The organism is Megasphaera sp. UPII 135-E (genome assembly GCF_000221545.1).
GTDB lineage: Bacteria > Bacillota > Negativicutes > Veillonellales > Megasphaeraceae > Megasphaera > Megasphaera hutchinsoni.
The window spans coordinates 1-57671 of the sequence record NZ_AFUG01000004.1; the positions used below are offsets into that span (position 1 = coordinate 1).

The 57671-nt window shown below is 37.7% G+C and carries 62 protein-coding genes and 1 tRNA gene (1 of these 63 running past the window's edge); 5 read left to right on the forward strand and 58 right to left on the reverse strand.

The features are described 5' to 3' along the window. Positions 1 to 53 precede the first annotated feature (53 nt). The 15 genes from HMPREF1040_RS00165 to HMPREF1040_RS00235 form a co-directional block, all read right to left on the reverse strand. Positions 54 to 503 (reverse strand): Rrf2 family transcriptional regulator, encoded by a 450-nt coding sequence (locus HMPREF1040_RS00165; RefSeq protein ID WP_007391960.1) that lies wholly within the window; start codon positions 501 to 503, stop codon positions 54 to 56. A gap of 206 nt (positions 504 to 709) precedes the next feature. Then, positions 710 to 1699, reverse strand: a complete 990-nt coding sequence (locus HMPREF1040_RS00170; RefSeq protein WP_007391895.1) for an inorganic phosphate transporter — start codon at positions 1697 to 1699, stop codon at positions 710 to 712. Beyond that, entirely contained in the window at positions 1692 to 2321 is a 630-nt protein-coding gene (locus HMPREF1040_RS00175) for a DUF47 domain-containing protein (protein WP_007391931.1), read from the reverse strand. Before HMPREF1040_RS00175 ends, HMPREF1040_RS00170 begins: the two co-directional genes overlap by 8 nt. Before the next feature lie 150 nt (positions 2322 to 2471). Next, positions 2472 to 3224, reverse strand: coding sequence for a triose-phosphate isomerase (tpiA, locus tag HMPREF1040_RS00180; RefSeq protein WP_007391947.1), 753 nt, complete (start codon positions 3222 to 3224; stop codon positions 2472 to 2474). 20 nt (positions 3225 to 3244) lie between these two features. Then, the gene (gene pgk / locus HMPREF1040_RS00185) at positions 3245 to 4423 is read right to left on the reverse strand and encodes a phosphoglycerate kinase (protein WP_007391955.1); all 1179 of its coding nucleotides are present in this window, start codon (positions 4421 to 4423) and stop codon (positions 3245 to 3247) included. Positions 4424 to 4456: 33 nt separating this feature from the next. After that, complete coding sequence (locus HMPREF1040_RS00190; RefSeq protein WP_007391893.1) at positions 4457 to 5479, reverse strand: type I glyceraldehyde-3-phosphate dehydrogenase; 1023 nt, start codon at positions 5477 to 5479, stop codon at positions 4457 to 4459. 50 nt (positions 5480 to 5529) lie between these two features. Continuing rightward, positions 5530 to 6513 carry a sugar-binding transcriptional regulator gene (locus HMPREF1040_RS00195; protein ID WP_007391918.1) on the reverse strand — a complete coding sequence of 328 codons (984 nt, stop codon included), beginning with the start codon at positions 6511 to 6513 and terminating at the stop codon, positions 5530 to 5532. A 23-nt stretch (positions 6514 to 6536) separates the two neighbouring features. After that, the gene (gene gap / locus HMPREF1040_RS00200) at positions 6537 to 7553 is read right to left on the reverse strand and encodes a type I glyceraldehyde-3-phosphate dehydrogenase (protein ID WP_007391902.1); all 1017 of its coding nucleotides are present in this window, start codon (positions 7551 to 7553) and stop codon (positions 6537 to 6539) included. Between the two features lie 312 nt (positions 7554 to 7865). Continuing rightward, complete coding sequence (locus HMPREF1040_RS00205; RefSeq protein WP_007391938.1) at positions 7866 to 8405, reverse strand: biotin transporter BioY; 540 nt, start codon at positions 8403 to 8405, stop codon at positions 7866 to 7868. Between the two features lie 190 nt (positions 8406 to 8595). Beyond that, complete coding sequence (locus HMPREF1040_RS00210) at positions 8596 to 9612, reverse strand: electron transfer flavoprotein subunit alpha/FixB family protein (RefSeq protein ID WP_007391940.1); 1017 nt, start codon at positions 9610 to 9612, stop codon at positions 8596 to 8598. A 19-nt stretch (positions 9613 to 9631) separates the two neighbouring features. Then, positions 9632 to 10441, reverse strand: coding sequence for an electron transfer flavoprotein subunit beta/FixA family protein (locus HMPREF1040_RS00215; protein WP_007391945.1), 810 nt, complete (start codon positions 10439 to 10441; stop codon positions 9632 to 9634). 76 nt (positions 10442 to 10517) lie between these two features. After that, complete coding sequence (locus tag HMPREF1040_RS00220; protein WP_007391949.1) at positions 10518 to 11657, reverse strand: acyl-CoA dehydrogenase; 1140 nt, start codon at positions 11655 to 11657, stop codon at positions 10518 to 10520. A 434-nt stretch (positions 11658 to 12091) separates the two neighbouring features. Next, positions 12092 to 12697, reverse strand: coding sequence for a CoA pyrophosphatase (locus HMPREF1040_RS00225; protein WP_007391952.1), 606 nt, complete (start codon positions 12695 to 12697; stop codon positions 12092 to 12094). A 43-nt stretch (positions 12698 to 12740) separates the two neighbouring features. Continuing rightward, positions 12741 to 15236 (reverse strand): leucine--tRNA ligase, encoded by a 2496-nt coding sequence (leuS, locus tag HMPREF1040_RS00230; RefSeq protein WP_176604696.1) that lies wholly within the window; start codon positions 15234 to 15236, stop codon positions 12741 to 12743. 70 nt (positions 15237 to 15306) lie between these two features. After that, complete coding sequence (locus HMPREF1040_RS00235) at positions 15307 to 16875, reverse strand: glycosyl hydrolase family 18 protein (protein ID WP_007391924.1); 1569 nt, start codon at positions 16873 to 16875, stop codon at positions 15307 to 15309. Between the two features lie 100 nt (positions 16876 to 16975). On the opposite strand from HMPREF1040_RS00235, the gene lgt reads away from it, so the two are divergent. Next, positions 16976 to 17761, forward strand: coding sequence for a prolipoprotein diacylglyceryl transferase (gene lgt / locus HMPREF1040_RS00240; protein ID WP_007391905.1), 786 nt, complete (start codon positions 16976 to 16978; stop codon positions 17759 to 17761). A 242-nt stretch (positions 17762 to 18003) separates the two neighbouring features. Next, positions 18004 to 18393, forward strand: coding sequence for a pyridoxamine 5'-phosphate oxidase family protein (locus HMPREF1040_RS00245; protein ID WP_007391948.1), 390 nt, complete (start codon positions 18004 to 18006; stop codon positions 18391 to 18393). Positions 18394 to 18649: 256 nt separating this feature from the next. Here the strand turns inward: HMPREF1040_RS00245 and HMPREF1040_RS00250 are convergent, their stop codons facing one another. The 26 genes from HMPREF1040_RS00250 to nth all read right to left on the reverse strand — a co-directional run bounded on the left by HMPREF1040_RS00250 (position 18650) and on the right by nth (position 40713). Further along, on the reverse strand, positions 18650 to 19585 hold the full coding sequence (locus HMPREF1040_RS00250) for a bifunctional riboflavin kinase/FAD synthetase (RefSeq protein WP_007391910.1): 936 nt from the start codon (positions 19583 to 19585) through the stop codon (positions 18650 to 18652). A gap of 13 nt (positions 19586 to 19598) precedes the next feature. Beyond that, the gene (gene truB, locus HMPREF1040_RS00255; protein WP_007391901.1) at positions 19599 to 20477 is read right to left on the reverse strand and encodes a tRNA pseudouridine(55) synthase TruB; all 879 of its coding nucleotides are present in this window, start codon (positions 20475 to 20477) and stop codon (positions 19599 to 19601) included. Continuing rightward, positions 20474 to 21418, reverse strand: coding sequence for a bifunctional oligoribonuclease/PAP phosphatase NrnA (locus HMPREF1040_RS00260; RefSeq protein ID WP_007391935.1), 945 nt, complete (start codon positions 21416 to 21418; stop codon positions 20474 to 20476). The genes truB and HMPREF1040_RS00260 overlap by 4 nt, the downstream gene beginning before the upstream one ends. 4 nt (positions 21419 to 21422) lie before the next feature. After that, entirely contained in the window at positions 21423 to 21770 is a 348-nt protein-coding gene (rbfA, locus tag HMPREF1040_RS00265; protein ID WP_007391941.1) for a 30S ribosome-binding factor RbfA, read from the reverse strand. A gap of 14 nt (positions 21771 to 21784) precedes the next feature. Next, positions 21785 to 24220, reverse strand: coding sequence for a translation initiation factor IF-2 (gene infB, locus HMPREF1040_RS00270; protein ID WP_007391908.1), 2436 nt, complete (start codon positions 24218 to 24220; stop codon positions 21785 to 21787). Between the two features lie 13 nt (positions 24221 to 24233). Then, a complete protein-coding gene (locus HMPREF1040_RS00275) occupies positions 24234 to 24545 on the reverse strand; it encodes a ribosomal L7Ae/L30e/S12e/Gadd45 family protein (RefSeq protein WP_007391950.1) in 312 nt (103 codons plus the stop codon). Next, positions 24545 to 24790 carry an RNase P modulator RnpM gene (gene rnpM / locus HMPREF1040_RS00280; RefSeq protein WP_007391927.1) on the reverse strand — a complete coding sequence of 82 codons (246 nt, stop codon included), beginning with the start codon at positions 24788 to 24790 and terminating at the stop codon, positions 24545 to 24547. The genes HMPREF1040_RS00275 and rnpM overlap by 1 nt, the downstream gene beginning before the upstream one ends. A gap of 23 nt (positions 24791 to 24813) precedes the next feature. Continuing rightward, positions 24814 to 25941, reverse strand: coding sequence for a transcription termination factor NusA (gene nusA / locus HMPREF1040_RS00285; protein ID WP_007391932.1), 1128 nt, complete (start codon positions 25939 to 25941; stop codon positions 24814 to 24816). Between the two features lie 14 nt (positions 25942 to 25955). Next, positions 25956 to 26414 carry a ribosome maturation factor RimP gene (rimP, locus tag HMPREF1040_RS00290; protein WP_007391906.1) on the reverse strand — a complete coding sequence of 153 codons (459 nt, stop codon included), beginning with the start codon at positions 26412 to 26414 and terminating at the stop codon, positions 25956 to 25958. 83 nt (positions 26415 to 26497) lie between these two features. Continuing rightward, positions 26498 to 27211, reverse strand: a complete 714-nt coding sequence (locus HMPREF1040_RS00295; RefSeq protein WP_007391957.1) for a hypothetical protein — start codon at positions 27209 to 27211, stop codon at positions 26498 to 26500. A gap of 9 nt (positions 27212 to 27220) precedes the next feature. After that, positions 27221 to 27305: transfer RNA gene (locus HMPREF1040_RS00300), tRNA-Leu, on the reverse strand. Between the two features lie 9 nt (positions 27306 to 27314). Next, positions 27315 to 27896 (reverse strand): lytic transglycosylase domain-containing protein, encoded by a 582-nt coding sequence (locus tag HMPREF1040_RS00305; protein WP_007391915.1) that lies wholly within the window; start codon positions 27894 to 27896, stop codon positions 27315 to 27317. 27 nt (positions 27897 to 27923) lie between these two features. Further along, positions 27924 to 28526 carry a dephospho-CoA kinase gene (gene coaE / locus HMPREF1040_RS00310; RefSeq protein ID WP_007391921.1) on the reverse strand — a complete coding sequence of 201 codons (603 nt, stop codon included), beginning with the start codon at positions 28524 to 28526 and terminating at the stop codon, positions 27924 to 27926. Between the two features lie 4 nt (positions 28527 to 28530). Beyond that, on the reverse strand, positions 28531 to 29364 hold the full coding sequence (mutM, locus tag HMPREF1040_RS00315; RefSeq protein WP_007391900.1) for a DNA-formamidopyrimidine glycosylase: 834 nt from the start codon (positions 29362 to 29364) through the stop codon (positions 28531 to 28533). Between the two features lie 10 nt (positions 29365 to 29374). Continuing rightward, positions 29375 to 31945 carry a DNA polymerase I gene (gene polA / locus HMPREF1040_RS00320; protein ID WP_007391937.1) on the reverse strand — a complete coding sequence of 857 codons (2571 nt, stop codon included), beginning with the start codon at positions 31943 to 31945 and terminating at the stop codon, positions 29375 to 29377. A gap of 20 nt (positions 31946 to 31965) precedes the next feature. Beyond that, on the reverse strand, positions 31966 to 32349 hold the full coding sequence (locus HMPREF1040_RS00325) for a hypothetical protein (RefSeq protein ID WP_007391922.1): 384 nt from the start codon (positions 32347 to 32349) through the stop codon (positions 31966 to 31968). 166 nt (positions 32350 to 32515) lie between these two features. After that, positions 32516 to 32947: a Fe-S cluster assembly sulfur transfer protein SufU gene (sufU, locus tag HMPREF1040_RS00330; RefSeq protein WP_007391917.1), complete on the reverse strand. Its 432-nt coding sequence runs from the start codon at positions 32945 to 32947 to the stop codon at positions 32516 to 32518. A gap of 14 nt (positions 32948 to 32961) precedes the next feature. Then, positions 32962 to 34182: an aminotransferase class V-fold PLP-dependent enzyme gene (locus HMPREF1040_RS00335; RefSeq protein ID WP_036257165.1), complete on the reverse strand. Its 1221-nt coding sequence runs from the start codon at positions 34180 to 34182 to the stop codon at positions 32962 to 32964. 1 nt (position 34183) lies between these two features. Beyond that, positions 34184 to 35272: a SufD family Fe-S cluster assembly protein gene (locus HMPREF1040_RS00340; protein ID WP_007391956.1), complete on the reverse strand. Its 1089-nt coding sequence runs from the start codon at positions 35270 to 35272 to the stop codon at positions 34184 to 34186. A gap of 15 nt (positions 35273 to 35287) precedes the next feature. Then, positions 35288 to 36721 (reverse strand): Fe-S cluster assembly protein SufB, encoded by a 1434-nt coding sequence (gene sufB / locus HMPREF1040_RS00345; protein ID WP_007391916.1) that lies wholly within the window; start codon positions 36719 to 36721, stop codon positions 35288 to 35290. A 13-nt stretch (positions 36722 to 36734) separates the two neighbouring features. Continuing rightward, the gene (gene sufC, locus HMPREF1040_RS00350; RefSeq protein WP_007391923.1) at positions 36735 to 37481 is read right to left on the reverse strand and encodes a Fe-S cluster assembly ATPase SufC; all 747 of its coding nucleotides are present in this window, start codon (positions 37479 to 37481) and stop codon (positions 36735 to 36737) included. A gap of 218 nt (positions 37482 to 37699) precedes the next feature. Next, positions 37700 to 37906, reverse strand: coding sequence for a hypothetical protein (locus HMPREF1040_RS00355; RefSeq protein WP_007391894.1), 207 nt, complete (start codon positions 37904 to 37906; stop codon positions 37700 to 37702). Further along, a complete protein-coding gene (gene scfB / locus HMPREF1040_RS00360) occupies positions 37903 to 39303 on the reverse strand; it encodes a thioether cross-link-forming SCIFF peptide maturase (protein WP_007391892.1) in 1401 nt (466 codons plus the stop codon). Before scfB ends, HMPREF1040_RS00355 begins: the two co-directional genes overlap by 4 nt. 61 nt (positions 39304 to 39364) lie before the next feature. After that, positions 39365 to 39505, reverse strand: coding sequence for a six-cysteine ranthipeptide SCIFF (scfA, locus tag HMPREF1040_RS07745; protein ID WP_007391939.1), 141 nt, complete (start codon positions 39503 to 39505; stop codon positions 39365 to 39367). Between the two features lie 61 nt (positions 39506 to 39566). After that, a complete protein-coding gene (locus tag HMPREF1040_RS00365; protein WP_007391889.1) occupies positions 39567 to 39962 on the reverse strand; it encodes a hypothetical protein in 396 nt (131 codons plus the stop codon). Between the two features lie 121 nt (positions 39963 to 40083). After that, complete coding sequence (gene nth, locus HMPREF1040_RS00370; protein ID WP_007391963.1) at positions 40084 to 40713, reverse strand: endonuclease III; 630 nt, start codon at positions 40711 to 40713, stop codon at positions 40084 to 40086. Positions 40714 to 40935: 222 nt separating this feature from the next. Between nth and clpB the strand changes: the two genes are divergently transcribed. The 3 genes from clpB to HMPREF1040_RS00385 all read left to right on the forward strand — a co-directional run bounded on the left by clpB (position 40936) and on the right by HMPREF1040_RS00385 (position 44978). Next, the gene (clpB, locus tag HMPREF1040_RS00375) at positions 40936 to 43530 is read left to right on the forward strand and encodes an ATP-dependent chaperone ClpB (RefSeq protein ID WP_007391920.1); all 2595 of its coding nucleotides are present in this window, start codon (positions 40936 to 40938) and stop codon (positions 43528 to 43530) included. Between the two features lie 314 nt (positions 43531 to 43844). After that, positions 43845 to 44339, forward strand: a complete 495-nt coding sequence (locus tag HMPREF1040_RS00380) for an S-adenosylmethionine decarboxylase family protein (protein ID WP_007391897.1) — start codon at positions 43845 to 43847, stop codon at positions 44337 to 44339. A 33-nt stretch (positions 44340 to 44372) separates the two neighbouring features. Next, positions 44373 to 44978 (forward strand): HD-GYP domain-containing protein, encoded by a 606-nt coding sequence (locus HMPREF1040_RS00385; protein ID WP_007391914.1) that lies wholly within the window; start codon positions 44373 to 44375, stop codon positions 44976 to 44978. An 85-nt stretch (positions 44979 to 45063) separates the two neighbouring features. Here the strand turns inward: HMPREF1040_RS00385 and HMPREF1040_RS00390 are convergent, their stop codons facing one another. The 17 genes from HMPREF1040_RS00390 to cobJ form a co-directional block, all read right to left on the reverse strand. After that, complete coding sequence (locus HMPREF1040_RS00390; protein WP_141557772.1) at positions 45064 to 45723, reverse strand: ComF family protein; 660 nt, start codon at positions 45721 to 45723, stop codon at positions 45064 to 45066. Further along, a complete protein-coding gene (locus tag HMPREF1040_RS00395) occupies positions 45717 to 47861 on the reverse strand; it encodes an ATP-dependent RecD-like DNA helicase (RefSeq protein WP_007391959.1) in 2145 nt (714 codons plus the stop codon). Before HMPREF1040_RS00395 ends, HMPREF1040_RS00390 begins: the two co-directional genes overlap by 7 nt. A 14-nt stretch (positions 47862 to 47875) precedes the next feature. Continuing rightward, on the reverse strand, positions 47876 to 48130 hold the full coding sequence (locus HMPREF1040_RS00400; protein ID WP_007391896.1) for a chorismate mutase: 255 nt from the start codon (positions 48128 to 48130) through the stop codon (positions 47876 to 47878). Between the two features lie 111 nt (positions 48131 to 48241). After that, the gene (locus HMPREF1040_RS00405; protein ID WP_007391904.1) at positions 48242 to 48970 is read right to left on the reverse strand and encodes a YebC/PmpR family DNA-binding transcriptional regulator; all 729 of its coding nucleotides are present in this window, start codon (positions 48968 to 48970) and stop codon (positions 48242 to 48244) included. Positions 48971 to 48985: 15 nt separating this feature from the next. Beyond that, positions 48986 to 49558, reverse strand: coding sequence for an RNA methyltransferase (locus HMPREF1040_RS00410; protein ID WP_007391961.1), 573 nt, complete (start codon positions 49556 to 49558; stop codon positions 48986 to 48988). Continuing rightward, positions 49558 to 50292: a tRNA (guanosine(37)-N1)-methyltransferase TrmD gene (gene trmD / locus HMPREF1040_RS00415; RefSeq protein WP_007391942.1), complete on the reverse strand. Its 735-nt coding sequence runs from the start codon at positions 50290 to 50292 to the stop codon at positions 49558 to 49560. The genes HMPREF1040_RS00410 and trmD overlap by 1 nt, the downstream gene beginning before the upstream one ends. Further along, positions 50289 to 50792: a ribosome maturation factor RimM gene (gene rimM, locus HMPREF1040_RS00420; protein WP_007391925.1), complete on the reverse strand. Its 504-nt coding sequence runs from the start codon at positions 50790 to 50792 to the stop codon at positions 50289 to 50291. The genes trmD and rimM overlap by 4 nt, the downstream gene beginning before the upstream one ends. Before the next feature lie 6 nt (positions 50793 to 50798). Further along, positions 50799 to 51206 carry a YlqD family protein gene (locus HMPREF1040_RS00425; RefSeq protein ID WP_007391934.1) on the reverse strand — a complete coding sequence of 136 codons (408 nt, stop codon included), beginning with the start codon at positions 51204 to 51206 and terminating at the stop codon, positions 50799 to 50801. Positions 51207 to 51214: 8 nt separating this feature from the next. Next, complete coding sequence (locus HMPREF1040_RS00430) at positions 51215 to 51442, reverse strand: KH domain-containing protein (RefSeq protein WP_007391943.1); 228 nt, start codon at positions 51440 to 51442, stop codon at positions 51215 to 51217. Between the two features lie 13 nt (positions 51443 to 51455). Beyond that, complete coding sequence (gene rpsP, locus HMPREF1040_RS00435) at positions 51456 to 51725, reverse strand: 30S ribosomal protein S16 (RefSeq protein WP_007391911.1); 270 nt, start codon at positions 51723 to 51725, stop codon at positions 51456 to 51458. Positions 51726 to 51758: 33 nt separating this feature from the next. Then, entirely contained in the window at positions 51759 to 53114 is a 1356-nt protein-coding gene (gene ffh, locus HMPREF1040_RS00440; RefSeq protein WP_007391928.1) for a signal recognition particle protein, read from the reverse strand. Positions 53115 to 53124: 10 nt separating this feature from the next. After that, on the reverse strand, positions 53125 to 53451 hold the full coding sequence (gene ylxM / locus HMPREF1040_RS00445; protein WP_007391903.1) for a YlxM family DNA-binding protein: 327 nt from the start codon (positions 53449 to 53451) through the stop codon (positions 53125 to 53127). A gap of 74 nt (positions 53452 to 53525) precedes the next feature. After that, entirely contained in the window at positions 53526 to 54161 is a 636-nt protein-coding gene (locus HMPREF1040_RS00450) for a precorrin-8X methylmutase (RefSeq protein ID WP_007391891.1), read from the reverse strand. 3 nt (positions 54162 to 54164) lie between these two features. Beyond that, positions 54165 to 55544: a cobyrinate a,c-diamide synthase gene (locus HMPREF1040_RS00455; RefSeq protein ID WP_007391919.1), complete on the reverse strand. Its 1380-nt coding sequence runs from the start codon at positions 55542 to 55544 to the stop codon at positions 54165 to 54167. Next, positions 55531 to 56751 carry a bifunctional cobalt-precorrin-7 (C(5))-methyltransferase/cobalt-precorrin-6B (C(15))-methyltransferase gene (locus tag HMPREF1040_RS00460; RefSeq protein WP_007391933.1) on the reverse strand — a complete coding sequence of 407 codons (1221 nt, stop codon included), beginning with the start codon at positions 56749 to 56751 and terminating at the stop codon, positions 55531 to 55533. Before HMPREF1040_RS00460 ends, HMPREF1040_RS00455 begins: the two co-directional genes overlap by 14 nt. Continuing rightward, positions 56748 to 57512 (reverse strand): precorrin-6A reductase, encoded by a 765-nt coding sequence (cobK, locus tag HMPREF1040_RS00465; RefSeq protein WP_007391944.1) that lies wholly within the window; start codon positions 57510 to 57512, stop codon positions 56748 to 56750. The genes HMPREF1040_RS00460 and cobK overlap by 4 nt, the downstream gene beginning before the upstream one ends. 10 nt (positions 57513 to 57522) lie before the next feature. Continuing rightward, positions 57523 to 57671, reverse strand: the 3' portion of a protein-coding gene (gene cobJ, locus HMPREF1040_RS00470; protein ID WP_007391929.1) for a precorrin-3B C(17)-methyltransferase. 583 nt of this gene lie beyond the right edge of the window; the window shows 149 of its 732 coding nt (coding positions 584-732); its start codon lies beyond the right edge, outside the window; its stop codon occupies positions 57523 to 57525.

Consider the following 57671-nt stretch of genomic DNA (forward strand, 5'->3'; position numbering starts at 1 on the left):
TAGTTTTTTTCTACTGTCCTTTCTTTTTTATTGCTACATATAGATCGTATTAATTATTCTATGTTCTGAGGAAATTCAATTCCCATCGCATCTGCTTCTTGTGCTGCTAAATCATAAAAATTAATAGATTTCAGTTTCATTGCTAAATCACGTTGAATATCTGCAAATGCAGTATAAATAGAACACATGCCACTACATGCACGCGTACAGGATCCAAGATCTTGTAGACATCGTTGTAATTCCGTTTGTCCTTCTACCGCTTCAATTACATCAAACAACGTAATCTCTTTTGCACTTCTGTTTAATGCAAAGCCACCCTCTACTCCTCGATATGATTTCATAATCCCTGCCGCAGTTAAACTACGCATTATTTTTAATAAAAAGCGTTCTGGAATATTTTGCTTTTCTGCTAACGATGCACCGGTTATTTTAGCACCTTCTGGAAGTGATGCTAAATATAGAACCATTCGAAAAGCATAATCCGTTGCCTGATTTAATTTCATGCAGTTTCAGCTCCTCTCTATATAATAAATTATACAATAAGATACAATAAAAGTATAGTTTTCATGATTTTTCTTTTTGTTATTTTTAATTTATTATTTTTTATTTTTATAACATTCACTGAATTACTACCTTCTTTATCTGTACCTCCTGATACACTGCAATAGCTAAAATAGGCAGCAATCATTTTAATTGCTGCCTATTTATATCAAATAAGTGAAAGAAGCCAATAAATACCTGCCGATATAGCTGCACTAATAGGAATAGTTACAACCCATGCAATTAACATACTACGAGCAACACCCCAATGCACAGCACGTACTCGTTTAGCTGATCCTACACCCATAATAGACCCTGACACAACATGAGTCGTACTAACGGGCAAATGCAAAAAAGTAGCACCAAAAATAACTAATGCTGAATTAAGGTCTGCTGCGAAGCCATTAATCGATTCCATTTTAAAAATTTTGGTTCCCATCGTAGAAATAATCCGCCAACCACCAACGGAAGTTCCTAATGCCATTGATGTAGCACAAGCCAGTTTTACCCAAATAGGAATTTCCATAGCCTCTAAATAACCACCCGTAACTAAAGCTAAAGCAATGATTCCCATAGCTTTTTGTGCATCGTTGGCACCATGTGAAAACGCCATTAAGCTGGCTGATAATAACTGCATTTTACGAAATTGCCGATTCAACAGTAATGGTGAACGATTGCGAACAATCCACAAAATAGCAATCATTACTAAGTAACCAATTGCCAATGCTATCACTGGTGATAACACTAACGATAAAATAATTTTACCAATACCATCACTATCAAGTGCCGCTGGTCCTACGCTAATGCATACAGCACCAATTACACCGCCGATAAGAGAATGGGAAGAACTACTAGGAATGCAAAAATACCATGTCGCAATATTCCAAATGATCGCTCCGATTAACGCCGCTACAATAACTTCTAAGCTGATTTCAGATGGTTGTGATACTAAATCCCCACCAATGGTTTTAGCTACACCCGTACTAACCATTGCTCCCGTAAAATTCAATATCGCCGCCATAAAAATAGCATTTCTAGGGGATATAGCTCGTGTCGATACACTCGTTGCAATCGCATTGGCCGTATCATGAAATCCATTAATATAATCAAACAATATTGCTAATAATACGATTAACCAAATCAACCAATGTTCAGGCATATTTTAAAACAACCTTTCTAAATGTAATAACTAAATCTTCACAATCATCGGTAACATCTTCAATCGACTGCAATATTTCTTTCCATTTAATGATTTCAATAGGATCCTTGCATTCTGTAAATAGATATGCCATTTCTTGATGATATAAATCATCACATTGTTGTTCTAATTTTAATACTTTTTTACTTCTCGCTTCTACTTTTAAATAGTTTTTTTTCAAATCTTTCATATATCCCATGGACTTTCTGATTTCTTTCATTGCTTTCGAAGTGATAAGTGTCATTCGTTTAGCGCCTTCCGTAGCCGTCCCTACATTATAAATACACATTTTATCCATGATATCGCTAATACTATCAATGGCCATATCCAATTGATCGATCAACTGTTGAATATCTTCACGATCCATAGGCGTGATAAATGTTTTTTGTAACCGCTTCATCGTTTCCATAACTAAAATATCTGCTTCTTTTTCTAATGCTTCAATTTTCTTTAGTGCTACATCTTTCGCGATCTCTTCATGCATGGCTTGACACAATAAATTTGCAGCCTCATAACCTAATGTTGCATGCTGATCTAATAAGGAAAAAAACTTTTCTTCTTTCGGCTTTAAATGAAATGCCATCGTATTCGCGTCTCCTCACAAAAATATAATCACAATATTAATCATTAAGATTATATCATACACCACTTTATTATTCTATATTACCGCCGAATAAAACACAAAAACTAAACTACGAAAAATAAATTACCTTACGCAAACATTTTCAATAACTTATGGTACTTGTTTAATAATAGCTAAAAAATCTTCAGCACGTAAACTTGCCCCCCCAATCAATCCCCCATCAATGTCAGGTTGCTTGAGAAGTTGTGAAACATTAGTAGCATTCATACTACCTCCATATAAAATAGAAACTTCTTCAGACTGTTCCTTTGTATACATTGCTACGATTAATGAGCGAATAAATGCACACACTTCCTGTGCTTGTTCAGGTGTAGCTGTTTTTCCCGTACCAATTGCCCAAACTGGTTCATACGCAATAACACATTGTTTTAGTTCGTTTTCCCTAACACCCGACAAAGCACACCGTATTTGTGTCGATATTACAGACTCCATCTGTCCCTTTTCTCGCTCTTCTAGCGTTTCACCACAACAAATAATAGGTATCAATTGATGTGCAAGTGCAGCTTGTACTTTTTTATGTACCGTTTCATTCGTTTCATTACTATACATACGCCGTTCTGAATGCCCTAAAATAACATGAGTAACATTCACATCAGCTAGCATCATCGGCGACACTTCACCTGTAAAAGCACCTTTTTCTTCCCAATGCATCGTTTGTGCCGCAATATGAATCGGCGATTCTTTAGTAAGCTGAATTGCCTGTGTAATATATAAAAATGAAGGAGCAACAATAATCTCTGCCTGTACCGCTGGCAACTGTTGTAGTAACGATTGTAATTCCGCATGTACCATAGAACTGGTTTGATTCATTTTCCAATTGCCAGCTAATATTGTTTTTCTCATATCCTCGTTCCTTTCTTTACTCAGTCTTGCAAAGCGATAATCCCGGGCAAAGCTTTTCCTTCTAAATATTCCAATGAAGCCCCACCACCTGTTGAAATATGAGTAATCGCATCAGCTAGTCCCATTTGATTAATAGCAGCCAAAGAATCGCCGCCGCCGACAATAGAAACCGCAGATGCATCTGCTACTGCCTTAGCTACCGCTTGTGTTCCTAAAGCAAAATGAGGCATTTCAAAAACACCCATAGGACCATTCCAAATAATAGTCTTCATATCTTTCAAAGCTTCTGCAAAAATAGCCTGCGAACGTGTCCCAATATCTAAAATCATACCCGTTTGAGGAATATCGTTAAGATTTGTCACCACATACTCACTGTCATTAGCAAAATTAAACGCAACGGTCACATCTACAGGGAGTAAAAAATGAACATTCTTTTGTTTGGCTTTTTGTAAAAGTTTTTTTGCCAATTCAATCTTATCCATTTCAACCAATGATTTTCCCACAGCATAGCCTTGTGCAAGTAAAAATGTATTTGCCATGCCACCACCAATAATCATGACATCTACTTTATCTAATAAATGATCGATAACATTTATTTTATCTGAAATTTTTGCACCACCAATAATTGCTGCAAAGGGATGTTCTGGATTAGTTACGGTTTCTCCCAAAAATTGAATTTCCTTTGCTAATAACAGCCCCGCTACCATCGGTAAAAAAGCCGCTATACCCGAAACCGATGCATGTGCCCGATGACAACAGCCAAACGCATCATTTACTCCTATATCTCCTAGTGCCGCTAATTGTTTTGCAAAATCCGGATCATTTTTCTCTTCTTCCGCATGAAAACGCAAATTTTCTAACAAAACAATGTCGCCTGGTTTCATTTTACTAACCAGTTCCTTTGTCGCCTCACCAATACAATCAGGTGCCATGGTAACAGACTGTTGTAATAATTCAGATAACCGTTCTGCAACAGGTTGTAAAGAAAATTCTTTCAGCCGTTTTCCTTTGGGACGTCCTAAATGACTAGCTAAAATAACAGCCCCCCCTTGTTCTAATACATATCGAATCGTAGGTAATGTTTTTTGTATTCTCGTATCATCGATAATATGCCTTTGTTCATCCAAAGGTACATTAAAATCGACCCGCATAAACACTTTTTTATTAGCAACAGATAGTTGCCGAATTGTTTTTTTCATACCATTCTCCTTTGTATCGAGATTACGTAAAACTCATAATCCCTTTTTGACGATAAACTCAATCAAATCAATTACACGGCGAGCATAACCCCATTCATTATCATACCATGCAATAATCTTTACCAATCCCGAATCCATGACCATATTCAACGGTAAATCAATCGTAGTTGTATTTTCATTTCCGCGATAGTCAACAGAAACCAATTCATCTTGATTTGTCCCAATAATTCCCTTATATTTTCCTTGCGATGCTTGTACGAAAGTTTCATTTAATTCATCAAGAGTAATATTGTTTTTCTGCAATTCAAGAACAATATCAATTATCGAAACATCAGGTGTTGGTACGCGTACGGCATGACAAGTTAGCTTGCCTTGAAAACGAGGCAAAACTTTCGTAATAGCTTCAGCTGCACCAGTAGTAGTAGGAATAATCGACATACCTGCAGCACGTGCACGACGTAAATCTCGATGGGAAACATCTAAAATTTTTTGATCCGTTGTATACGAATGAACAGACGTAGTCATACCCCGTTTTACACCAAATGTTTCATCCATTAAATGTAAAATTGCCGCTAACCCGCATGTAGTACACGAAGCACCGGAAATAATATGATGTCGCTGTGGCTGATATGCTTCTTCATTTGCACCTAACACAATAGTTATATCATCAATTGTCGAAGGAGATGTAATGATAACTTTTTTTACCGTTCCGCCTAAAGGTAACCGTTCTTGCGAAGATGGCTGAACTCGGCCTGAATATTGCCCTGAAGATTCAATAAGTATATCTACTCCTAGGGCTTGCCAATCCACGTTCTTACAATCCTTTTCTTGAAATAAAGGATAAGCTTCATCATCTACTATAATATGCCGATCATCATAGGTTACGTTATGTGGAAAAACCCCATAAATGCTATCATATTTTAATAAATGTGCCATTTGTTTCGCTGTACCTATATCATTAATTGCCACAATCGTAATCGTATCTCTGTATCGTTGTGCCAATTTAAACACACTTCGTCCAATACGCCCAAAACCATTAATGCCTATTTTTATCATCTTTTCCATCCTTTCCACTCATTACTTTCCATATCTGCATAGCCGCTCCTTCATCTGTAACAAAAATACCCGTACGGCACGCACTTAATACAGCCATAATCGCCGCACTTTTTTTGCGTACCACCCGCAACGGCAATAATATAAGCATGTTTTTTTATATTAAGTAATGAAACGCCAAATTTATTATTAGCTACTATAATACGACCTGTTTGTGTACAATATGTGCCTAATGCTTCGCCGCACGCCCGCTGTTGCTGCAACCACTGCTGTTTTTCCTTAGAAAGCCCTCTTTTTTTTGCCATCAAATCGGCCCGTCCAATGCCAAAAATAACGGCTTGTGCAGACTGTGCTAAAGTAACATTTTGCTGTAATTGCACATCTTCTTTTAACATTAACTGCAAAGCTGCTTCACTAATTTCTTCTGGTAAATGAATCATACGATAAGACCCTTGTATTTTTTTAGCAATACCAGCAGCAATCGTATTTGCTTGTAACTCAACTATATTGCCCATACTACCTCTGGCTGGCAATATCATCGTATGACTACGACTCAATGGTAAACAATCTGCTACTAACGCCATCGTAGATCCACCACTAACAACCGCACACTTTACTTTACCCAAGATATCGCTCACCAAGATAGCTGCTTGTCGAGCCATTTCTTCTTTTACCAGCGGATTTATATCACTATCACCAGGAACAATAATTACCTCTTTTAAGCCAAAATATTGACAAATCGCTTGTCGCATTTCAACTAAACGATAATCTTGCAAAAAATAGTTAACTATATCAGGAAGAATACGTTTTCCCTGTACTTCCATCATAATCCCTCGGGTCGTACAATGAACCATACCACTACGTCGTAAGACATCCACATGAGCTCGCACAACTCGTTCTGACAATCCAGACATAGTTGCTAACGCACGTCTACCTATAGGTTCAGATTCGGAAATATATCGCAAAAGCATGTAACGTTCTCGTATAATTCCCATTACATCAGGCACTATTTTTTCCAGCATATACACGGTATCCATCTTGTCCTCACGGAGTAACATCTTTATGCAAGACCACGCGACGCGATATACGATGCTAAATCATTTACCCGCAATGAATATCCCCATTCGTTATCATACCATGCGACCACTTTAACCATCGTCCCTTCTACCACATCCGTATCCAATGCATCGACAATAGCACTATGAGAATCACTAATATAATCTGAAGAAACGGTAGGATCCATCGTATAAGCTAAAATTCCTTGTAACGGCCCTTCTGCCCATTTTTTTAGCACTTCATTGACTTCTTCAACGGTAACTGGACGCTCTAAAATAGCCACTAAATCGGTCATAGAAACATTAGGTGTAGGAACACGCATTGCCATGCCGCTGAACTTACCTTTTAATTCAGGCAATACTAATGCAACTGCTTTAGCCGCACCTGTTGATGTAGGAATAATTGATTGAGTTGCACAACGAGCACGTCGCAAATCTTTATGTACACCATCTACTAAGTGTTGATCATTCGTATAAGAATGAACCGTCGTCATCATTCCTCGAACAATACCAAATTCACGAGATAAGACCTTCGCAATAGGTGCCAGGCAATTAGTAGTACACGAGGCATTAGAAATAACATGATGTGTTGCCGGATCATACATTTCTTCATTAACTCCCATGACTAATGTCGCATCTACATTTTTTCCAGGTGCCGTAATAATGACTTTTTTTGCACCACCTTGTAGATGTTTTCCCGCCATTTCTTTATCTCTAAATTTACCCGTGGATTCTACAACAACCTCTACCCCATGATCTTGCCATGGAATATTTGCTGGATCCGTAGCATTGGTAACGGGAATATATCGTCCATCAACGACTAATGCTTGTTTTTCTCCGTCAAATGATACATCATGATCCCATGTGCCATGTACTGTATCAAATTTCAATAAATCGGCCATAATAGGTCCAATAGAACGATTATTCACTGCAACTATTTCTACTTCTGGATGTAATAAAGAAGTACGAAAGGTGCATCTCCCAATACGACCAAAACCACTAATACCAATTTTTACTGCCATTATACATCCTCCTTATACGAGAAAAAAGTTTTTCTCCTTATTTTTCTCGTCCTTATAAGTAATATAGTAAAACCTATATCACTTAAATATGATTACATGATACTATAATAGATATCTCTATCATACACTGTTTATGTATACAAAATCAATGATATATACGCTATACTATTTCTTGAAAATAAATATATGTAAGTTTAACAAAACAAAATAACTACGTATAAAAAAAGAGATTTCCCTTGAGAAAATCTCTTTTTTTATCACACCCATCATTCATTTCACAATTACACATAATAACAAAATATAATGCATGGATTATATTGTTAACTCTTTTAAAATAGGCCTTGCTATTCCCACAGCAAGTAAACATTTTACAATATCCAACGGAATAAAAGGCAATACACCAATGTACAAAACATGGCGCCATGGCATATGTGTCATTACTTGCAGTTGTATCGCTCCACACACATAAATAACAGGAATCCCCACAAGAATGCTAACTAAGGCAAATCTTTTCCACTGATAAGTATTTCCTTTCAAGATAGAAATAATAGTTGCTGCAAGTAAAAATCCCCAAATATATCCACCAGTGGGACCAAACATTTTTCCAAAACCAGACATACCGCCTGTAAAAACAGGTGCTCCTGCTAAACCCAATAAAATATATACCCCCATTACGATAAAAGCTTGCTTTGGTCGTAATAAAAAGCCTACTATATTGACAACTAATGTTTGTAGTGCCAATGGTGATTCCGTAAAAGGCAACGGAATAATTAAATATGCTGAAATACAATTCAGGGCCACCAATAAAGCCATACAAGTCAATTCCCGCACACGCAATGAAGACTTGCCCATCAAAACACCCCCTATATAAAATATATCATACTGCGGTTAAATTATATCAAACCTTATACTTTTTAACAACATATCATTTTATTTTTTGTTGACAATAAAAAATATATTGCTCACTCCATATTGCTAACCTTTACTATACAAAAAAAAAGGATGACTTTTAAGTCATCCTTTTTTTATAGGAGAAAATCGCTTATGCAATACCTTTATGTTTCTTTACAGCCGCTGTAATCAACGGTAATACTTCATGCGCATCTCCGATGATACCAAGATCGCATACCTTGAAAATAGGAGCATCTTCATCTTTATTAATAGCGATAATGCAATCCGATCCAAGAATACCTGCTAAATGCTGAATAGCACCAGAAATGCCTGCAGCAACGTATAATTTGGGGCTAACCGTTTTACCAGTTTGTCCAATTTGGAACAACGGATTAATCCATCCTTGGTCCGTTACTGCACGAGAAGCTGCTACGGCTCCACCTAAAACAGCTGCTAATTCAGTTAAGCAACCACCTTCTTTGAAGTCTTCTTCTTTCATGCCACGACCACCAGCAACAACAAAATCTGCTTCTTCTACTTTGATGCCATCGCCACCAACGCGAATTAATTCAACAAATTTTGTTAAGAAATCTTTATCTGTTAATTCAGCTTTTTCGGAAATAACTTCGCCAGTTGCATTTTCGTTTGGTTCTGGCTTTTTAAATACATTCGGACGAACCGTACCCATCTGAGGACGACGATCAGGGCAAATAATTTCAGCCATGATATTGCCACCTAAAGCTGGACGAGTCCAAATAATTGTTTTTGCATCTTTATCTACACCAAGTTCTGTGCAATCTGCAGTTAAACCAGTTTTTAATTCATTAGCAACACGAGGACCTAAATCGCGACCCGTATTTGTTGCACCAATCAAGAAAACATTTGGTTTATGCTTTTCTGTAAAATCTTGGAGAACCTTTGTATAAGCAGTAGTATTGTAATCTTTTAATGATTCATCATCATAAACGAATACTTTTTTTGCTCCATACTTAATCAGTTCTTGGGCCAATGGAGTTACTCCATAGCCAATCAAAACAGCGCCAACTTCTTCGCCAAGACCTTCAGCTAATCTTGTAGCTTGTCCCAACAGTTCGAAGGAAACGTTACGTAATGTACCTTCAAATTGTTCAGCTATTACATATACGCCTTTGAATTCTGCTAAATCCATCTTCACTATACCTCCTCAATTAAATAACTTTCTGTGCAATTAATTTTTCCATCAACTGATCCACATTAGCTTGTGCATCTTCTGCTGAAAAGATTTCGCCTTGTGTTCTTTGAGGCGGAGTGAAAATTTTATGAACCTTTGTCGGTGAACCGCTTAACCCGATACGTACTTCATCAATGCCAATATCCGCTGCACTCAGCGTTGGAATTTCACGACGTTTCGCTTTCATCGTACCACGAATAGTCGGGAAACGAGGTTCATTTAAGTCTTTTGAAGCGGTAATTAAAACAGGGAATGCTGCTGCAGTTACAATATAGCCTTCTTCATGCTGTTGTTCAACACGAACGGATGTACCACCTTCAATGGTTAATTTAGCTGCTTTCGTAATTTGTGCAATACCTAATTCACTAGCAATCTGAGGACCAACTTGTGCTGTATCCCCATCAATAGCCTGTTGTCCGCATAAAATCAAATCGAACATATCAATACCTTTATCCGCAGCTAATTTTTTAATAGCCGTAGCCAAGGCATAGCCTGTTGCTAATGTATCAGAACCACCTAATTTGCGATCTGAAACCAAAAATGCATCATCAGCTCCCATTGCCAAGCCTTCACGTAATACGTCTTTAGCTTGTTCTGGTCCCATTGACAATACAGTAATTTTTACGCTATCATCAGCATCTTTTAATTGCAGTGCTGCTTCTAACGCATTTTGGTCAAAGGGATTGAAAATGTTCGGTACACCGGCACGAATGACCGTATGTTTTTCCGGATCAATTTTTACTTCTGCTGTATCCGGAACTTGTTTCACACACACCAATATTTCCATTTACGTTTTCCTCCTAAAATAACTTTATTTCAATGGGCATAATTTTATCCCAAAACTATGCCCATTTGATCCGTTATTACCGTAATAATGCTCCTGAAGTTACCATCAACATAACTTCATTGGTACCTTCATAAATTTGTGTAATCTTCGCATCACGCAAATGACGAGCTGCTGGATATTCTTCACTATAACCATACCCACCAAAGATTTGAACAGCTTCTACAGCAACTTCCATTGCCACATCTGATGCAAACCGTTTTGCAATTGCTGCATCTACGGTAAAAGATTGTTCTTCGTGTTTTTTGAAAGCTGCTTTATATACCAAATTGCGTGCCGCTTCTATTTTCATCTTCATGTCGGCTAATTTAAATGCAATAGATTGGAATTTGCAAAGCGGTTTACCAAATTGAACACGCTGTTTCGAATATTCTACTGCATCCTGTAATGCTGATTCAGCAATACCAAGAGCTTGTGCAGCAACTCCAATACGACCACCATCTAACGTCATCATTGCAATTTTAAATCCTTCGCCTTCTTTACCTAAGAGGTTTTCTGCAGGAATTCTTGCATCTTGGAATACTAACTCCATAGTTTGCGATGTATGAATACCCATTTTGTGTTCTAATTTACCAAAGGTAAAGCCTTCTGTTCCTTTTTCAACAATAAATGCACTAATCCCCTTCGTGCCTTTTGTTTTATCCGTCATGGCAAATACGATATAAATATCAGCAAATCCAGCATTAGTAATAAACACTTTCGAGCCATTTAAAATATACGAATCGCCATCTTTCACAGCAATTGTTTGTTGTCCTGATGCATCCGTACCTGCATTCGGTTCCGTTAAACCAAAAGCGCCCAATTTTTCCCCTTCAACGAGAGGTGTTAAAAATTTTTCTTTCTGTGCTTCTGTACCAAATTGCCAAATCGGATTAGCACATAAAGACACCGTAGCCGACAAGGTAATGGACATTCCTGCATCATATTTAGCTAATTCTTCTACCGCTAAAATATAACTAAGTACGTCACATTCTGCACCGCCATATTTTTCTTCAAAATATGCACCAGTCAATCCTAAAGCAAGCATTTCTCGTACTAGCTCTTCATTGAATTCCCCTTTGTGATCACGTTCCATAATAGTTGGTAATAATTTTTTTTCACCAAAATCTTTTGCCAATTTTTGAAAATCTTGTTGCACGTCTGTTAAGTTGAAATTCATGATGGTCACTCTCCTTAATATCATCAATATATGGTATTAGTAGTAAACTAAATTTACATTCAGCCAGTTCCGGATTCTGACACACTTGACTTTAGCCATGACTTACGTTAAATGATTGCATTATTTTTTTCTGTTTAGACATAGCCAAAATACTTATACATGAATTGTACAACTTTTCACATTGTAAATCAATAGCACAAGAATAAAATCATCATACTTATTATTCTCTTTTTTCATACTTATAAAAGTTGTAGACCTTTAAGGTCTAGCTAACCATCACAATAGTTATTTTCAATATTAGTTTTCATCCTTCCTGCCAGCCTTTCCTCTAGACATCACCCTTTTATTGAATTTATACATTCATCTGTGCGGTAACGCCTAGAAAACATTACGTAAACCGAATTATAGTGATTGCAAATATTAAGGTTAGCTTACTATGTAATTATAGCACGACTCACCATAAAGTTGTCAAGAATATAAGCCGTTATTCCCCATATTTTATATTCTTTATATGTAAAAATCTTCACATAATACGATGTTCGCGGCTGCCATTCATCAGGCAACTGTAATATCTCCTGTGCCTGTTGATCCGGTTTTCCTTGCAAATAAAAAGTCGCTACTTGAGGTGGATTTTGCATAAGTACTGATATAGGAACCACTAGAATTTCTTCTACTTCTTCCTTATTAGGTTGCCATACCAAGGTATCCACATGTGCTACAAATGGATATACCGTAACCCCTATAGGTGATTCCACATAGTCTAAAGGTCTCTCAATATGTATATGCTCTAATGATATCCCTAATTCCTCTGAAGTTTCTCGTACTGCGGCCGCTTCTGGAGATGTATCCAGCGATTCAATCTTTCCTCCAGGAAAGCAAATATCGTGAGGTTGCCAAGTCAATTGCTTACTACGTACTTCTAATAAAATACATTCTTCCCCATCTTTCCAAACAAGCGGCACTAATACGGCACACGGAATAGTTTGCAAAATAGAGATAGAACATACCGGTCTATTCTTCCCAGATGTATTACGTTTCATACGTCCTCCTAAAAACAGCAGGAGATAACTCTCCTGCTGTTTTTTATTTAATGACAATATTAATAATCTTTTTAGGTATAATAATACATTTCACTATCTTTTTATCACCAATCAGCTCTTGCACATGTGCTTGCTGCATAACCATCTCTTGAATATTTTCTACTGTGCTATCAACAGATACGGTAATACGATCGCGAACTTTACCATTAATCTGAATAGGAAGTTCCATTTCTTCTACCCGTAACGCTTCTTTATCAACAATCGGCCATGACTGCTGATGTACACTGCCCTCAAATCCAGCTTGATGCCACAATTCTTCGGCAATATGAGGTGTAAATGGTGCTAATAACTTAAGTAAATTACTCATAGCTTCGCTTGCCACTGCTTGATGTATCTTATTTTCTTTTCCTGCATAAGCATACAAAGCATTTACGTATTCCATAATAGCACTAATAGCAGTATTAAATCCATACCGACCATCTTTTCCCTGGATATCGTTACCAACCTTATCTATGGTCATAAATTCTTGATAACGCAATTCTTTTTCCGCTTCACTATACAACGCTTCACTGGATTCATCCTTAGGCAATTGTAAATACTGTTCAACAATACGCCATACACGATTCAAGAAACGATAAGATCCTTCAACTCCTTGTTCCGACCATTCCAAATCTCGTTCAGGCGGAGCGGCAAACAAAATAAATAGCCTTCCTGTATCTGCACCATATTGTTCAATTATATCTTCTGGTGACACCACATTTCCCTTTGATTTCGACATCTTGCTGCCATCCATCAATACCATACCTTGTGTCAATAGCCGTTTAAACGGTTCTCTTTCTGACACTAATCCAGCATCATGGAAAACTTTCATACAAAAACGAGAGTACATCAAATGCAAAATAGCATGTTCAATTCCCCCGATGTATTGATCAACGCCTAACCAATGATCCGCTTTTTCTTTATCCCATGCGGCCGTTTTATTTCGTGCATCTGTGTACCGCAAATAATACCAAGAAGAACATACAAACGTATCCATCGTATCGGTTTCTCGCATAGCTGGTCCCCCACAAGTTGGGCAAGTACAATGTAAGAAATCATCACTCGTTGCCAACGGCGAAACCGCACCTGCTATAAAATTCACATCCTCAGGCAACCGTACTGGTAGATCTGATGTTGGCACTAATTGTTCGCCACAGGTAGGACAATATATAATAGGAATGGGTGCACCCCAATAGCGTTGTCGCGAAATTAACCAATCTCGTAATTTATAATTAACTGTGCCATGACCTAATTTTCGTTCTTCCAACCATGCTGTAATCGCCTTACGAGCTTCCTTATCTTGTAATCCATCAAATGTTCCTGATTGAACTAGCACCCCCGCATCAGTATACGGTTCACTCATATTATCGACAGTAAGCGTTTTCCCTTCATTTTGTATCACAATATGGATAGGCAAATCAAATTTATGTGCAAATTCCCAATCGCGCTGATCATGGGCTGGAACACCCATTACCGCACCAGTGCCATAATCAGGCAAAACATAATTAGCTATCCAAATAGGTACTTCCTGTCTCGTACAAGGATTAACGGCATAAGAACCTGTAAACATCCCTTCTTTTTCGGTTTCTGTCGATGTACGTTCTATGTCACTCATATTTCTCATGCGATCAATAAAAGAACGCAACGCAGCTTCTTCTGCTTTGCCTCTAATAAGCGATTCCACTAACGGATGTTCTGGTGCTAACACAATATACGAAACACCAAATATGGTATCAGGACGCGTTGTAAATAGATTTACACTTTTCTGTATAGTAGGAATAGCAAAGGTGATTTCCGTCCCCTCACTACGTCCAATCCAGTTTTTCTGCATCGTTTTAACGCGTTCAGGCCAACCTGATAATAATTCCAAATCATCCAATAAAACTTCTGCATAATCAGTAATTTTAAAGAACCACTGTTTTAAATTCTTTTTTACAACAGGCTGATCACAACGCCAACACGTTCCGTCAATAACCTGTTCATTTGCAAGCACGGTATGACAGTTTTCACACCAATTTACCTTTGCTTCTTTACGATATACCAATCCTTTTTTATAAAATAATTCAAAAATCCACTGTGTCCATTTATAATAGTCTTCATGACACGTGGCAACTTCTCTATCCCAATCATAAGATAATCCCAACGCCTGTTGCTGACGCGTCATATTTTGAATATTTTTAAATGTCCATTCCGATGGCGGAATGTGATTCTGTATAGCCGCATTTTCCGCAGGCATACCAAAGGCATCATAGCCCATAGGATGTAATACATTATATCCTAACATTCGTCGATACCGTGCAATTACATCACCAATAGTGTAATTGCGTACATGACCCATATGTAAGTTTCCCGAAGGATAAGGAAACATCTCTAATACATAATATGGAGGTTTTTGCGAATCCCCTTCACAACGATCGCATTTTTCGTCTAACCATTTTTTTTGCCACTTTTTTTCAATATCTTTGGGTATATATTTTTCCAATAGTATGACCTCCTTCATATAGCTAAATTCTGCTTATTAAATCAATATATATGTTAATTATTATAGTGTTCTCCTTCTTTGAAGTCAATTAAAGAACATTAAAATTTTTAAAAAATTCTGTTGGTTCAAATCCACTTCGCCAAAACGCACCTGCACTTAACTGATATTTTTTAATTAATCCCATTTTAGCTTGCAACGATTTCTCTTCTTCAAACCAAATTTGTACTCGACCAGTCTGTAAAGGCAAATCCATATAATACAGTTGATGTATTTTATCCCAATGAATATATTCCTTATATTTTTGACGAATTACAAAACTATCTGCTAAGCTCAACGTGTGCACAAACAATTTTTTACTTCCAGGCTGTGTATTTTGGGTCGTATTACTATCCATATCTGAAAGTTCTTTCAATAAAAGCGTAACCGTTTCGGAAAAACCGGCTGCTAGTCCATTATTCATAGGATTATCTGTTTTTTCAACGAATGCAGCTCTTTCAATTGGCGGCCATTCTTCTACTTTTTTAGGTAAATCCCTGCCATCGTATGAACTATACCATATACGCATGTATAAAGGCATACCCAAAATAACTTTCTCTGCAGGAACTTCTTTAAGTAACGACTGAATTGCTTTTTCTACCCATGGATAAGTCGCAACAGGACCAGGTTTTGAGCTATTTTTTCCCACCTGATCATATCCCATAAGAACCACATAATCCACTACATTACCTAATGCTTTCCTATCATATACTTTCGACCACCGTAAACTCGGCGAATGCGGAGTGATATCCATAGAAATGACAATGCCATAAGCATGACACCGTGCGACTAACTGTGAAACAAATGCGGTCAATCGCTCTTTATCACTATAATTAATATTTTCAAAATCTAAATTATACCCACGAAAATGATACACCAAGGCATAACCAATCAATTGTTCTATAATTTTTTCTTGTACTTCTGAGGAACGCAAAATTGCACTAGTAACTTGAGGTGAAAAGCCATTATCAACAAGAGGCCACATAGTATATCCTTTTTTTTCATATTGCTCTGCCAATTGATCCAAATTAGAATTACGTAAACTAAGTCCCTTCGCAGTTACTCGAAAAGCCGTAGGCGATACTATTACCTTTCCCTTAACGGGCGATAACTTTTCCCCTAGAAACAAAGGGTCCCACAGTAGTACACTCCCTTTAATAGAAACTGGTGGTCCTGATGGAAAAATAGTTAAAGAAGCTGGTTTCTTCATACCAATATGAGTGCTAAAAAGAACTTGTTCTTTTCCACTATTTCTCATATACATCCCCAATACTGGAGCCGCTCTTTTAACATTAATCCACCATTTTCCTTGTACTTTATGACGTGGCAAAGTAATATCTGCGAATGTATATGGAGGTTCCCCACTATGTAAGGCAATCCAAGGTATACGAAAACGATATGTCGGACTACCGCCGATAGAATATATCCCAAGCTGGGACAAGGCCTCAGGAGAAACTAACCATTGCCCCTTATATTCATAGACTTTTACAGGCGATGTTATCCCTAGATCTTCTACCTGATGAACTAAAGGCCGTGCTAATTTATCAGCCGGTGCCGTAGCCCCTACGGAAAAAAGACTGGCCCAACAATACATAGCAATACATATGGAATATACTTTCATGACAATACCTCCTACGCAAGACTAGAAATTGTCTTCTTATGCGGTATAATAAAGACACAAATAGTTATCCTAATTATATCATATTCAAGGAGGTATTATCTTGCATCAGTATTTATTCTTTATCGGTTCATTCCCTATTCGGTCATACGGACTACTTTTTTTATTAGGGATTATTTGTGCAGCCCTTGTGGGCTATGCGTTAACCCAAAAAGAAGGACATGGCTGGCATATACACATATTTGATTTTGCCACATGTTGTGGTCTCGCTGGAATTATTGGTGGTCGCCTTTGGGATGTCTTTTTCTTTGATTGGGCATACTATCAACATCATTTACTAGAAATCCCCTTTATCTGGCAAGGCGGAATGGCTATTCAAGGCGGCATTATAGCTGGAACATTAGCTGGTATTTGGTACACAAAAAAACATCATATCCCTACCTGGGCCTTTGCCGATACGCTAGCTCCTGCTATTATTTTAGGACAAGCAGTAGGACGCATGGCAAATTTGATGAATGGCGATGCCTTTGGTCATCCCACTGGTGGTTCTTTTGGCATATTGTATCCAGAAACCACTTTAGCCTACCAAACGTATGGTCATCAACCCCTTTGGCCTGCTGAAATATGGGAAAGTCAGTGTGATGTGCTGCTTTTTGTCATCCTGTTATTTTATAGTTCTTTTCCCCATAAAAGAGGGCAAGTATTTTGTTTGTATGTTTTTTTGTATTGTATCGAACGATTTTTCTTGGAATTTCTGCGAGGAGATTATTTTACCATTGTGAGCGGATTAAAATCAGCTCAACTGACCGCTCTTATTGCAGGGATAATAGCAATTATCATTTTTTTCATCTTGCAATATAAGGGTATGCCTTCTTTCCAAAATAAATAACTATCTACTTACTTTCCTTATATCTACTTTATACTGTATATGTATATCAAATTTATAGCAAAAATTCATGTATATTATTCAATTAAAATATATTTTAATTGAATATATATTGACTAAATTATTGATATTTATTATAATAATTATCAGTAAGGAGTATTTCTTTTTTGATCATCTCCTACACAGCATAGAAAATTTATATATGTAGTATGACATATGTCTTTATACAAAGGAGGTTGTAACCAATGAAATTAACCGATGAAATGAAAGATTTAATCAAAGTACAATTATCTTACATCGCGACTGTTGACGAACAAGGAAATCCTAATATTGGACCAAAACGGACCATGCGAGTTTTAGATGACACCCATTTGATTTTTTGTGAAAACACAAATGGACAACATCATGCCAATATCAAAGCAAATGGTAAAATTTCTGTAGCATTTGTAGATCGCGAAGCTAATAAAGGATTCCGTTTTACCGGTAAAGCAACCAGTTATACCGATCAAGCAAAAATGGATTTAGCAAAAGAATTAGTCGGTACTGCACCTAAAGCGGCTGCTGTTATTATTGATATCGAAAAAATGTATACCTTAGATTCTGGCCCGCTAGCTGGTAAATTAATTGAAGAATAAGAATAACTTTATTGTATTCTCTATAACATCATAAAAAAGCGTACTCTCTGAAATGTCGAGTACGCTTTTTTGGTATACTTTTTTATATAATTTTTTCTACACCGGTTTATTTTTCTGTAAGAAAAATAAATACATTACCGAAAAAGCATTTACACCCTTCCTTACACTATATATTCCCATAATATGCACAAAAAAAATCGACATAATCCGTATCCCTGCGGCTTATGTCGATAATTATATATCCTATAAAACATGTTTATCTACTTCTTTGACGAAAATAATTTCTTACGTTTTCTTCATCTTGTTTCATACAAGCAACTAATTCTTCTACCGAATGAAATCGTTCTTCTCCACGCAACCGCTTTAAAAAACGTAATTCCATATCCTGTCCATATATATCACCATGCCAATCTAAAATATACGTTTCAATACGTCTATATTGATTAGCAAAAGTTGGGTTTTCACCTACATTCGTCATCGCTGGTAGCAAAATTCCTTGATGTTTTACTTCAGAAACATATACCCCATCAGCTGGTACAGCCATATTTTTTTCAATATGCATATTAGCCGTAGGAAAACCAATTGTCCGTCCACGCTTATCTCCCGTTACTACTGTACCAACAATAGAAAAAGGTCTCCCTAATAAATGCGTTGTTTCTTCTAATTTTCCATCTTGAATTAACTGGCGAATGATGGTACTGCTAACAGGCATATTATTTTTATCAAATGAAACTAACGGCAAAACATATACAGGCACCTGTACTAATTCCATGAATGCTCGTAACGTATCCGTATTACCATCTGCACCAGCACCATATGTAAAATTGGTTCCTACCACAATAGCAGATGGAAGAAAAGTCTTATACAATTGTTGACAAAATGACTGAGGCGTTTCATTCAGTAACGTCCAACTAAGGGGAAGTATAACCAAAACATCTATCCCTACATCTTGAATATACTGAATTTTTTGTGCCATCGTAGCTAAACGAACTGGTTCCTTATCTGGCTGAAGGACAGATAGAGGATGTCCAGAAAATGTAACAACTACCGATTTATATCCTTTCATGTCAGCTTCTTCAATTGCCTTTTGCATCACTTTTTGATGCCCCATGTGAACCCCATCAAACGTTCCTAATGCCACCACTGCATGCTGACACCCTTTTACTTCTTGAAATGAATGAAATATTTCCATATACCTTACCTCGTCATACTTGTATAAACATTTTATGTGGTCTTATCAACTGATATGCTTGATCAAATGTTCCAATTCCCATTAATCGTTTGGTTGGATCGTATATCCGTATTACCATATGGTGTGTCAACTCGTTCCCTGCAAAGGATACGGCTCGACCACATACCAGGTCTTTACATTGAGCTGCGGATAAATCCAATCTGTGTAAATGCTGAATTGCCGTATCTAAAGGCAATACATATTTCTCTGGCTGCATAGACAATTCTTCCAACGTAATCGCATCCTCAATATGAAATACCCCCGCTTCCGTACGGACTAAATAAGTCATACATGCACAAGTTCCTAGTGCCTTACCTAAATCACGAATTAAGGAACGGATATACGTTCCTTTCGAACAACGCACAATCATTCGTCCTCTCTGATTGCAATAAGTCAACATTTGTATATCATAAATCCGAATCGGCCGAGAAGAGAGAATAAAATCTTGTTGTTGCCGAGCTAATTTATAAGCTTTAACGCCATTTACATGTATTGATGAATACCGTGATGGTCGCTGCATACATTGGCCCAAAAAAGTATTGCATGCATATTGAATCTCATCCATCGTTAACAAGGGAACTTCTTTTTGTTCAACAATCTGCCCCGTTCCATCTTCTGTATCCGTTGCAATTCCTAAAATAAATTCTGCATGATATGTCTTGATATCACTATCGCCATATTCAATTAAACGTGTCGCATTGCCTAGATAAATAGGTAAAACGCCTGCCGCCAGTGGATCTAACGTTCCCGCATGGCCCACTTTTTTAATCCCATATATACGCCGTAACTGACTAACAACATCATGACTAGACATTCCCGTAGGCTTTATAACATTTACTATTCCCTGTATCATAATGCTTTTGCAATTTCCTTTAATAATTCTAATTTTGTATTTTCTAAAGAGAATTTAACCGTAGCACCAGCCGCTCTTATATGACCACCGCCGCCAAAAACAGCCGCTATTTTATTAACATCTACATTTTTAGAACGCAAACTAATCCGCGTTTCTTCAGGTGCCACATATTTTATAATAAAAGCAATCTCAACGCCTTGAATAATCCGTACATAATCAATATACTCACCCGTATGCTCACCTGTGTGAGCTAATAATTCCGGTGTAAACATAAGTCCCGCAACACGACCTTCTTGATATACCTCAATCTGTTGTAACACCTCCGCAAGTACTTTTATTTGCTCAATGCATTTTGCATCCAACGCCACCGAAATAATATTAGGCTGTGCTCCTGCATCTACTAACTGTGCAGCCATGTTCAACGTATGTCCCGTCGTATTACCAAACTTAAAAAATCCACAATCCGTAGCAATCGCCATATATAAAGCATTGGCCATTTCTTGTGTAATTTCTGTGTGCCAATGTATAAATAATTCAGTTAATACTTCGCCAGCCGCAGCATATGTAGGTACTACGTATTCCCAATCTGCTAAATGCCGATTGGATATATGATGATCAATATTTAATACCTTACCATGCATCAATTCTTCTACAGTCCCTGTACGCATAGGATCAGTTGCATCTAAAATAACCGTAAGCCACGTGCTATCAGTAACTACATCAGCGGGTTTTCTAATTGCTTTTACAGATGGTAAAAAATCATATCGTTCATCAATATCATCATCAATTACCATCACCGTATTTTTTCCCCATTGACGCAAACAACCATATAAGCCAATCATACTACCAATGGCATCTCCATCGGGACTAACATGAGCTGTTAATAAAATATGTTCATATTGCTGTAAAATATCTTTTATTTCTTCTGGAGTTACCTTCATGAGCTCACTCCTTCTTATCAACATCACGAAGCAACTGATCTATCTTCATGCCATAATCCAATGATGTGTCTTCTTCAAATGTAATCGACGGAGTATAACGAATACCTAAACGCTTTCCTACTTCACTACGAAAGTATCCCGCTGAACGCTGTAATACTTGTAATGTTTCTTTTTTTTGCGTTTCCTTGCCAAATAAACTAACATATATTGTCGCTTCCCGTAAATCACCGGTAATCTTCGCATCCGTTACCGTAACAAATCCCAACCGCGGATCTTTTATGTCATGTAAAATTATATCCGATACTTCTTGCTTTATAAATTCTTGAACTTTCCTGATGCGTAATTCTCCCATCGTATACACCTCCTTTATTCCGGAGCGATTTCTACCATTTCATACGCTTCAATTTCATCGCCTTCTTTGATATCGCGATATTTATCCAATGTAATGCCGCATTCATATCCTGCCGCAACTTCCTTTACATCATCTTTAAATCGACGCAAACCATCGATTTCCCCTTCATATGCTACGATGCCATTCCGTATTAAGCGAACCTTGGATGAACTTGTAATTTTTCCTTCTTTTACATAAGAACCACCAACAATAACTTTCGGTGTAGAAATAACTTTTCTTACTTCCGCCCGTCCCACAATATGTTCTTCATATTTCTTTTCAAGCATACCTTTGATAGCCGATTCAACATCATTTAACGCATCATAAATGACACGATACATCCGCATATCTACATTTTCATGTTCTGCTGCCTTCCGAGCCGCTGCATCAGGACGCACATTAAAGCCAATTACTAAAGCGTTAGATGCGGATGCTAACATAATATCAGATTCAGATATAGCACCCACTCCTGCATGTACAATAGCAATACGTACTTCATCACTCTTAATCCCTAATAACGACTGACTAAGTGCTTCCACCGATCCTTGTACATCGCCTTTAATAATAATAGGCAATTCCTTTAATTCCCCTTGCTGAATTTGATTGAATAAATCATCCAAAGTAACTTTGGCATTCGCCCGCAATGCAGATGTGCGTTTCTTTTCCATTCGTTTTTCTGCAACCGACCGTGCTGTTTTTTCATCCGTTACATTTAAAATATCGCCTGCTTCAGGCACATCATTCAAGCCTAATATTTCAACAGGAATAGATGGCTCCGCTTTTTTTACACGTTCTCCACGTTCACTATTCATCGCCCGAACCTTACCAAAACAAGGTCCTACAATAATCGTATCCCCTACATGTAACGTCCCTTTTTGTACTAAAACAGACGCAACTGGACCTCTGCCTTTATCTAACTTCGCTTCAATAACGACACCCTGTGCTGGACGATTCGGATTAGCCTTTAATTCAGATACTTCCGCTAAAACAAGAATATTTTCTAATAATTCATCTAACCCCATCTTTTTATGTGCCGATACGGGTACCATAATCGTATCGCCACCCCAAGCTTCACTAACTAACCCATATTCCGTCAATTGCTGCATAACATGGTCGGGATTAGCCCCTTCTTTATCCATTTTATTAATGGCAACAATAATAGGCACACCAGCAGATTTAGCATGATTGATTGATTCAATTGTTTGTGGCATAACACCATCATCCGCTGCAACCACTAAAACTGCAATATCCGTTACTTGGGCTCCCCGTGCACGCATAGCGGTAAACGCTTCATGCCCCGGTGTATCCATAAAAACAATTTTTTTACCATTATACCGCACCTGATAAGCCCCTATATGCTGCGTAATCCCACCAGCTTCATGACTAGTTACATTAGATTGTCTAATCGCATCTAACAAACTTGTCTTACCATGGTCAACATGTCCCATTATCGTAACAACAGGCGGTCTAATCTGTAATGTTTCTGGAGCATCTTCAATTTCTTCAATTTCAGTAGGATCAGCTGGTGCTTCTTCCGCAGTAACCGTAACACCAAATTCATCCGCAATAAGCGATGCCGTTTCAAAATCAATTTCTTGATTAATCGTGGCCATAATACCACCTAACAATAATTTTTTAATAACTTCTCCGACATCCCGCCCTAGCCGTTCGGCAAAATCTTTAACAATAATTGTTTCCGGAATGGCAATTTCCGTCGGATAATTTTTTTTCTGCTGAGTCGCATTATTACCTTCCTGTGTCATATGAAATGTCTTTTGATTTTTATTATTTTTATGCTTTCCCTTATTCAATACATTAGAAAGTAGCGTATGCGGACGTGCCCCCCCTTGTCCATTACGCCCATTGGGGTTCTTCTTCTTTTTATTATCATTTTTTCCCAACATATCCTGTGTTTTTGCAAAAATCTTTGTTCGCTTATTTTCACCTTTTCCATGAGTCCCATTTATTTTACTATGTCTATCGTTTGGTTTATCCGATACATGCACCTTATCAGAAACTCCTTTGCTCTGTTTTTTTAAATGCTCTTTCTCCGAAGCTTGTCTATGATCCGAATAATGTGTCTTTTCTTGTTTCACACCCTGCCCTTGATGTAACGTCACAGACGTATTCTTTTCTTTCGTTTCAACCGCTTTTGTAAATCCGTGATTTTTATTATCTTGATGATGCATATTTCCACTTGTATTATGCTGTGTTCCCTCTACTTTTATATGGTCATCTTTTTGGGTTGACCTTACTTCATGAGCAAATGTTCGAGCAATAATTTGCTCCATTTGTTCATCTACACCGGAAAAATTCGTAACTTTAATATTTTGTTTAGACAATAAGTCAATTACTTCTTTGATCGATCTATTATACTCTTTAGCTACTTCATACACCCGTTTTTTACTCATCAACGTACCCCCTTTATTTCATTTCTTTCAACACCTTCAGAATCGCTGCCGCAAAACCTTCATCAAGAAGTGCCACAACAATATGCTCTTTTTTCCCTACAGCACTACCTAGTTCCATCTTTGTATAAATATCAATCACTGGTACATGCTGTTGTTCACAAATATAACGATACTTATCTTGTTTATCCCTGTTTCCATCCGCTGCAATAAATACTAATCTTGGTCTTTGATTTTGTAAACTCTGTAAAACTGGTTTATCCCCACTAATAATTTTACGAGCTCGACAAGCTAATCCCAATAAATTTAAAATCCGATTCTGCAACATCACACTAAATCCTGTAATACACTCTCATAAATTTCATCAGATACGGTAGCCTTCAATGAACGCTCTAAACGATGTTCTTTACGAGCTTTTGCCAAACATTGCGCATCATGACAAAGATATACCCCTCTACCTGCTTTACGTCCTGTCGAATCTACCATTACTTCCCCTTCTGCCGTTCGTACAATCCGAATCATATCTTTTTTTAACTTTTGTTCTTGGCATCCTGCACAAACACGTACAGGCATTTTTTTTGTTTCATCCGTACCTCCTATTCTACTTCAGAAACCTCCGAAAGATTAGCTATTTCATGTAAAATATCCGAACATTCCGACTGTTCTAATTCTACTGTTTTCGTTTCCTCACCTTGTGCTTGACTTTCACTTTTTATATCTATCTTCCAATTTGTAAGTTTTGCTGCTAATCTTGCATTCTGCCCGGCCTTACCAATAGCCAATGATAATTGAAAATCTGGTACGATAACATTTGCCATCTTATTTTCTTCATCCACTGTAACTGAAAACACCTGTGCTGGCGAAAGAGCATTTGCAATATATACAGCTGAATCTTCATCCCACTTTACGATATCTATTTTTTCATTCTGTAATTCCGTCACGATATTTTGCACACGCACGCCTTTAGGCCCTACACAAGCCCCCACAGAATCTACCTTATCATCCCGTGAAAAAACAGCAATTTTGGATCGTTTTCCTGGTTCTCGTGCTACTGATTTTAACTCTACTACACCTTCATATATTTCTGGAACTTCTAATTCAAACAAACGTTTTAACAATCCTGGATGGGTGCGAGAAATTAAAATTTGTGCTCCCTTCGTCGTTTTTCGTACTTCTACAACATAACACTTAATACGACGCCCAATATAATAAGTTTCACTCGGTATTTGTTCCGTTGGTGGTAATATGGCTTCCGCTTTACCCAAATCAACATATACATTTTTATTTTCAATACGCTGTACTAAGCCTGTAACAACATCATCAGTCCGATTATAAAATTCATCATACACCATACTACGTTCTGCCTCACGCAACCGTTGAATCATTACTTGCTTAGCCGCCTGTGCAGCAATGCGGCCAAAATTATTAGGTGTAACATCCACATGAATCATATCCCCAATTTCATATGACGAATGAATCTGCTGTGCGTCCTCTAAAGAAATCTCTTCATTCATATTTGTTACCGTTTCCACCACATTTTTCGCCGCAACAATACGATAATCACCTGTTTCTCGATTGAATTCCACATCTGCAATCGGATTTGCCTCAGGTTCTTTTTTATATGCTGTAAGCAATACCGCTTCTAACGAGTCATAAATAACATCAGGTGCCACTCCTTTTTCTTTTGCTAAAAACGCAATGGCATTAAGTAATTCCTTATTCACGTGTCCAACCTCCATTAAAAATCAATATGTAAACGAACTTGTGCAATCTGTTTCATTTCCAATATACATTCTTCTTCATCTATTAAAATATACAGCTTATCTTCTTTTTTTTGCATCAATTTTCCCACTAGGGCTTTTGTCCCTGAAAGAGGTGCAAACAGATGAATATCCACCATACGACCAGCATAGCGAATAAAATCTTTTTCTTTTTTCAAAATTCGATCTAATCCTGGGGATGATACTTCTAACAAATAAGAATCACCAATGGGATCATCCTGATCAAGAAGTTTGCTTAATTGTTCACTTATGCTTCGACAATCTTCTAAGTCAACGCCGCCTTCTTTATCAATAAACACGCGTAAATACCAGTCTTTTTCCCGAACATACTCCACATCAACTAACTCTAACGCAGTGTTTGTTAACATGGCTTCAACTTTGTCTGCCACATATTGTTCAATTGTTTCTCTTTTCATAATACCCCACCTTATAAAAAATACAGATGTAAAAGATAAGAGTGGGAAGCCCCACTCTACAATAACCATAAGCCTGTTGCCTATCACATGTTCTGTTCATCTCGTGTCATTTGTTCTGCCTGAACTGTCTGTTCCAGTTCATCTAATACACCTATCAATCGTGATTGCACTGCCCGTTGTACATCTTGTATAGTAGAACTATCAAAATCATGTACTAAATTAGGGAAATTGTATACTCGTTGTTCTGCAAAAAAATCATCGCGCAACAAATTATACATCAATGATAAACCACTTCTTGTTATTACATCATAATAAGACAATATCATATAAGATCCATTAATGATTTGCACTGCACTTGTAGGACTTATATCTCGCCGAAATGACTTATATTGAGTAGGTAAAAACGACTCCCAATTTACTTTGGTAATCCCCTTTTCACGTACAATCGACATAACGTTTTTTTCTCGATGCACATAATGTCCATCAATTATAGAAGCTAACCGAGATGCAACCATTTGCTGAAAATATTCCCATTTATCTGTAATAAATTCAATAAGAGAAAATTCTAGCATCCCAATATTTACACGAACAGAAAATTCATGCGAAGATAAATTAAAAACGGCTTTCACAAACCAACCATTATCACGATTTAAGTAACGAAACAAACAAAATTCTTTTTCTACACCCTGTTCACTCACTACATCGAACACTTCTAACAATTGAAAAGCTCCCACGGAGAGTGGGAGAACAGAAGTGATATTCCACTGTTTGAATGTTTCAATCAATGTCTTATCCATAATTCACACTGGTGCGGTTGGTGGGATTTGAACCCACACGATCGTTGATCACTGCCGCCTGAAGACAGCGCGTCTGCCGTTCCGCCACAACCGCGTAAAAGAACTAAAAATCATATAAAAGCTTGTACTGCTGTTCATTCAGCAATACTATTTTAACATATTCACGTGTTTCTGCAAAGGGTATCTTATCAATTTCTGAAAAATCTGTGGTCCAACCATAGTTTTGAATCCATAAATCGACATATCCTCTCCCCGCATTATAAGCAGCCAATGCCAACACCTTGTTACCCTTATAGACCCGCATAAGGTATGATAAATACCATGTACCCATGCGAATATTTATTCGAGCATCCCCTAATTGGGCTGGATGAAAAGATCGTACACCCATTTTTTTAGCTATCCATTCCCCTGTATCCGGCATAATCTGCATCAGTCCTTGTGCCCCTCGATGAGATGCCGCTTCTTTATCAAACTTACTTTCCACTAAAATAACCGATGCTACCAATGCTGGTTCTACTCCTTCTTGTGCAGCATAATGACGAACCAAATATTCGTACTGCAAAGGGTATACAAATTGACGCATAACCACATTTTTCCATGAATAAAAATAGGTCGCACATATACAAATCGCCATAATAGCGACTATCAATTTTAGACGAAAATGTGTTGCCTTTTTTTTTCTCAAACTAACCTCCTAAACAACGAATCACCACTACACTATTTCCCGTTGCAACCGTACCCATTGCTGTTTTATCTGTTTTTTCGTATCTTCTAAACTTCCTTGATTATCAATAATCACAGAAGCCAACTTTATTTTTTTATCCATCGTCCACTGCGAATGAATACGCTCTTCTGCCTCTTTTTGCTCATAGCCATTACGCAGCATAAGACGATGCAATTGGATATCGCGTGGGACATAAACAACCCAAACTTCATCTACCTGCGTTTGATAATTCACTTCAAATAATAAAGGCATGTCCAAAAAAACAAGTTTACAATTCAACCTTGCCAATTCTTGCATTTTTGCTTGCAAAGACGAAAAAATCAACGGAAATAAAATACGTTCCAACCGTTCTTTATTAACTTCATTTCCAAAAACCAGTTTTCCTAACCTATCTCGATTCAACGACTTATCTTCCCGTAACACATGCTCGCCAAAGGCATTGACTACTTGTTGTAATCCCACCGTTCCAGGAGCCACTACTTCTCTTGCCAAAATATCACAATCAACTACACATGCCCCTTCCTGTCGTAGCATATCTACAACCGTACTTTTACCAGAGGCAATTCCTCCCGTTAAACCAATTTTATACATAGTATTATCTTCCCTTTCGCCTTTGACATAAAGGACAAAAATGTGTCCCCCGTCCTCCCAATTTTATATACTGTATCGTATGACCACACCGTGGACAGGGACTTCCCTCTTTCCCATAAACTTGCAAAAAATGCTGATGGGATCCCTTTTTACCTATTCCATTTACATAATCCCGAATCGTCGTTCCCCCATGGGAAATTCCCTGAGTTAACACCTGATTTATTGCTTCATGTAGGACTTTACAAGCATGTAACGAAAGAACATTAGCCTTTTCATCAGGACGAATTTTAGCTAAGAATAGTGCTTCATCAACATATATATTACCTAATCCTGCTACTACTTTTTGATCAAGTAACACTGCCTTAATCGTACTTTTTCTTTTTTGCACCAACCGATATAAATAAGTGGCTGTAAACTTAGGACTATTTCCGTCCGGTCCCAACGAATCATATCCATCAATACCAGTCATCCCCGTTATTGGTACCAACCAAAAGCCACCAAATGTACGTACATCATGATACACCAAAAAACCTTTATTTAGTCGAAAATAAATATGTATATAATCCATCATTGCAGGCAACCTATCCATATATAACAGCCTACCTGTCATGCGTAAATGAATCACCACATGTACTGAACCAGAAAGAAGCAGCGTTAAATATTTTCCCCGTCGACGAATACCCAAAATCGTGCAACCTTGTGTTTTCTGCTGAAACGTTAAAACAGATACATTCTTTACTAAGCGTGGTAAACCGACAGTTACCCGTTCTATGTTTTTCCCGACTATATATGATTCTAGAGCAGTACGAATTGTTTCGACTTCTGGTAACTCCGGCATATATACCCTCCTATTTTGCTTCTTCCCAATTACTTCCATAATGAAGATCTACTACCAATGGCACGGATAATGATACAATCCCTTCCATCGTAGTTTTTAACAGATGTTGTACTATATCTAATTCTTCTTTAGGTACTTCTAAAACTAATTCATCATGGACTTGTACTAACAATTGACTGCGTAACTGTGCTTTTTCTAATTCCACTTGCACCGCATTCATAGCCAGTTTAATAATATCAGCTGCACTTCCCTGAATGGGTGTATTCATAGCCATCCGTTCTGCCATCGAACGGCGAGCAAAATTTTTACTATGAATATCGCCTAAACTACGCAATCGACCAAACATCGTTCGTGTAATACCTGTTGTTCGTGCATCTTCAATAAGTTTTTCCATATACACTTGAATCGTACTATATCTCGCAAAATAAGATTCAATATATACTTTAGCTTGTTGAATTGAAATACCAATATTGCGCGATAAACCAAAATCGCTAATCCCATAGATAATACCAAAATTAACTGCCTTAGCATGTGCCCGCTCTTCTGCCGTAACTTTTTCCATCGGAATGCCAAACACTTCCGATGCCGTCCGACGATGAATATCTTGATTTTTTTTAAAGCCATCAATCATCGTAGGATCTTGCGATAGATGAGCCAATATTCGCAATTCAATTTGCGAATAATCCCCCGAAACAATATAGTCAAATCCCTTGCCAGGAACAAACAAAGAGCGAATTTTTTTCCCTTGTTCTGTACGAATAGGAATATTTTGTAAATTCGGATCAGAACTACTTAATCTCCCCGTCGCCGTTACCATTTGATTAAACGAAGTATATACCCGTCCTGTCTGCTCAAATACCAATGGTTTTAATCCTTCTAAATAAGTCGAAATTAATTTTTTCAAGGTACGAAAACGAATAATGTTATCGATAATAGGATGCTTATCCAATAATGCTTCTAGCACCTCAATATTCGTTGAATAGCCCGTCTTCGTTTTTTTCATTACGGGTAATCGCAAAACTTCAAAAAGAATATGGCCTAATTGTTTGGGTGAATTAATATTAAAGATTTCTCCCGCCGCATCATAAATAGTATTTTCTAACTGTTCTGCCTGGTGCACTAGTTCTTTTTTCATGACCTCTAAACGAGTCATATTCACAGTAAAACCATTGCTTTCCATAATTCCCAACGTATACAACAATGGTTTTTCTATGTTGTCATACAGATTCATTAACCCCGCCGTTTGTAAAGCCTCTTTTTCTTGTTCCCACACAGCGGAAATCCCCCATGTGTCATATAATAGATCTCGTTTTTCTCGACGTAACGCATCCACATCAAACCGCTCTGCTAAATAAGCGATATCATATGAAGAACGAGTCGGATCTAATAAGTATGCTGCTAAGACAACATCTCCTACGGGAATTCTTTGTGCATTAATCATATGCATCGCCTTATATAGCAATTTCCCATCTAAGGTAATAATTTGCTTTGCTGTACCAAATTCCTTAATAAATGAACTGATCTTTGTGTTAGGTACAATCATTCCCTTATTCTCTATGACAATTACCATCTTATCTATACATGGAACTGGCTTTTCATCATTACACTGTATACCTACTGCCACTACTTTTCCCGCCATATCTGTTGGCAAAAATTGAACTTCTTCGATACTCTCCATAAAAATCTGTTTTTCACTTTTACCTAAATTAGAAAAACAATCAAACCCAGCAAACCGATATAATAAACTTTGTAATCCTAATTGTCTAAATAATGTGCCTGCTTCCCCTTCATTTGGTTTTGGCACAAACATATCTAATGTGTAAGATATCGGTACATCACAATGAATAGTAGCTAACTTTTTAGAAAGCCGAGCCATCTCTTCATTACTTTTTAGTTTTTCTTTTAATTTATTACCAGTCACATTGTCTACATTTGCATAAATACCATCAATACTGCCAAATTCATCAATTAATTTTCGTGCTGTTTTTTCTCCCACACCTGGTACCCCTGGAATATTATCAGCCGTATCCCCCATTAACGATTTCATATCCACTACCTGTTCAGGTGTATATCCATATTCTTTAACCATAACATCTGGGGTTACCGCTAGCATAGTAGTAATCCCTTTTTTAGTTAAATAAACTGTAATCTGATCATTAACTAATTGTAAGGCATCCCGATCACCTGTCACAATGGCAATATCCAAATTATGCTCTACTGAATGAGTTGCAATTGTTCCTAAAATATCATCACCTTCATACCCATCCATCTCTACAACTGCAATTCCTAAACTAGCTAATACTTCTCTTATCAAAGCAAATTGAGGTCGTAATTCATCTGGGGCCGGTTTTCTCGTTGCCTTATATCCAGCATACATATCATTACGAAACGTATGCTTATCTTTATCAAATGCTACAGCAACATAATTAGGCTGTAATTCTTCATATAATTTAAGGAGCATGTTTAAAAATCCATATACAGCATTCGTATAATTGCCGCGACTATCTGTTAACATAGGAATTGCATAAAACGCTCTATATAACAAACTACTCCCATCAATGATAACTAATTTTTCTTTCATCGCCTACGCCTCAATTCTCTTTATCGAAATAATGCTTTGACAAGAGTATATACAATATATACTCCTAATAATACCAACAATACAGGAATTAATTGCACGATCAAACCAATAACACCAATAATAATAGCTGCCATGCAAAAAACAAGAAATCCCAAGGCAAGTTTTACACGCCAAGAGGCATTTTTAATACCGAATTTAATATATCCATGCGATGCTTTTTTTTCCGGATGTATCTTTTTTGTTTCTTCATAAATCGTCCCGTCTTCATTAATCGTTTGCCCCGAAAAATTTATTCGTTCAGAGTCAGACATCACACGTGCTTCTTGTGCTTCTTTATGGTGTTCACATTGTTCACATAATCCATCCGTATATACGGCATCATTATCACAATTGCGGCATTTCATCCATCATTCCTCCTCTACCTATGAAGCTATTATTTTATTATAACACACTTATGCCCCCCTACCTATAACTATATAATTCCACAACAATATAAAAAATCTACATAAAAAGAGATGTGAAAAAACAAACTTTCACATCTCTTTACATGCTCACAATACACATTCACTGTTATTTTTTATTTAATGCAGCTTGCAAGGTATGCCATGCCAATACAGCACATTTTACTCGTGCTGGCATATTCGATATGTTCTTTAAAGCAATCGCATCTTCTAATTCTTCTAATACATCCTCATCGGTCACTTCACGCTTAATCATATCTAAAAACAACTTCACTAGTTGTAACGCCTCTGACACAGACTTTCCCTTAATAAGATCGATCATAATATCTGCTGAGGCCTGGCTAATCGCACAACCTTGACCCGTATATGCAGCATCTTTAATTATATCTCCATCAAATTTTAATTGTAATGTAATATCATCACCACAACTTGGATTATGCCCATGTTCATGAATATCCGCTTCTGCAAGAGAACGTTTATTTTCTAGACATTGATTATGTTCTAAAATGATATCCGAATACAATTCATTCATATTTTCCATGGCTGTAAAACTCCTTACTCTTTATATCCCATTTGTTTTCTAACTAAAGGCAACTTGTCCAAAAAGTAATCGATCTCTTCAGGTGTATTATAAATATAAAAACTTGCTCTATTAGACGCTTCGATGCCCAAATGAGCCCCTAAAGGTTGTGCACAATGATGCCCCGATCGAATCGCAATTCCAAAACTATCAAGAATCGTTGCCGCATCGTGTGGATGTACCCCTTCTATGGTAAAAGAAATAACACCATTTTTTTCCTTCGGATCAAGCGAACCAATAATATGAATATGGGGAATTTTTTTCATTCCTTCCAAACACCGCGTGGTTAATTCTTGTTCGTGTGCTTCAATTTCATCCATACCCAATGCTTCTAAATATTCTATGGCCGCTTTTAAAGCAACCGCACCTTCTACATTTTGCGATCCCGCTTCAAATTTATATGGCAATACATTATATGTCGTATGTTGTTCTTGCACATATTCAATCATGTCGCCGCCTAACAAAAACGGCTCCATATCTTCTAAGAGTGCTTTTTTACCATATACTACACCTGTACCAGCCGATCCACACATCTTATGCCCTGAAAAAACATAAAAATCACAATCAAGATCTTGTACATCTGTCTTTATATGTGGTGTCGATTGTGCTCCGTCAACAATAGCAATTGCTCCTACTGCATGTGCTTTTGCTACAATTTCTTTTACTGGACGTTTCATACCATAAACATTACTAATAGCAGCAAAAGAAACAATCTTAGTATGCTGATCTATTTTAGCTAAATCTTCTGGTGTAAAATGACCTTCTTTATCTAAATACATATATACTAATTCAGCACCTGTTTTTTGACATACCCGTTGCCACGTAACCAAATTAGAATGATGTTCTGAAATAGGTAAAACAATCGTATCACCTTTTTTTAGATGAGTTTCACCATAGCTTCTCGCAATTAAATTTAACCCTTCTGTTGTATTCCGCACAAAAATAATTTCATCAACCGATGGAGCATGTATAAAACGCCGCACCGCTAACCGTGCTTGGTCATACAACTCACCTGCTTCAACGGAAAGAATATGTGCACCTCGATGAGGATTGCCATTGTGATGCTCTAACAAATCAACAATGGCATCAATAACCTTCCGAGGTTTTTGTGTCGTCGCAGCATTATCAAAATATACTAACGGATGTCCATTATGAACCTTTTTTAAAATCGGGAAGTCATCACGTACATTACGCATATTATTCACCTTTCTCATAACAAATTTTCATCTTATCCCGCACGGCTTGTAATGCCTTTTCTTCCATATCAGCATCACCTAATTTATCAATGATGGGACGAACATTAGATTCCACTAAAATTAATTGAGCACCGGCTTCATCAAAACCACGACTCATCAAATAAAACAACATGTCCTTATCCACTTGTCCAGCACTAGATGCGTGATTCCCTACAACATCATCTTCCTTACATAACAGCAACGGAATAGAAACAGAATGCACGGTAGGACTCAATAGCAAGCAACTGTCTGATTCTGAGCCAAACGCTTTTTTGCATCCACGTAAGAAATCAATGGTTCCGCGGAAAGATTTTTTTGCCGTTTCCATTAAAGCACCTGTATTAATAATATCGGTTTTTGTTTTTTCTCCCTTCATCGGAACTTCACAAGAAAAATCAAAAACTTGTGAACCTGCACCGATATATGTGCTATAAAAATTATACTCACCTTCGGCTTTAGATAAATCACCTTTATAATAAATTAACACTTCTTTGCCACCTAATTCAGCACCTACAAACTCTACACATGCCGATTCGTGAATACGTGTTAACCGATGATCAATATGCCGAACATGATCACCATGTAATTGCAACTTACTTACTCGTACCCGTGCACCCGCTGCCGCTTGTACATATTGAAATAAATTCACTTCTCCCTCTGGTGCGTCACCATCAAAAGTAATAAATACCTTTACATCACTATCAGCTGCGGCCTTGATATATAATTGACCAATAATTTGTGGTGCTTCTTTCGTAACGGTATAATGTAACCATACTGCACCTTGGCCTGCAACAGGAACAGTAATCTGGCAACCTGTATTATGTTGATGTAAAGCCAAATCTCTCACCCGGGGATTAGCTCCTTCAAAATCATGAAACTCGGGAATTCTATCATCCATATAAAATTCAACTTGCACATCTCCCTCATGCCGTTCTAACACATCAACATGTTTCGTCGCCAACGGTGTCAACTGAGGTAGTTCCAAATAATTCACCTTCATCCAACGAAAAGTTGGCCGTGGGAGTTGGTTATATTGTTCTTTTACTGTCATGTCTATCCTCCTCCCTTACATAGAACCTTTTAACTCTAAATTAATCAAATTGTTCATTTCTACAGCATATTCTAACGGCAATGCCTTCGATACAGGTTCCACAAAACCACGTACAAGCATAGCCCGTGCATCATCTTCACTCAAACCACGACTCATCAAGTAAAAAATAGCTTCATCGGAAATACGCCCAATTTTAGCTTCATGTCCTAAATCAATATTATCTGTATCTACGACAATAGCAGGAATCGTATCAGATTGCGATTCTTCATCCAACATCAAAGATTCGCAACTGACTGTTGCCTTCGATCCTTCGGCATTCTTTTTAACAATAACACTACCTCGATAAATACATGCTCCACCATCTTTAGAAATAGATTTAGAATTTATATTACTTGTTGTACGCGGTGCATTATGAATAACCTTTGAGCCTGTATCCAAAAATTGACCTTTTCCAGCAAAAGTAACCCCTGTAAATTCACAATGAGCACCTTCACCATTCAAAATACTCATCGGATATAAACAAGATGTATGCGACCCGAAAGAACCGGTAACCCAATTAATCGTGCCATTTTTCCCTACAATAGCACGTTTCGTGTTTAAATTGTACATATTCTTGGACCAGTTTTCAATGGTCGAATACGTCAAGGTCGCATCATCGCCGATAAACAATTCCACACAGCCGGCATGCAAATTGGCAACGTTATATTTCGGGGCACTGCAGCCTTCAATAAAATGTACTTTCGCACCCTTTTCCACAATAATCAGCGTATGTTCAAATTGACCCGCTCCCGGAGCATTGAGGCGAAAATAACTTTGTAACGGAATTTCCACGTCTACCCCTTCCGGCACATACACATAAGAACCGCCCGACCATACAGCCCCATGCAAAGCGGCAAATTTGTGATCCGTTGGCGGCACAAGTTTCATAAAATGGCGCCGCACACTGTCTTCATACTGCTTTAACGCCGTATCAAAATCGGTATAAATAACCCCTTGCTTAACCAAATCTTCTTGAATACTGTGGTACACGACTTCCGAATCATACTGTGCACCTACACCGGCTAAAGACGTTTTTTCTGCTTCAGGAATACCCAGACGATCAAAAGTATCTTTAATGTCTTCTGGCACATCATTCCAATTCGCCTTCATATTAGCATCTGGTCGCACATATGTAACTATATTATCCATATCAAGTTCACTAATATCAGGTCCCCAATTAGGATAATCAATTTTATAAAAAAGCTCTAATGATTTAAGCCGAAAATTCAACATCCATTCGGGTTCATCTTTTTTTCGAGAAATTTCACGAACAATATCCGGTGTAAGACCGGCATCTGTTTTATAAGAATATTTAAAATCTTTGCGGAAATTATACATATTCCCCATATCAGATAAGGATTGCAGTTTTTCACGTTCCGCTTCCAATTCCAATTGCTTATCGTCAGCCATCGTTTTCTGCCTCCTATTTTACTTGTGCTTTATATGCATCATACCCATTTTTTTCGATTTCTTTAATAAGTGATGCATCACCAGTTTTAACAATACGTCCATCAATAAGAATATGAACAAAATCAGGTTGTAATTTTTGCAATATTTCACTGTGATGGGTAATAACCATAATCGAATTGTTTTTGTCATGATATTGTTCTACCGTTTGTGATACGATACGTACAGCATCAACATCCAAACCAGAATCAATTTCATCGAGCATTGTCAATTTCGGTTCTAACATACACATTTGTAAAATTTCTGTTTTTTTACGTTCACCACCAGAAAATCCGTCATTAATATATCGTTTTGCATAAGAACGATCCATATGTAATGAATCCATTTGCTTATGTAACTTTTTACGAAATGGCATAATTCGTTGCGTTTCGCCCGTAATGGTTCCTTTCGCATTACGAATAAAATTTTCTACGGAAATACCTTGCACGGCAATAGGTGATTGAAAAGCCATGAAAATGCCTGCTTTCGCACGTTCATTAACCGGTTCATCCGTAATATCTTTCCCTTCAAAAAAAATACGACCTGCCGTCACTTCATATGTGGGATTTCCCATAACGGCATTAAATAAGGTCGACTTACCTGCGCCATTAGATCCCATAATCACGTGAATTTCTCCAGTTCGAATAGTTAAATCTAATCCCTTTAGGATTTCTTTGCCTTCAATAGCAATTTTTAACCCTTCCACTCTTAATAACTCACTCATATCTATTCACTCCTACATCTGTATTCAATTTATCAAAACAATCTATACCTTTTAACTACACTTAGCGTACTCCATGTTGGTCATAAAGTCAACCAAATTACTAGCATTTATTTTTATTTTTTTCATTTTCTTTATCTCTGATAATCCTCTTCATTATCACAAAAAAGCGGCATTCGCATGATAATATTTCTCAATTTCAAAGCGAATGCCGACTATTTCTACTTTTTTAACTTCTCCGTAGAGCTAACTATTTCTTTTTTTCTCAATTTTCGATAAGAAGAACGCCCTTTCCATTCTTCCATACCGAATAATAACATAGCAAGGACCAACAATAACACGGTAAAACTACGTATTCCTTCTACATATAAAGAATAGACTAAATAAAAAATAACAACCGCCCATAATACGCGTACTAGCTTTTTCATACGGTCTTCCTTTCTTTTTCTTGTTGTTTTAACGCTAATATAGCTTGAATATACATAGCACACTCAATACGTTTTTTCTGTATCTTACAACTCAATTCAAACGGTGTTTGTATGGTCCCACCATATTTAATATTATTTGCATGACAACCACCACTACAAAAGAACTTAGCCCAGCAAGCACAGCAGCGATCCTTATTCAATACATGCATATCTCTAAAAATAGGCGGCAATACCTCATCCGTAATACCATCATAAACATTCCCCAATATATATTCATCTTGTCCTACAAATTGATGACACGGGTATATATTTCCATCGGGAGTAACACACATATATTCATGTCCAGCACCACATCCTCGCAACCGTTTAGCGATGCATGGTCCTCGATATAAATCCATAATAAAATGATAGTAAATAATCGGATGTCCACTAAAATATCGCTCCAAATAAAAATCAGCTAATCGATCATATTCTTCAAAAATACGCGGCAAGTCCTCTTCCGTAATAGCATAAGTGGCTTCATCACCTACTACGGGTTCCATCGATAGTCCATCAAATCCCAAATCGGCCATGTGGGCAACATCCTTAGTAAAATCTAAATTATATTTTGTAAATGTTCCACGCACATAATATTCTTCACCATTCCGATGTTGTACCGCATATTTTAACCGTTCTGCACAAACATCATAAGAACCACCGCCACCTGCACAGGGACGCATCCTATCATGAACTTCTCGTCTACCATCTAAACTTAAAATAAGACTAATATGATTATCCGTTAAAAACTTAACCTTATCTGGCGTTAACAGCATACCATTTGTCGTTAATGACAATTTAAATACCTTATCATGCCTTTTTTCTTGTTCTCGAACATACTCAATCGTCTGTTTGACAACATCAAAATTCATTAATGGCTCGCCACCAAAAAAGTCAATTTCACAATGCTGCCTTTTTCCCTCCGTACTTTGAATTAACAAATCTACGGCACGTTTTGCCACATCAAAACTCATCAATTCTCGCTTATGCGTATCGTAATCTCCCTGTGAAGCGAAACAATATTGGCATCGCAAATTACAATCATGAGCAATATTTAAACACAACGATTTAACAATCGGTTTTTCTTTTGCAACGACCTCAAATGATTCACACATAGGTGCAAATAACAATTGCTCTTTTATCAATTCATCTAACTCTTCTAATGTTTCAGTTAATTCTTTTTTTGTATACCGTAAAGCAAACGTATCATATACTTGTGCCTTGTTCGTTCCATCGTAGACATCTAATACATCGTATGTAATTTTATCTATAACATTGATAATACCACTATTCACGTCTAATAACATATACGTGCCTTTATGATAATATTTATGAATCATCGGTTTTATCTTACTCGCCATTGTTCCTCCTAAAAAAGAATACCCTTTACCGCAAGGTAAAGGGCGTCCCTTCAATAAACACTTATTTATTGCAAACCTGATTGCCTACGGTACAAGACGTTTTGCAAGCAGACTGGCATGATGTTTGACATTCACTACAGCCCGCATGCTGCGTGGTCTTTTGAATAGATTCCGTGTTAATCGTGATAATATGTTTTGCCATCGTTTTATTCACCTCACTGTCAATACTTTTTTATTTTACCATACCTATTTAAAATCTACAACTATAATAACTGCACCCCTTCTAATACATAGTTTCTACCCACATGAATAACAATCGATCGTTCTCTAAACAAAGATCTCCCATCAAAAAACACGTCAAATCCTTTTTCATACGTTGAATGTACAGAAGTAATGCTTTCAAAACACCGCATAACATCAGCAGAAGAAACTTCCCCTTCTTCCTCAGCTCGCCATTTTTTATTTTTAAAAGCAGCAATACGAGAAGCTTTTTTGGCAAACTCATGGCTATGTGTAACAATCCAATGCCAAATCATTTCCCCATACTGTTGTGCTTTTATCTTCTCTTCTTTGCCTAATCCTTCAAGAACAAATAACACTGGGTGTCCGTTCCATAAAAGTTCATCTACATAGGTTCCCTTCATATAGTTCAACTCCATCGGACGACCAACCTCCCCATTGCATATTTTAAGTATATTACTTTTTTTATCGTATGTTATCGTTTCTTATTTGTCAATGAATATATGTAAAAAAAATATATCAAATCACTTCGCCTTTTCCTTACGCTTTTCCATATGGACAGAGATCTTCTTGAAAACATTGGTTGCACAGTGGCTTTCTCGCTTTACAAATCTTTCGACCATGCCATATTAGCCAATGATGAGCACGACTCCACCACATCATAGGAATCGCTTTTTTCAATCCGCGTTCTACTTCTAAGGGTGTTTTTCCTACGGCCAGATGCAACCGATTAGCTACTCGAAATACATGTGTATCAACAGCAATAGCTGGCACATCAAATAACACACTAACTAATACATTCGCTGTTTTTCTGCCTACACCAGGCAATTTTACTAATTCATCAAAAGTACAAGGTACTTCACCATGATATTGTTCACATAAGATAGCACACGTAGCCAAAATATTTTTAGCTTTACTTCGATATAATCCGCAAGTATGTATTTTTTCTTCTAATCCCATAAGCCCTAACGATAATATTTTTTCCGGTCCACTATACATAGGAAATAAACCCGCCGTAACAATATTTACACGTTCATCTGTACATTGGGCCGATAAAACAACCGCCACCAATAATTCAAACGGCGTATTGTAATGTAATGCCGGTTTTAAAATACCATATTGCTGTTGAAATCTTTCTAACATTTCTAATTTTATTTTCTTTGTTACCATATCTCTTCCTCTTTATACATAAACACGCTATAATCTTACTGTTTTTATTATACACGCTCTCTCCTATTTTGTCTTTTTTATATTTTTCTGGATTCTTTTTTGACTTTTTGACTTTTTTTATTTTTTTCTATTGACTTTTCGACTTTTGCGATTATAATAAAAAATGTAATAAGAATTCAACAATGATATATATCCAATATATTAGATAAGGAGGTCATATATATGGATAATGAAAAATATACACAAAAAGCCTTAACAGCATTACAAAATGCTCAACAAAATGCGGCGTTACGCTATCATCAAGAAATAACGTCAGCCCATTTATTATTATCCCTCATTACCACCCCAGAAGGTATATTAACTAGCATATATCAAGATTGTCATACGGATCTTCCCATGCTACAAGCTCGCCTTGAAAAATACTTGAACGCAATACCTGCCGTTCAAGGACAAAGCCGCCTCTCCATGGCAACCGAAATGATAAGAGTTTTAGGTCGTGCTAAACAACTCGCCGATTCGCTTAAAGATGATTATATAAGTACGGAACATCTTTTAGCGGGGATTGTTCAGGACGGTGATGAAGAAATCAAATCCATTTGTCGTACCTTTGGTTTAACCAAAGATAGTGTACTAACCTCGTTAAAAAAACATCGCAAAGGAAGAATTGGCAGCGATAATCCAGAAGACAGTTATAACGCCTTACAAAAATACGGCACCAATTTAACCGAAGCAGCACAAAAAAACAAATTAGATCCCGTAATTGGAAGAGACGATGAAATTCGCCGTACCATTGAAATTTTATCCCGTCGTACCAAAAATAACCCTGTATTAATCGGAGAACCAGGTGTAGGCAAGACGGCTATCGCCGAAGGTCTTGCTCGGCGTATTGTCAGTGGTGATGTACCAGAATCATTAAAAAACAAAACCCTATATTCACTAGATATGGGTTCCTTGATTGCTGGAGCAAAATACCGTGGCGAATTTGAAGAACGCCTAAAATCTGTACTAAATGAAATCGCACAATCGGATGGACAAATTTTATTATTCATTGATGAAATACATACAGTAGTTGGGGCCGGTGCCTCAGAAGGCTCTATGGATGCCGGCAATATTTTAAAACCGATGTTAGCCCGAGGCGAACTTCGTTGTATCGGGGCAACAACCTTAAACGAATATCAAAAATATATTGAAAAAGATGCCGCGTTAGAACGGCGGTTTCAACCCGTCATGGTAAATCAGCCTAATGTAGAAGATACAATCACTATCTTACGGGGATTGAAAGATCGCTATGAAGTTCATCATGGTGTACGTATTCGTGACAACGCTTTAGTTGCTGCAGCCGTACTCTCAGACCGTTATATTTCAGATCGGTTTCTTCCCGATAAGGCCATCGATTTGGTCGATGAAGCAGCCGCTAAATTACGTACAGAAATTGAATCTATGCCAGCTCCTTTAGATGAGTTACGTCACAAAGTAATGCAACTAGAAATCGAAGAACAATCGTTGAACAAAGAAACCGATGACGCATCAAAAGAACGATTATCTAAAATCCAAAAGAAAAAAGTAGAATTACAAGAAGAAGAAAAATCGTTAAATGAAAAATGGGATACAGAAAAACAAGCAATTTTACGTACCCAAGCGATAAAAAAAGAAATTGATGCCGTAAAAGGAGAAATGACAAAGGCCGAACGAGAATATAATTTAGAAAAGGCATCGGAATTAAAATATGGGAAATTACCAGAACTAGAAAAAAAATTGAAGGAACAAGAAACCTATCTCTCTAATCACCAAGATGCCCAATTACTAAAAGAAGAAGTAAGTGAAGAAGATATTGCACAAGTCGTAAGTCGTTGGACCGGTATTCCTGTTGCCAAAATGCTAACGGGAGAACGAGAAAAATTACTACACCTTGAAGAAACATTACACCAACGATTAATTGGACAAGATGAAGCGGTACAAATTGTAAGTGATGCAATCTTGCGTGCTCGGGCAGGTATAAAAGATCCGCAACGCCCCATTGGCTCCTTTATTTTTTTAGGACCTACGGGTGTCGGCAAAACAGAATTAGCTAAAGCCTTGGCAGAAGTACTCTTTAATGATGAACGCAATATTGTTCGCATTGATATGTCCGAATATATGGAAAAGCACACCGTATCTCGGCTTATTGGAGCACCTCCCGGATATGTCGGCTATGATGAAGGCGGCCAACTTACGGAGGCCGTAAGGCGTCATCCCTACAGCGTAATTTTATTAGATGAAATTGAAAAAGCTCATCCTGACATTTTTAATGTTCTTTTACAAATATTGGATGACGGTCGTTTAACCGATGGTAAAGGTCGCATGGTAAACTTTAAAAATACCATTATAATTATGACTAGTAACTTAGGTTCTCATGAAATCTTAAATGCAAAAGATAATCAAACAGCCGAAGCAGCTGTACACCAGTTATTAAAACAATATTTTCGTCCAGAATTTTTAAATCGCGTAGACGATTGTATTATATTCAAAGGACTCCAAAAAGAACAAGTATTACATATTGCAGACATGTTGTTACGCCGTCTTAGCCAACGCCTTGAAAAACAAATTAATATCCGGTTACAATGTTCTGATGCAGCCTTAAAACAATTGGCTGAACAAGGATTTGATCCACAATTTGGTGCTAGACCTTTACGCCGTGTAATTGCTCGTACGATAGAAACTGCCCTAAGTCGAGATATTATCGCGGGTACTATAAAAGAAGGTAATACTGTTCGCATTGATTATACTAATTCAGCATTTACCTTCACTCCCCTAACACCTGAAGGACCCCAAAATTAAAGAGTTATGCTGTAAAAGCAAAAGAGTTGTGATATATAATCACAGCTCTTTTTTTATCTACATATGAATTTTTTATCTTTATTCCTGCATATTATTTCTTATTTGTATTTCTTTTTTTATCTCTTCATTTCTGTATTTTAAGCGGATTTATTCTATCCTACTACGTAAAATATATGCTTATTTTTTGCGTATCTTTTTTTTGTGTGCTAGCCTTTTTTATCTTTTATCAAGACTTCACTTTGCTTCTAAAAATACGTTTACAAAAAAGCTGAAAAAGTATATAATAAGTTGTAAACATAGTACGGGTGGGATTTATGAAAAACACATTAGGTAAACATTTGATCATCGATTTTTACAACTGTAAGGTCAATTTAACCACTCCTGATGATTTAAAGCCTTTGGCTCAACGTGCATTGGAAGTCGTTCAATTACCCTTATTAAGTTGGCAATCTTATCCTTGTAATGGCGATCTAGTAGGTATCGCTATCTCGGAAAATGCACACATATGTATTCATTTTTATACGATTTTATCCTATGCAGCTATCGACATTTATAGCTTTAATACAGACTTATCTATCAACCATATGATGGGATCCTTAAAGTTACTTCTCCATTCAGATAGTATTAAAGCCACCAGTATTCGTCGTGGAGATTTTGGCATCATTCGTGATATGAAGCCCAAAAGAAGGACTAAAATAACCCCTATTCGACGCATGAAAACAACGGGATCAAAAATTCGAAAAACAAGTGTAACCATGTTTCACATGTTACGACATCCACACCAATCTCACCGCAAAAAAAGAAAATAGTTTTATGTCATCATTACAGAAAGGGTCTGTGTTATGTATATGCTATCATTAAATCAGTATGCTGGAATCGCCAAAGAAGAACTAACTTCATTGGAAACAATTACGGCCGAACTGTTAAAATTCATTCAATTAAAAAATCAACGCTTATATATGCACAGCCTACAAGTAGCTAATTACAGTGTCAGTATAGCTACTAAATTAGCCTTACCCAAACGTGAAATAGACCAAATAAAACATGCCGCCTTATTACATGATATTGGTTTATTATTTCTATCTAATCAATTGTTATCCAAATATCCCTATTTAAATCGAACGGAAAAATCACTTTACAAGCGTCACGCAGTAGCTGGTAGCAATATGATAGAAAACATCCCTTGTTGTCAGGATATTATTCCTTACATCCGTTCACATCATGAACGGTGGGATGGTTCTGGATTTCCTCGTCATTTATGCGGTTCTAATATTCCTTTTGGTGCCCGTATTATTGCCGTGGCAGATTATTATGACACCATCATTAATCCTGCCGCTCAATTTTGGGCAAAAACCAAACAACAAGCGATTAAAGAATTATTTAGTGCCTCTGGATTATTATTTGATCCAGAAGTAGTAAAAGCTTTTATTGAAATATTAGGAACTTAATTACTGTTATATATACTTATTCCAATCCCCCACATATATTTAAGAAATATATGTGGGGGATTTTTTCCTACCCATAGTCTATTTATCACGGGGCATTACTCGCAACGACTAAACCAGTCACTGTCGAAGCCCCATGTTTTTTTAATACACTAGCACAGGCCTCCATCGTCGCACCAGTTGTATAAATATCATCCACTAAAATAATTTTTTTCCCGTATATAGCCTTTATGAAAGAACCCTTCATAGCAAATGCACTTTTTAAATTCTCCTGACGTGCCTTTCGCTTAAGGCCATATTGTTCTTGTGTTTTACGAATACGCTGTAACCCATCTAACCAACAAATTCCCTGTCGTTTTGCCCAAGGACGAAATAACCATTCACTTTGATTAAATCCCCTCTCCGCTTGTCGTTGCCATACTAAAGGAATTGGCATAACAAAAGAATATAAACACAATCTATCAATAAAGGGAAATGAATCTAATAATTCCTGCCATGCTTTTTGATTACCTAAATGCCGCCGATATTTTAACCGTCTTAACCCTCGCCCCACTGGACCACTATAAGAGGCTACACAATAAACACTATCAACATGTGGAATAGCACTTGTTCGTTGAATTCTTCTCCCCATCCCCCATTGCCGACGACATGCATTACACCATGTTTCTCCCCATAATAACGAAGCGCCACAACCTGGACAAAGGGACGGATATAACATCGTCATAATATAAGATCGCCAATTTACCATAATTCTTTCCCACGTAAACGTTCTGCTAACAAAGTATACCTCTGATTATTTCTCACGTTAGCAACTGCTCGTTGTATTGCTGCTTCCATGCCTACTAAAATGACTCTTTTTTTTGCTCGTGTTACAGCCGTATAAAATAAGTTACGTTGTAACATAATATACTGGCTATTTACAAACGCTAAAATCACGGTTCCATATTCACTCCCTTGACTCTTATGAACAGTCGTAGCATAAGCCGGTGTTATTTGAGAAATATCTTTACGCGTATACGACACATCCCGTTCAGCAAACCGAACAAAAACACGCTCCGCTTGAACTGAAAAAACAGTGCCCATATCGCCATTAAAGATACCTTCATCATAATTATTTTGTCGCTGCATTACTTTATCACCTACACGAAACGTCCACTTTTCTGTACAATATTCACTCTTATTAGGCTGCGAAGGATTATATTTTTCTTGAATCAACGCATTTAAATTGTCAACACCACAAGGATTTTTATACATAGGCGATAATACTTGCACGCTAAACAAATCATCCTCTTTTTTCATGATTTCGCCATATAAAGCAGTAATCTGTGCTGCCCCTTCTTCTTCTGAATCAACTTCAATCCAAGTAAACTCAGAATCTTCGTTACAAATAGGAAATTGACCTTGATTAATTAAATGTGCATTTGTCACAATACGTCCACCATTTTTCTGCCGAAAAATCGTCTTTAATCGTACTACAGGAATTTGTTCTGACCGAATCAAATCATGTAATACACGCCCTACACCAACTGAGGGTAATTGATCGGCATCTCCCACAAAAATACAGCGGCATCCTTCAGGTAGAGCTTGAAATAAATGATAACACATATTCATATCAAGCATAGATACTTCATCGACAATAACTAAATCTACCGAAAGCAAATTATCTTCATCATATTCAAAAGATTTACCATTGGCACCTAATAAGCGATGTACAGTTTCCGCCTTATGCGATGTTGCCTCATGTAAACGCTTCGCTGCACGACCAGTCGGTGCACATAAAGCAATGCGTTCCTGTCGTTGTTCTGCTAATTTAATAACCGCTTGAATAATTGTCGTTTTCCCTGTACCAGGCCCCCCCGTAATGACCAATATAGGAGAACGAACAGATGCTTTTACAGCTTGTTGCTGTTCTTTTGCCAAGGTAAAATCAGATTCTTTTTGCCACGTTTTCAAGAATAATTCAACACCACACATATTCTTATCCCGGATCTTACTCATTTCACGAATACGCCGTGCTACGGCTACCTCTTCGCAATATTTTTCTATTAGATATACATATACCTGATGTTGATATTCTTCTGTTTTTAAAAACTGACCTTCCACTAGTGACGTTAATGTATCCGCCACTACCGCTTCTTCTACATGTAACAACTTCACCGTTTCTTGTATCAATAATTCTTGCGGTACACATACATTTCCATTGTAAGTTTCTCCTTCCAACACATAATACAACGCTGCACAAATTCTTTTTTTATGATGTGTATCCATTCCATAGGCCAAGGCAATTTTATCAGCCACAATAAAACCAATACCCTGAATATCTTGTATCAAACGATAGGCATCTGTCTTTAATACCTCTAATACATGTGACTCATATGCATTAATCAAGTGAATAGCGTACTTACCTGAAATACCATGTTGTTCTAAGTCCAGTGCTACTTGATAATCCCGTTCTTTATCCGCTAAAGCTTTTCGTATACTTTCCAGTTTTTGTTTACCCATACCTTCGATTTGGAGTAACCGTTCCGGCTCATTCTGCAAAATATCCATAGCCTTATTGCCAAAAGTATCAACAATACGTTGTGCCAATACCGGCCCCATACCTGGTATATACGATGAGGCAAGAAAACGCTTCGTTCCTTCAAGTGTATCAGATACTAAAATTTGCCACGCTTGAGCAGCTATTTGTCGCCCATATTTGTGATGTTGTACCCACTTACCATGAACGCGTATACGTTCACCTACCGTTACAGCAGGCCCCGATCCCTTCACAGTAACTTTTTGGGGTCCACCGTCTTGTGACATAACAAAAATATAAAAATCTTTTTCTTTAGATATAAAAAGTATCCGTTCTACAATTCCAACCCACTCATTTAGTTCACTCATATATCCTCCTGAAATTAATACTCCCACGCCCTACTTTCAGCAAGAATTTGCTCATATATATGTTGAATAGACTGAACCAACTGGCGATTCTGAACTACCATTGCTATCCCTTCCAATACCGCTTGCTCTCGCTTCAGATCCTGCACACCTAAATCCGCTTTTTGCTTATACTTTCCTACCTGTTCAACCACGGCAAACCGCTGTTCTAACAACGCTATAATTTGTTTATCCAACGCATCTATCTCATTTCGATATGTTAATAAATTCATATGCCTCCCCTTTTATACTTATATTATATGCTAAAACCTTTTCATTGCCTATTTTCTACAAACATAAAAATAGGTGAGGTACATACCTGCACCCTCACCTATCTCATTTTTTTATTCTTCTGGAAAATCCCCATTGTGATACACATCTTGTACATCATCTAAATCTTCTAATGCATCAATAAGTATCTCCATTTTTTCTGCATCTTGCTCATTTAATGTAATCATAGTATCGGGAACCATCGTAATTTGTGCATGTTCTGTTTCAATCTGATGTTCTACTAATGCCTGTTCTACCGCATCAAACACATCTGGAGCCGTAACAATTTCAAATTCATTATCTCCCGTTTTAACATCATCTGCACCTGCATCTAACGCCACTTCCATAACCGTATCTTCATCCGCTTGCGTTTTCGATACGCCAAATATGCCTTTGCTATGAAACATCCAGCCAACACATCCTGTTTCGCCCATACCGCTACCATATTTTGAAAAAACGTGACGCACTTCAGCCGCTGCACGATTCCGATTATCTGTCAATACATTTACCGTAACAGCTACACCAGCTGGACCATAGCCTTCATACACGATATCTTCATATTTTTGTCCTTCTGTCGCACCTGCACCTTTTTGTATAGCCCGTTTAATATTATCTTTGGGAATATTATTTTCTTTTGCTTTTTGCAATGCTAATTTAAGGCGCATATTACCAACGGGATCGGATCCTCCCATCCGTACAGCAATAGTAATTTCACGACTTATTTTTGTCGTAATCTTTGCACGAATCGCATCATTCTTACCTTTTTTACGTTTAATATTAGCCCACTTTGAATGTCCGGACATATATACTTTCCTCCTTTATTCCCACCACGAAGAACCAGCTAAGCGGTCTAAAATAATAGCTGCAGCTGAACGAACAGATAAATGGTTATATGTTCCTGTTCCGTGAATAGGTTCTAATATAAAATCAAATTCTTCCATCACTTCTTTTGTCATACCATATCCCGTTCCCAGTAACACCAAGATGGGACGTCCATCCGTTTCCCGTCTCTTCCGTAAGTCTTTATACGAAATAGACTGAGCATATGTACGTGCATCCGTAGTAACCACGTACGGTCGTACACCCTCTTCACACGTAATCATATCTACAGTTTCTTGTATCGTTGCTTTAATATCAACGATATCAAAAGCCTGTGTCCGATATCCATTATACTCTCTACCTACGGGACTTTCCCAAAAGTTCATAATCTTATGAATCATATCCACCTGTCCTTGAACATAATGAATAATAATATATTTTTTTACGCCATACGTCTTCGCTGATCGGGAAATATCATGCAAATCATAATTCGTTATAGCGGTTGTAATCACATCAAAATTTTTATCATACACCGGATAATGTACTAACCCAACATACAAAGGTGACAACATTACTCTATCTCCTCTTTCTCAGAACTGAGCCATAGACGTTCTTGTGGCGTCAATGAAGCGTGAATCAATAAATCTGGTCGCAACATAGCCGTTCGCTGTAACGAAGCTTGGCGCCGCCAGCTAGCTATTTTTTTATGATCACCATTACATAAAACATCTGGAACAGCCCATTGTCTAAATATAGATGGTTTGGTATATTGTGGACATTCTAACAATGATGTATAAAATGAATCATCTGTAGCACTAGCATGCGTTCCTAAAACACCTGGAATCATACGTACTACCGCATCAGTAACTACCATCGCTGGAATTTCACCACCCGTGAGAACGTAATCACCAATTGAAATAACTTCATCAACTAATTCTGTTTCCACACGATAATCCACACCTTCATAATGACCACATACCAAAATCAACTGATCATATGTAGCTAATTCCCTAGCCTTTTGCTGTGTAAAAGGGCATCCCGTTGGTCCCATAAAAATAATGCGTCGTTTCTCCACACTACGCCGTACCACTTCAACTGCCGTAAATAAAGGTGCCGCTTTCATCAACATGCCCTGACCGCCACCATAAAGGGTATCATCTACCATGCGATGTCGATCATAGGTAAATTGCCGTGGATTAGTCACATCTAAATCTATCACCCCAGATGCCACTGCACGTCCAATAATACTATGCTGATAAAAGGCTTGAATAAAATCAGGAAATAAAGAAATAATATCTATTTTCATGCTTCCACCCATTCTGGAGGATCTAATACCACTTTTTTATGTTCTATATCAATCTCTTTGACAACCGATGGAATAGCCGCAAATAATTGTTCTTGACCATCATCGTCTGTCACCACATACACATCATTGCTACCTGTTTTTAATACTTCTGTAAGTACTCCTAAATAAGCATTTTGTGTATCATATACACTTGCACCAATAATATCAAATATATAATACGTACCTTTAGGCAACGGCATAAGCTCTTCACGTGGGACTTGTAATGCTTGCTGTACTAACAATTCTGCACTATTTCTATCATCAACCCCGGCAAATTTCATTAGCACAACGCGTTTATGAAAACGAGCGGCCATTACCTTATAGCGCCGTCCGCCAATATATCCATACTTCATTTTTAAAAACCGCTCGGGAAAATCCGTATCTGGATATATACGAACATCACCCCGCACACCGTGCGGGGCAACAATTTGACCAATGGTAAATAAATCTAAAGAAGCCATCGTATACTATTGACGAATAGCAATGACTTTTCCATCTTCCAATAAAACTTCTACCCTTGTCATTGCATCTAAATCATCGCCCACTTTTACTTCTACCATTTGTTCTGTCGTACCTTGTACAATTTCTGAACCAATTGTCAGCTGTTGAGCTGCATCGCGATCATTTTCACCTTTAGCACGTGCTGTTAACAAACGTTGTTTTTGTTCTTCAACTTGAGAGCGTAAAGAAATAAGCCCTTGTGCATCAATTTTCGCTTGTTCTGCCATCATGCGTTTTGCTTGTTCTTCTAAATTTTGCATTTCACGATCGATATCAGCTAATGTCTGATCAACATTGCGCAAAATTTTTTCTTTTAAAGATTGTGTCACCTTGGCTTTGACCGTAACAGGCACACGTAATGTGATTCGATCCATTCTTCCTCCTATACGATATCTAACGATACCCTTTTATTCGCCTTCACCGCTGCCGCTTTGACAACAAGGCGAAATGCTCTCGCAATTCTACCTTGCTTGCCAATAACTTTTCCCATATCACCGGGAGCGACATGAAGCTCATATACTTCGAGGCCTTGTTTTTGAATTTTAGTAACTGTAACTGCATCTGGTTGTGTAACCAATGCTTTAGCAATACCTGCAATTAACTCTTCCATAAGTCTGCCTCACTTATTTTTTAGATGCTTCAAATTGAGCCATAATACCTGCTTTTTTAAACAAAGAACGAATCGTATCCGTTGGTTGTGCACCTTTACCGAGCCATGCCAAAGCTGATTCAGCATCAATCGTTAAACGAGTTGCTGCATCTTTAGCGGGATCATACGTGCCAATAGTAGCTACAGGACGCCCATTATTACGAGCATTGCGTGAATCTGCTACAACCACACGATATACAGGTTTCTTTTTAGCACCTAAACGGGCTAAACGAATTTTAATCATGTTTTACTCACCTCCTCTATAAAATAATTATATTCAAAAAGGAAACTTCGGCAAAAATCCAGGTCTTTTTTTACCACCTTGCATTTTTTTTGCTTGTTTCATCATTTTTTGCATTTCCACAAACTGCTTTAATAATCTATTTACATCTTGTACGCGTGTACCGCTACCTTTTGCAATACGTCGCTTTCGACTATCTTTTATCAATAGTTTAGGATTCGGACTCGTCCGTTCTTCTATCGTCATTGAAGTAATAATCGCTTCAAGATGTTTAAATTCGCTACCATCCATATTAACTTTTTCTAACTCTTTTTTATATTTGCCAATACCTGGGATGAGTCCCAATAAAGTGCTCATATTTCCCATTTTTTTCAACGTTTGCAAATGACCCAAAAAATCTTCAAATGTATAGGATCCACTGCGTAACGTTTTTTTCATCGTTGCCAATGATTCTTCATCAAATGCTGCTTGCGCCTTTTCAATAATAGTTTCTACATCACCTAAATCCAAAATTCGCGAAGCATATCGATTGGGATGGAATTCTTCTAGCCCATCTAATTTTTCAGAAACCCCAATGAATTTAATGGGCTTCCCTGTAACGGCTTTAATAGATAACGCCGCTCCACCACGAGCATCACCATCCAACTTTGTCATAATCATACCGTCAATCCCTAATGCTTCATCAAACGCTGATGCTGCCGTTACTGCATCTTGTCCGGTCATTGCATCAACAACCAATAAAATTTCATGCGGATGTACGGACTCCCGAATGTGCTTTAATTCATCCATCAACATTTCATTTATGTGCAGCCGCCCAGCTGTATCAATAATAACGGTATCACGTAAATGAGATGTAGCATACGAAATAGCACGAGAAGAAATGCCTACTGGATCTTGACAGTCCTCTTCTGTATAAACAGGCATATCTAATTCCTGTCCTAATACTTGTAACTGCGTAATAGCCGCGGGTCTATATACATCGGCTGCCACTAATAAAGGCGTCTTTCCCTTACGTTGTAATTGCTTAGCCAATTTAGCGGCCGTCGTAGTTTTCCCCGCCCCTTGCAAACCAACGAGCATAATAATTGTCGGGGGCTTAGAAGCAACCATAATTCGACTCTGTGTGCCCCCTAATAATTCTGTTAATTCATCTCGTACAATTTTAATAACCGTTTGAGAAGCATTTAAACTGCCAAAAACTTCTTCCCCTACGGCTTTTTCTTTAATTCGATTAATAAAGTCTTTCGTAACGGTAAAATTAACATCGGCTTCTAACAATGCTCTACGCATTGCCTTTAATACTTCTTGAACATCTTCTTCCTGTAATTTACCCTTGCCACGTAATTTTTTAAATGCTTCTTGAAACCGCTCCGATAAATTCTCAAAAGCCATATGCTCTCCTTTATAAGTCTACCGCTTCTAATAGCTGACAGACTTTCTTGATATCCGGTTTTTCTTGTCGTAACAAAGCAAGGCTCTCTTCCCTTACTCGCTTTATCTTATCTTGCTTATCTAGAAAACCTAAATGCAATTCATAATTTTCCAATATCTGCACAGATCGTTTCACTAAATCATATACCCCTTGACGAGATATTGCCAACGCTTCACTAATTTCACTTAAAGACCAATCTTGCTCATAATACAAGCACATGCATTTTTGTTGTTTTGCTGTTAATAACATACCATACAGATCTAATAATCTACCTCTGCGGATCACATCTTCTACCATATACTCACCGCCCTAGTTTTGATTGCTCATTAAGTGTAGCAAAAAAAGAAAATAGTGTCAAGTATTTTTACTTGTCACTTTGTTTTTCTTGTCAGCATATAAATTAAAGCATTACAAATAGCCGCTGCAATCGGACTTCCTCCCTTACGCCCTCTCGCCACAATAAAGGGAACGCCGCATTGCATAATTCTTTCTTTAGCCGCCACTACATTCACAAAGCCAACGGGTACCCCGATGATCAGTGCTGGTTTTATACGACCGCACTTGATATGCTCTTCTAAGCGCAATAAAGCGGTCGGTGCATTGCCAATAGCAAAAATAAGCGGAGTCGTTATGTGACACGCTTTATCAATAGCTGCCATCGCCCGTGTCGTCCCCTTTTCTTTCGCCTTTTTCGCTACCTCTGCATCGGCCATAAAACAATATTTTTGACATCCCAACTGTTGTACCCCAGCCGAATTAATTCCCATAAGCCCCATATTTGTATCGGTAACAATCGTCGCTCCCTGTTGCAATGCTTGTAAAGCCGATGACACCGCATCTTCACTAAAACATAACGTACGTGCATATTCAAAATCTGCACTCGTATGAATAACCCGTTTAACAATAGGAGCTACTTTCTCTGGTAATATAATCTCCCCTAATTCAGCTTCAATAATTTCCATACTCCGTGCTTCAATATCTTGAGGCAATACATATTCAATATCCATACTTTACAACCTCCCCTGTTGATACCGCCAACAGTTATGAATAAACCGAGCTGCTCCTACTGGATTTCCCCATAAATGCAAATGTGCATAACTTGCAAATAGTGTTTTTGTTCCGTGTCCTAACAACCAATGGGTTGAGCGTGCAGCTTTGATAGCTAAACAAGCCGTACCATTATTTGTCGTATCGGAATAATGAAATTCATGTGCTGGCCAACACATCCCTTTTTTCCCTAACGCGGTATCCTTTAAAAAATGAAGCGTTTGATAACCAAAACGTACTAACCGAGATTTCATTTCACCCGTTCCCTCGATTAAACCACTCCACGCATATGATTTTTCTTGCGACTGCCATGTCGATAACAAATATAAAAATCCACCGCATTCAGCAAAACAAGGCATTCCCGACAAAAGTGCCACTCGAATACGACGTTTCATACTTATATTATCTGCTAATTGTTCCGCATATAATTCTGGATACCCCCCACCTAAATATATACCATCACAATCGGGCAAATGTAAATCACGCAGAGGACTAAAAGGTACTAATGTCGCCCCTAATTGTTGCAATAATGCTAAACTATCGGCATAGTAAAAACAAAAAGCCTCATCTTGTGCCACCCCAATACGCACAGCAGCACTAGTAGTATACGTAAAAGAAGGATAATGTAACGTTCTCGCTGTGCGTGCCAGACCAACTACATCATCTAAGGCTAATGTCTGCTCCGCTTGCTGGCGTAATCGCTGTATCTTTTCCTGCAATTGAAACATATCATGAGGTGTGACTAGACCTAAATGTCTACTTTCTATACGACATTCTTCTATATCAGGCAAATATCCTAAGGCCCGTATACCCGTACAAGATTCCCACTGTTCTTTAAAATACATATAAACCATAGGCTTACACCGATTTACGATAAAACCTACAATATGACTCTTATTCGGACCTTGCAAAAATCCCTGAATTACCGCTCCTAACGAAGCAGATGCATGCTTTCCATCTACCACTAAAATCGTCGGTAACTGCAGCGTATCTGCCACTTCATATGAAGAAGCTTCACGCGATGTCCCTACTCCATCAAAAAAACCCATAACCCCTTCACAAATAGCAATATCTGATTGCTGAGCATGTGTCGCAAATAAATACATTGCTCGTTGTTTACCAATGATACCTCGTCCTAACAAAAATAGATCTAAATTATAAGACGGCACATGTAATACCGTCTTATGAAATAAGGGATCAATATAATCAGGTCCGCTCTTATATGCAACTACACTATGACCACGTGCTTTTAAAGCAGCTAATAACGCACACATAACCGTAGTTTTACCACAGCCACTATGTGTCCCCGTTACCATCAAGCGAGGCACATTACAAGTCACCATGACTGACCTCCTTATATATTGCCCGCATAATGTATACAGGATTGTGTCCAATCATCATATGAGCTTTTGCAATTAACCGAGAACGCGAAGCTTGTATTTGCGTAATATCTACACTATATTCATTTCTTTCTTCATAATACGACAACACATGCTGTACCGTTTCTAATGTAATCGCCGTAATAACTACCTGACACTGCTTATTTTTTTCATATATACTATCTAAAATATCTCGCATATACCCCTTTGTTCCACCAATAAAAATATAATCTGGTATAGCCTGTATAGATGAAAAAGCAAACGGAGCCATCCCTTCTACAACAGTCACATTAGTTAAACCAAATCGCATTATATTTTCACGAGTCAACGCCTGTGCTTCTGGATCACTTTCTATCGCATAAACATGTCCTGCCAACGCTTGCCTTGCTAATTCCACCGTACAAGCTCCTGTTCCCGAACCAATATCAAATACGGTCGCTCCCATCGTAACTCCCAACTTAGCCAAAGCAACGGCCCGAACCTCCTGTTTCGTCATCGGCACATGACTTCGTAAAAAAAGAGAATCATCTAATCCATATCGAGGAAATGAGGGTATACATGCCGGCGTATGAGAAATTAGTAACACCGAAGGATCACCAAAGGGACAACTGCATAATTCCTCTGCCTGTCCTTCCATTAATCGTTCCGTTGTATAGGATAAATTTTCACCTGCATATACCTTCACTGCACCTAATCCATGTCTACATAACTCTTGACAAATAGAGGATACGGTCTGCGATCCACCTGTCAAGCAAAAGACCTTTGGGTGGGCCATAACAGCAGATATAATATCCGCTTGACGCCCATGCCTACTTACAGTAAACACATCTTGCCAAGGAATTTGCAATAATGACGCAAAATAAACCAAACTGCTAATACCACAAATACGACGTACCGCATGCTTTGGAAACTTGGTCAACAAAGAAGCTAAACTGTAAAAGCCTACATCCCCCGATACCAAAATAACTACCACTTCGTCTACGAGTGTTTTTACATAATCATAAATATCACTCGCTCGTGTCGAGATATAAACTTTTTTCTCTGTCGTATCGACCATACGAACTAATCGTTCTGCTCCAATAACAGTCGTGCTTTGTTTAATTATTGACACTGCTTCTTGTGTCAATAATTCAGGATTTCCCATACCCATACCAACAATAAAAATACTCATACTGGCCCTCCTATATGGGGAAAATAGCGTTGAACTTTGTCTACGATCTCCCTATACAAAATACCGTCTTCTTCCGTTCGTTTTAATACCATCAGCAAGCTTCCTGCTTCCTTTGCAGCCCTTACCTTTTCTGGAAAACCGCCAGTAATACCTGAATCTTTAGTGACAACATACATAGCTTTGCACTCCTGAAACATCAACTGATTTAACGCTTGAGAAAACGGTCCTTGCATACAAATAATTCGACTAGGAGGAAACCCTAAAGTCAACGCCTTGTCCAATGATAGACGTGACGGTAAAATGCGTAAAAAAATCCGTTCCTTATAATCAGGCAAACGTGCAAAAAACTCCAGGTCTTTACTACCGGTAGTCAAAAATATATTTCCCTGCGTATGACTTAATACTTCTACCGCTTCTGTAGCAGAATCTACCGTAAGCCAATCCCCCGATTTACTTTTAGGTCGAACAACACGGATATAATCATATCCTCCTCTTTGGCATGCTTGCTGTACATTAATCGTCACTTCACGGGCATATGGATGTGTTGCATCAATCACCAAAACTGGCTGATATTGTGCTAAAAAAGCATCCATTTCAGCTACCGCTAAGCGACCAACAACCACCGTAAGATACGATAATGAAGGTAAAACGGCAGCACCATAACCCGTTGCTACTGTAAGTATCACGGAAATATGTTGCTCCGCTAACCAACAAGCGATCTTTCTACCTTCCGTTGTCCCCCCTACAACCCATACTGCCATCTTATACCTCCTACAAAGAGTATCCACGAGGTGTTACCATCTTACCCTCGATAACTTTAGTTTGACTATTACCAATAAAAATAGTCGTAAACATATCTACTGCCAGTGTTTCCATCTCTTTTAATGTCGCTATCCATGCTTTTTCCCCTATGCGTCCTA

Coding starts and splice junctions, on each gene's coding strand:
- HMPREF1040_RS00165 (WP_007391960.1), bottom strand. CDS start 503: ATGAAATTAAATCAGGCAACGGATTATGCTTTTCGAATGGTTCTATAT.
- HMPREF1040_RS00170 (WP_007391895.1), bottom strand. CDS start 1,699: ATGCCTGAACATTGGTTGATTTGGTTAATCGTATTATTAGCAATATTG.
- HMPREF1040_RS00175 (WP_007391931.1), bottom strand. CDS start 2,321: ATGGCATTTCATTTAAAGCCGAAAGAAGAAAAGTTTTTTTCCTTATTA.
- tpiA (WP_007391947.1), bottom strand. CDS start 3,224: ATGAGAAAAACAATATTAGCTGGCAATTGGAAAATGAATCAAACCAGT.
- pgk (WP_007391955.1), bottom strand. CDS start 4,423: ATGAAAAAAACAATTCGGCAACTATCTGTTGCTAATAAAAAAGTGTTT.
- HMPREF1040_RS00190 (WP_007391893.1), bottom strand. CDS start 5,479: ATGATAAAAATAGGCATTAATGGTTTTGGGCGTATTGGACGAAGTGTG.
- HMPREF1040_RS00195 (WP_007391918.1), bottom strand. CDS start 6,513: ATGGATACCGTGTATATGCTGGAAAAAATAGTGCCTGATGTAATGGGA.
- gap (WP_007391902.1), bottom strand. CDS start 7,553: ATGGCAGTAAAAATTGGTATTAGTGGTTTTGGTCGTATTGGGAGATGC.
- HMPREF1040_RS00205 (WP_007391938.1), bottom strand. CDS start 8,405: ATGGGCAAGTCTTCATTGCGTGTGCGGGAATTGACTTGTATGGCTTTA.
- HMPREF1040_RS00210 (WP_007391940.1), bottom strand. CDS start 9,612: ATGGATTTAGCAGAATTCAAAGGCGTATATGTAATAGCTGAACAATTT.
- HMPREF1040_RS00215 (WP_007391945.1), bottom strand. CDS start 10,441: ATGGAAATATTGGTGTGTGTGAAACAAGTTCCGGATACAGCAGAAGTA.
- HMPREF1040_RS00220 (WP_007391949.1), bottom strand. CDS start 11,657: ATGAATTTCAACTTAACAGACGTGCAACAAGATTTTCAAAAATTGGCA.
- HMPREF1040_RS00225 (WP_007391952.1), bottom strand. CDS start 12,697: ATGAAACGTAATACATCTGGGAAGAATAGACCGGTATGTTCTATCTCT.
- leuS (WP_176604696.1), bottom strand. CDS start 15,236: ATGAAGGAGGTCATACTATTGGAAAAATATATACCCAAAGATATTGAA.
- HMPREF1040_RS00235 (WP_007391924.1), bottom strand. CDS start 16,875: ATGAAAGTATATTCCATATGTATTGCTATGTATTGTTGGGCCAGTCTT.
- HMPREF1040_RS00245 (WP_007391948.1), top strand. CDS start 18,004: ATGAAATTAACCGATGAAATGAAAGATTTAATCAAAGTACAATTATCT.
- HMPREF1040_RS00250 (WP_007391910.1), bottom strand. CDS start 19,585: ATGGAAATATTTCATTCATTTCAAGAAGTAAAAGGGTGTCAGCATGCA.
- truB (WP_007391901.1), bottom strand. CDS start 20,477: ATGATACAGGGAATAGTAAATGTTATAAAGCCTACGGGAATGTCTAGT.
- HMPREF1040_RS00260 (WP_007391935.1), bottom strand. CDS start 21,418: ATGAAGGTAACTCCAGAAGAAATAAAAGATATTTTACAGCAATATGAA.
- rbfA (WP_007391941.1), bottom strand. CDS start 21,770: ATGGGAGAATTACGCATCAGGAAAGTTCAAGAATTTATAAAGCAAGAA.
- infB (WP_007391908.1), bottom strand. CDS start 24,220: ATGAGTAAAAAACGGGTGTATGAAGTAGCTAAAGAGTATAATAGATCG.
- HMPREF1040_RS00275 (WP_007391950.1), bottom strand. CDS start 24,545: ATGTTGCAGAATCGGATTTTAAATTTATTGGGATTAGCTTGTCGAGCT.
- rnpM (WP_007391927.1), bottom strand. CDS start 24,790: ATGCCTGTACGTGTTTGTGCAGGATGCCAAGAACAAAAGTTAAAAAAA.
- rimP (WP_007391906.1), bottom strand. CDS start 26,414: ATGAAAAGAGAAACAATTGAACAATATGTGGCAGACAAAGTTGAAGCC.
- HMPREF1040_RS00295 (WP_007391957.1), bottom strand. CDS start 27,211: ATGGATAAGACATTGATTGAAACATTCAAACAGTGGAATATCACTTCT.
- coaE (WP_007391921.1), bottom strand. CDS start 28,526: ATGTATAAAATTGGTTTAACGGGAGGAATTGCCTCTGGTAAAAGTACG.
- mutM (WP_007391900.1), bottom strand. CDS start 29,364: ATGCCGGAGTTACCAGAAGTCGAAACAATTCGTACTGCTCTAGAATCA.
- polA (WP_007391937.1), bottom strand. CDS start 31,945: ATGAAAGAAAAATTAGTTATCATTGATGGGAGTAGTTTGTTATATAGA.
- HMPREF1040_RS00325 (WP_007391922.1), bottom strand. CDS start 32,349: ATGAAATGCCGCAATTGTGATAATGATGCCGTATATACGGATGGATTA.
- sufU (WP_007391917.1), bottom strand. CDS start 32,947: ATGGAAAATATGAATGAATTGTATTCGGATATCATTTTAGAACATAAT.
- HMPREF1040_RS00335 (WP_036257165.1), bottom strand. CDS start 34,182: ATGCGTAATGTACGTGATGACTTCCCGATTTTAAAAAAGGTTCATAAT.
- HMPREF1040_RS00340 (WP_007391956.1), bottom strand. CDS start 35,272: ATGACAGTAAAAGAACAATATAACCAACTCCCACGGCCAACTTTTCGT.
- sufB (WP_007391916.1), bottom strand. CDS start 36,721: ATGGCTGACGATAAGCAATTGGAATTGGAAGCGGAACGTGAAAAACTG.
- sufC (WP_007391923.1), bottom strand. CDS start 37,481: ATGAGTGAGTTATTAAGAGTGGAAGGGTTAAAAATTGCTATTGAAGGC.
- HMPREF1040_RS00355 (WP_007391894.1), bottom strand. CDS start 37,906: ATGAAAAAGCTAGTACGCGTATTATGGGCGGTTGTTATTTTTTATTTA.
- scfB (WP_007391892.1), bottom strand. CDS start 39,303: ATGGCGAGTAAGATAAAACCGATGATTCATAAATATTATCATAAAGGC.
- scfA (WP_007391939.1), bottom strand. CDS start 39,505: ATGGCAAAACATATTATCACGATTAACACGGAATCTATTCAAAAGACC.
- HMPREF1040_RS00365 (WP_007391889.1), bottom strand. CDS start 39,962: ATGGAGTTGAACTATATGAAGGGAACCTATGTAGATGAACTTTTATGG.
- nth (WP_007391963.1), bottom strand. CDS start 40,713: ATGGTAACAAAGAAAATAAAATTAGAAATGTTAGAAAGATTTCAACAG.
- clpB (WP_007391920.1), top strand. CDS start 40,936: ATGGATAATGAAAAATATACACAAAAAGCCTTAACAGCATTACAAAAT.
- HMPREF1040_RS00380 (WP_007391897.1), top strand. CDS start 43,845: ATGAAAAACACATTAGGTAAACATTTGATCATCGATTTTTACAACTGT.
- HMPREF1040_RS00385 (WP_007391914.1), top strand. CDS start 44,373: ATGTATATGCTATCATTAAATCAGTATGCTGGAATCGCCAAAGAAGAA.
- HMPREF1040_RS00390 (WP_141557772.1), bottom strand. CDS start 45,723: ATGGTAAATTGGCGATCTTATATTATGACGATGTTATATCCGTCCCTT.
- HMPREF1040_RS00395 (WP_007391959.1), bottom strand. CDS start 47,861: ATGAGTGAACTAAATGAGTGGGTTGGAATTGTAGAACGGATACTTTTT.
- HMPREF1040_RS00400 (WP_007391896.1), bottom strand. CDS start 48,130: ATGAATTTATTAACATATCGAAATGAGATAGATGCGTTGGATAAACAA.
- HMPREF1040_RS00405 (WP_007391904.1), bottom strand. CDS start 48,970: ATGTCCGGACATTCAAAGTGGGCTAATATTAAACGTAAAAAAGGTAAG.
- HMPREF1040_RS00410 (WP_007391961.1), bottom strand. CDS start 49,558: ATGTTGTCACCTTTGTATGTTGGGTTAGTACATTATCCGGTGTATGAT.
- trmD (WP_007391942.1), bottom strand. CDS start 50,292: ATGAAAATAGATATTATTTCTTTATTTCCTGATTTTATTCAAGCCTTT.
- rimM (WP_007391925.1), bottom strand. CDS start 50,792: ATGGCTTCTTTAGATTTATTTACCATTGGTCAAATTGTTGCCCCGCAC.
- HMPREF1040_RS00425 (WP_007391934.1), bottom strand. CDS start 51,206: ATGGATCGAATCACATTACGTGTGCCTGTTACGGTCAAAGCCAAGGTG.
- HMPREF1040_RS00430 (WP_007391943.1), bottom strand. CDS start 51,442: ATGGAAGAGTTAATTGCAGGTATTGCTAAAGCATTGGTTACACAACCA.
- rpsP (WP_007391911.1), bottom strand. CDS start 51,725: ATGATTAAAATTCGTTTAGCCCGTTTAGGTGCTAAAAAGAAACCTGTA.
- ffh (WP_007391928.1), bottom strand. CDS start 53,114: ATGGCTTTTGAGAATTTATCGGAGCGGTTTCAAGAAGCATTTAAAAAA.
- ylxM (WP_007391903.1), bottom strand. CDS start 53,451: ATGGTAGAAGATGTGATCCGCAGAGGTAGATTATTAGATCTGTATGGT.
- HMPREF1040_RS00450 (WP_007391891.1), bottom strand. CDS start 54,161: ATGGATATTGAATATGTATTGCCTCAAGATATTGAAGCACGGAGTATG.
- HMPREF1040_RS00455 (WP_007391919.1), bottom strand. CDS start 55,544: ATGGTGACTTGTAATGTGCCTCGCTTGATGGTAACGGGGACACATAGT.
- HMPREF1040_RS00460 (WP_007391933.1), bottom strand. CDS start 56,751: ATGAGTATTTTTATTGTTGGTATGGGTATGGGAAATCCTGAATTATTG.
- cobK (WP_007391944.1), bottom strand. CDS start 57,512: ATGGCAGTATGGGTTGTAGGGGGGACAACGGAAGGTAGAAAGATCGCT.